Source organism: Kitasatospora sp. NPDC051164 (genome assembly GCF_044455625.1).
In the GTDB taxonomy this organism is placed as follows: domain Bacteria; phylum Actinomycetota; class Actinomycetes; order Streptomycetales; family Streptomycetaceae; genus Kitasatospora.
In genome coordinates this window covers 1-55,527 of sequence record NZ_JBITFB010000006.1, presented here as the reverse complement: position 1 = coordinate 55,527, position 55,527 = coordinate 1, and the positions used below count along the sequence as shown (strand labels likewise).

Below are 55,527 nucleotides of genomic sequence, written 5' to 3'. Positions count from 1 at the left end.
GGCGCGGCGGTGGTCCGGGTCGCGCTCGCGGTCGCCTTGGCGGCGGAGGCGGAGGCGGTGGGGGTGGGGGTCGGGGTGGCGGTGGCCGAAGCCGTCGGGGTGGCCGGGGCGGTGGCGGGCGGCGTGTCCGGGGCGCTCGGGGTGGCCGCCGGGTCGGTCGCGGCCGGGCCGGCCGGCGGCACCGGGGCGGCCGGGTTCGCTCCCCCGGCGCCGGGGACCTGGATGCCCTCGTGCGTGCCGATCTCGGCGGCGATCAGCGCGTCGGCGGCCATCGCCTGGCCGACGGCGTCCCGATCGGTCTGCTTGCCGCCGTACGCGGCGTACCCCGCACCGGCCAGCGCGGCGATCAGCCCGGTACCGGCCACGGCCGCGACCACAGCGGTGACCGGCACGAACCCGCCGCGCCGCCGGCGACGGCCCTGACCGGCCTGCCGTTCGGCGGCCCGCCGCGCGGCCCGGCCACCGGACCGGCCGTGGGCGCCGCCCGCGCCGCCGTCGCCACCGGTCGCCGGGCGAATGGTCGTCCTGTCGTCGCTGTTCACGTGGTCACGCTTTCTGTTCCGGGTCGGCCGGTCGGGTGCCGACACCTGGGAGACCTCCCGGCAGCGCGCCGATAACAGAAAGTCCGAACGAATGTCCGGCGGCCCGGTCACAGCCTCAGCGCATCAGAGCTCGGCGCATCAGAGCTCGGCGCATCAGGCCTCAGCGGGCCGGGCCCCAGCGCAGCGGGGCTCAGCGCATCCTCAGCGCAGCGCGGCGTCCGGGGCCATGTCGTAGGTGAGGAACGGGGTCCGGGTGGCGACCTGGTCGTACTTGCTGCGGGCCCGGTAGTTGGTCTCGGCGGTGATCCAGCGGACGGTGTTCCAGCCGCGCTCGGCGGCGATCTCCCGCAACCGGGCCAGCAGCAGGTCCACCGCCCCGCCGCCCCGCACGTCCGGAGCGACGAAGAGGTCGTCCAGGAAGCAGCCGACGGCCCCGTGCAGCGGCCGGGCGAACGGCCGGTAGTGGGCGAGCCCGACCGGCGTCCCGTCCCCGTCCCGCACCAGCAGCCCCTCCACCTCGTGGTCCTTGTCGGTGAGCCAGGACCACACCAGCTCGGCCTTCTCCTCCGGGCACGGCACGCGGTAGAACTCGCAGTACCCGCGGAAGAGCTCACGCCAGGCGGCGAACTCGCCGGGCTCGGGTGCGCCCACGCTCCAGCGGGCGGTGGGGGTTTCGCTCATCTCGGTCTCCTCGGGGTCACGGCGCGGTGCGGGGCCCCAGCATGACGCCCCGTCGCCCCGCCACCGATCTCCATCCCGGCCAAGATCGGCAACCTCACACTCCACTCCGTCACTTGGGAAACCGGACAGCGCCGATCCCGCCCCCCCCCCCCCCCCGGGGGGCGTGCCGCCACCCGCCGGGTGCCGCGACGGAGGGTGCTCACCGAGGAGGGTGCTCAGTGAATGGTCAGTGCCTGGCCGACCTGCCGGAACCCCGCGCCGATGCGGTCGGCGAATCCGGGCGTGGCGGCGCTGACGCTGCCGTTCGCCTCCCCCGAGGAGAGGTTGTGCGTTCCCTGGAGGGTCAGGTTCTCCGTCGGCGCTCCGGCCAGGTCGACGAAGAAGAGGGACAGCGTCAGCATGGCGACGTGCAGCGTGTCGGTCCCACCGGTCACGACCCGCTTGCTGCTCGCGTAGTCCGCGACCCGGCTCCCTGCCCGGAGGACCTCACCCCCTTCGAACTGCCACTGCCCGGCGGCGTCGTCCACGGTCACCAGGCTGCGCTGGTCCAGTGTCAGGTCGAGGGCCGGTGCCGGCTGCGAGGTGCTGCCGTCAGACGTACTGCCCTCAGAGGTGCTGCCGACGGCGGCGGGGTCCGCCACCCAGCCGGTCACCATGCGGACGTACCGCTTCGGCGGGCCGGCGGCCAGGTCCCAGGCGAAGTCGTGCGGAGGGGTGGGCGGCTGGGTGTCCTCGAGCGTTCCCTGGCTGGCGTTGGGCACGCCGCTGCACAGGAGGATCCGGCGGCCACGGGGGGCCTGGATCCAGAGGCCGTCGTAGGCCACCACCTGGTCGGCGCCGAGCGAGTCCTGGGGCATGGTGAACCCGAGCGAGATCAGGCTCGGGAGGGACGCGCGGGTGAACGCCCAGCGCCGCACGCCCTTTCCGACGTCCCGGAGGATGCCGAATTCGTGGGCGTCACCGGTGTCGCCCCTGGCCTGCCAGAACATCGGCCGGATGCCGTCGTACGCCATGACGACTTCGAGCTGCTCCTCGAAGCCGGGCTCGTTGATTCCCGGGGTCCCGTCCGATTTCAGGCCCGAATGGGCGCGGAAGGTGACGTGCGCGGTCTCCGGTGCCGACAGCAGCTGACCGTAGTTGAGGCCGTTCGTGGGGCTCGGGGCCGGGAAGCCGATCTTCGCGAGGGTCGCGGGATCTCCCGTGACGGTGACCGTCCCCGTCACGTGCCCCCGCCAGCCCTCGACGGTCAGGGAGTTGTCGAACCCGTAACCGGTGGCGACCCGGGGCAGCGCGAGGTCCGCGAACGCGGCGTTGATCCGCTCGGCCACCTGGCGGGGCGTGAACGCACCGGCGGCGAAGGCGACGGTCCGTGCGACCCCGTCGACCGTCACCACGATCTGCTCCCCGGCCGCGAAGTTCGCCGTCCCGCCGGGGAACGGGGCTCCCTCATGCCGGGCGGGGACGCCGTTGATCTGCCGGAAGGGGGCACCGGTGACGCCCAGCGCCTTCGCCACCTGCGCCGGGAGCCCGCCGACGTTGAACCCGCCGCCCACCACCGTGACGCCCGGTCCGAGCTGGGGCGGGAGGTCGGATTCGCACCGGCAGTTCAGCAGGACGGACTGGTTGGTGTCCATGTAGTAGGGCGGCTCGGAGAACCCGCCGTCGACGTAGCAGTCGACGTAGCCGTTGCCGGCCAGACTGGAGTCGTAGATGCCCGCTTCGCAGCTCAGCGTCACGATGTGTTCGAAGTGGCTCGCCTGCGCGTCCTGGCCGTGGGCGTACGTCGCCCAGAAGCAGTCCTCGGCGAAGATCCGGGAGACGTAGGAGTCGTTCGTGGCGAAGGCGGTGATGTGGTCCGGCTCCGCGGGGTGGTTCGTGCGCCCGTCTAGGTCGATGCCGCGTTCCCAGTTCAGCAGGTACAGGCTCTCGGCCCAGATCCGGTTCTCCGCGTGGATGCCGCGCCGCGCGAAGCGCTCCGGAGCCGGGCCGCTCGCGCGGGTACGGATCAGGGCCAGGCCCTCGAAGTGGGCGTTGGCCGAGGAGGGCGCCACCACGACGAATCCGTCCTGGTCGGGCGGGAACAGCAGGGTCGTGACGCTGCCCGGCACATTGACGCCGCCCTCGTCGACGGCGGTGCGCACCATCCCGCCGTCCCCCCGGAAGTGGACCGGGGTGGTGACCTCGATGGGAGCCTGGTCGATCCGGTACCGGCCGACCGGGATCTCGACGATTCCGCCGCGTTTGCCGAGTGCGTCGATCGCCTTCCGGAAGGCGGTCGTGGAGTCCGTCGTGCCGGTCGCGTCGGCTCCGTGGGCAAGGACGTTCTCACTCATGTCGATCCGACCAATCCGACCGCTCTTCGGGAAGTCGTCCTCTCTTCATCGTCACACCGGAGTACCGCACCTGCAGCTCTGCTGAGGCGCGGGCCCCCGGGGGCGCGGATGCTGGGGTGGAGGAGGTGGTGTGGTGGCGGGGTTGCGGCGGTTGGCGTCGGTGTCGCGGGCGGTGGCGGCGGAGCCGGGGCGGCGGGCGAAGACGGGGCTGTTGGCCGGGTGCCTGCGGGAGTTGGGGCCGGTGGAGGCGCCGGCGGCGGTGGCCTTGCTGTCCGGGGAGTCGCAGCGGCTGCGCACGGGGGTCGGGCCGGCGGCTCTCCGGGGGCTGCCGGAGCCGGCCGGGGAGGCCTCGCTCGGGGTGCGGGAGGTGGAGCGGGAGCTGGAGCGGATCGCCGGAGTGCACGGGGCCGGGGCGCAGGCGGAGCGGCGGCGGTTGTTGCACGGGCTGTTCGCGCGGGCGACCGAGGTGGAGCAGGGGTTCCTGCGGGCGGTGCTGGTCGGGGACCTGCGGCAGGGGGCGCTGGACGCGGTGGTCGGGGACGCCGTGGCGCAGGCGGCGGGGGTCCCGGCGGCGGCGGTGCGGCGGGCGCTGATGTTCCGGGGTTCGGCCCGCGCGGTGGCGGAGGCGGCGCTGACCGGCGGGGAAGCCGCGCTGGCGGCGTTCCGGCTGGAGGTGGGACGGGCGGTGCGGCCGATGCTGGCCGCCTCCGCGCCGGACGTGGCATCGGCGCTGGAGCGCACCGGTGCGGCCGCGCTGGAGTGGAAGCTGGACGGGATCCGGGTGCAGGTGCACCGGGACGGCGACGAGGTCGCGGTGTTCACCCGGAGCCTGGACGACATCACCGCGCGCGTCCCCGAGGTGGCGGAGGCCGCGCTCGCGCTGCCGCTGCGCTCGGCGGTGCTGGACGGCGAGGCGATCGCGCTCGGTCCGGACGGGCGGCCGCGTCCGTTCCAGGAGACCGCCGCGCGTACCGCGGCCCGGCGGGATCCGGAGCGGCTGCGCGCCGAGGTCCCGCTCAGCGTCTACTTCTTCGACCTGCTGCACCGGGACGGTGAGGACCTGGTGGACCGGCCGGGCCGGGAGCGCTGGGCGGCGCTGGCCGGAGCGGCGCCGCCGGACCTGCGGGTGGCGCGTACCGAGACCGGGGACCGCGAGCAGGCGCTGGTCTTCTTCCGGGACACGCTGGCCCTCGGCCACGAGGGCGTGCTGGTCAAGGATCCGGCGGCCCCGTACGCGGCCGGGCGGCGCGGAATCGGCTGGATCAAGGTGAAGCCTCGACACACCCTCGATCTGGTCGTGTTGGCCGCCGAGTGGGGCAGCGGGCGGCGGCGCGGGTTCCTCAGCAACCTGCACCTGGGCGCCCGGGCGGCGGGCGAGCCGGGGCTCGGCCCGTGGGTGATGCTCGGCAAGACCTTCAAGGGCCTCACCGACGAGACGCTCGCCTGGCAGACCGAGGAACTGCTCGCCCGGGAGACCGAGCGGGACGCCTGGACGGTGCGGGTCCGTCCGGAGCTGGTGGTCGAGATCGCCTTCGACGGCCTGCAGCGCAGCCCCCGCTACCCGGCCGGCCTCGCCCTGCGGTTCGCCCGGGTGGTGCGCTACCGGCCGGACAAGGGCGCCGCCGAGGCCGACACCGTCGCGACCGTGCGGGAGATCGCCGCAGCCGAGGGCCTGTCGTCCTGAGCTCGCCGTCGGGGCGGCGGGACCCGCCGCCTGTCGGGGTCGCGTCCATTCAAACCTGCCGCACCGCGCCGGCCCTCCGGCGGAAGCCGAATCGGCCATTCTCGACGATCCCGCACCGCACCCTCCGTGGACGGAGCAGCGGCGGTTAGGTTGGCAATGACAACGAGAGGCAGCCGCCGGCAGCCGGCGGCGTACTGGCGAAAGGTGCCCGACCATGCAGGTGAACGTCGACCGGGACCGCTGCTGCAGCTCCGGGATGTGCGTCACGACCATGCCCGCGGTGTTCGACCAGGACGACCAGGACAGTCTGGTGATACTCCGTCAGATCACCTTCCGGCCCGATCAGTTCGCCGATCTGCGACTGGCCGCCCAGCTCTGCCCGGGCGGGGCGATCACCGTCACCGAGGACGAGCCCGCCGAGCTCGACGACTGACAACTGCTCTGGTGACAACGACCCCCTGACGGAACGCCAGTCATCACCATCCCCCACCGGAGAACACCGCGACGCAAGGAGACCCCACCTTGACGAGCACACCCGCCGCCGCCATCCCGATGCCGGCGCCGCACTCCGCCGGCTGCCCGTTCGGCCCGCCGCCCGCGTACACCAAGGCCGCCGCCACCGCCGCCGTCACCCGCGCCGACCTGCCCGAGGGCGAGTCCTGCTGGCTGGCCACCGGCTACGCGGAAGTCCGCACCATCCTGTCCGACCGCCGGTTCAGCGCGGACGTGCGTCACCCGAACTTCCCGCTGCTGCTGCCCGGCCGCCGGGAGATCATCGCCGAGAACCCGAACTTCCTGCGGCTGGACGACCCCGAGCACGCCCGGCTGCGCCGGATGGTCACCGGGGACTTCCTGGTCAAGCGGGTCGAGGCGATGCGCCCCGCCGTCCAGCAGATCGTCGACGAGGCGCTGGACCGGATGACCCAGGGGCGCACCGAGGCCGACCTGGTCACCGGCTTCGCCCTGCCGGTCCCCTCGCTGGTGATCTGCCTGCTGCTCGGAGTCCCGTACGAGGACCGCGAGTTCTTCCAGAGCGTCAGCCGGACACTGCTCAGCAACACCAGCACGCTGGAAAAGCTCTCCGAGGCCCGGGACGAGCTGCTGGACTACCTGAGCGGGCTGGCGGCCCGCAAGCGGGAGCAGCCGGAGGACGACATCCTCAGCCGGCTCGCCGTCCGGGACGACCTGACCCCGCGCGACGTCGCCGGCACCGGCATCCTGCTGCTGATCGCCGGGCACGAGACCACCGCGAACATGATCTCGCTCTCCACCGCCCTGCTCCTGGACCGGCCCGACCACGTCGCCAGGCTGGCCGACCCGGCGGCGGTGCCCGGCGCGGTGGAGGAACTGCTGCGCCACCTCACCATCGTGCACACCGGGTTGCCCCGCGTGGCCCTGGAGGACGTGGAGCTCGGCGGTGCGACGATCAAGGCCGGGGACGGCGTGATCGCGATGCTCTCCACTGCCAACCGGGACGAGACGGTGTTCGGCGGCGCCGGCGGCACGCCCGCCGACGAGCTGGACCTGGACCGGGACGCCCGACGGCACCTGGCCTTCGGCTTCGGCGTGCACCAGTGCCTCGGCCAGCCGCTGGCCCGCGCCGAGCTGCAGATCGCCCTGGCCACCCTGTTCCGGCGGCTGCCCGGGCTGCGGCTGGCCATCCCCCGCGACGAGCTGGCCTTCCGTACCGACTCGTTCATCTACGGCATGCGGTCACTGCCCGTGACCTGGTGACCTCACGGTGACGCCGCCCGGCCGGGGTCCGGAGGCCGGAGACGTCGGGTCCGGGACCGGAAACGTCGGGCCGGGCCGGAAATGTCGGGATACGGGCGCGGAATCACGGATCGCCGGTCACCCGGCTGGCCCCTGCGCCGGGGCGGAGGCAGGCTGGAAGGGCGAAAGAGACACCCGGCCCAGCCGCGCCTCCGGCCCGGCGCCCCCGGACCGGCCGAGGAGACGGAGCCCGCGATGACCGACATGAGCGAACGGTCCGAGGTGAGCACCGACCGCGACGAGGACGTCCGCGCCGCCGACCCCGAGGAGGGCATCACCTCGATGCAGAACCTGCACGCGCAGGACACCTCGCAGGCGGAAGGCGACGCCATGCTGGACGAATCCGGCCGGCTCGACTGACCGTCCGCCGTACCGACTCGACCGCCCGGTGGAACCGGGCGGTCGCCGCGACCGCAGGTGTCGCTGCCCGGGCGGCGACCCACCGGCAGGGGAGGATAGGCGCATGACCGAACACGACCAAGGCAATCGGCAGGCCCGGCCGCCCGCGGACCCGCGCGCGTCGTGGGCGACCTGGACCACCCAATCGATCATCAGCGGCCCCGGCGGGGTCACCACCACCGAGGTCGGACCGATCTCCGGCGACCTCACCGTGCACACCACCTGGGTGGACGGCGAGGCGCGGCTGACCGTCCAGTACACCGGCGCGCTGGACTGGTACACGGTGTCCGGCAGTCCGGTGCCGGCGGTCGACGAGATCACCGCGCGGGCGATCCACCAGGCGATGGTGAACGGCGTCAAGGCGGGCCGGGGCGCGGGTGCCCCGCCGCCGCCGACCCCGTAGCGGAGCCCCGAGGTGCCGGGGCGCCGGAGCCCTACGGGGCCTCCTCGCCCTCCGGCACCGTCGTACCCCGCACCGCCGGCGCGGCCGCGGCCCAGTAGGCGCGGCCCGCCGACGGGCGGGCGCGCAGGTCCGCCCGCACCTCGTCGGCCAGCCGGCGGGTGTCGCTCCGGTTCATCGTCGCGCCGATGCCCGCGCCGACCAGCAGCGGGATCAGCGAGGGCAGGTGGCGCAGCGAACTGCGGGTGAGCCGGCGGCGCACCCGCTGGCGCACCTCCGCGCCGATCGCCAGCGCGGCGAAGCCGGCCGGCCTGACCAGCAGCGTCGCGTCGATCCCGCGGCGGTTGGCCCAGGCGCCGAGGTACGCCCCGGCCCGCTGGCCGGCACTGCCCTGCGCCGGGGCGCCGTAGACCTCGTGCAGTTCGGCGATCAGCTTGATCTCCACGGCCGCGACCGCGAGCGTCTCGGCCGCGATCTCCACCGGCATCGCGGGCGGCACCGGCATCATCGCCGCCGCGCCGACCCCCGCGCCGAGCGCGCCGGAGGCCCGGACGGCGCCGGTGACCAGCAGATCGGCCAACTGCTCGGGGAAGGCCGCGCCCGGGTGCTGCGCCCGCAGAGTGGCGAGGTCGCGCACCGGGATCCGGGGGGCGGCCCGCAGCAGCTGCTCGGTGAGCGCCTTGCCGCCGTACACCGCCCCTCGCGCCACTCCCTGGGCGGCCCGCCCACCGCTGCCGAGCAGCCGGGAGGCGTGCACCACCACGGCCCGGCCGCGGCTGCGCTGCTTCGCCGCGTACGCGGCCTCCGGACCTTTGCCGACGGGCTGCTCGGCCTCCTCGACCAGTTCGGCGAGCTGCTCGGCCAGGTCCGGCTCGGGGGTGGACCGGGAGCGGCCCGGTCTGCGGAAGACTGCCATGGGGATCCACTACCCCCACGGGTCGGGGGCTACGCGGTGACCGCCGCTGACTCGGTGACCTCCACCCCGCGCCAGAATGCCACCCGGCCGCGCACGTGCTCGGCCTCGGGCTTCGGGTCGGCGTAGAACCAGGCGGCGTCGGGGTTGGTCCGCCCCTCCACCTCCAGGGTGTAGTAGCCGGCGGTGCCCTTCCAGCCGCATACCGTGGTGGTCCCGGAGGGCCGCAGGTACTCGGTGCGAACCGACTCGGCCGGGAAGTAGTGGTTGCCCTCGACGAGGACGGTGTCCTCGCTCTCGGCGATGACGATGCCCTGCCAACTCGCTGTGGTCATGCGGTGATTGTGCCCGAGCGGCGATCGCCTCCGCCAGCGGTCCGGCGGGACCGGGCGGACCGCCGGCCGAGGCGGACGGCCAGGGCGGCGGCCAAGGCGGACCGGGTGGTCAGGGCAGCGGGTGCGCGTGGACCGGCAGGTGCGGGGACTGGTGGCCGCCGCTGGCGAGCATCCGGACCTCGCCGGAGTCGCTGATCTCGGCCCGCACGATGCCGCTCTCGTCCTCGTACACCGGATGGCCGCCCGGGCCGGTCGCGCTGGTGCGGGTGACCACGACGACGTCCTGCGGGGCCTGGGTACCGGGGGTGCCGGGGAACGTGAGGGCGTAACGCTTGGCGGGGTTCATCACCGGTTCCTGCTCCTACTCCCTGTACGCGGATACTCCCTGCCCGAGGGCGCCGGAACTAGCCGACGGCCTCGGCGGCCGGGGCGTGCGAGCCACGGACCTCCAGCTCGCCGAGGAGCCGGGCGGTGGCCTCCGCGACCGCGTCCACGGCCCGGTCGAAGGCCTCCCGGTTGTGCGCCGCCGGGGCGCGGAAACCGGAGACCTTCCGGACGTACTGCAGTGCGGCGGCGCGGAAGTCGTCCTCGCCGGCGTCGGGCGTCACTGGCGGTCGCAGCGTCTTGATGTTGCGGCACATGCCCCCAGTCTCGCGCGCGCAGGCCCTACCGGCGACCCCCATTCGTCATATACGCCCCACGAGGGCGTCATCCGACCGGATTAGGATGCCGGACGAACGAATTCATCCGCCGCGTGCTCCCCCGGTCCTCGGCATCACCCCGGAGTCACCCCCTTGCCTCTCGCGCTGCTCGCGCTGGCCGTCACCGCGTTCGCCATCGGCACCACCGAATTCGCCGCCATGGGGCTGCTCCCCCAGGTCGCCGACAGCCTCCACGTCTCCATCCCGCAGGCGGGCTGGCTGATCTCGGCGTACGCACTGGGGGTGGTGATCGGCGCACCACTGCTCACCGCGCTGGCCGCCGGACGGCCGCGCAAGGCGGTGCTGGTGGCACTGGCCGGGCTCTTCGCCACCGGCAACCTGCTGTGCGCGCTCGCACCGGACTTCTGGACCCTGGCCGCCGCACGGCTGGTCACCGGACTGCCGCACGGGGCCTTCTTCGGGGCGGGCGCGGTGGCCGCGGCCGAGCTGGTGGCGCCCGACCGGCGGGCTCGAGCGGTGGCCGTGATGTTCTCCGGGCTGACCGTCGCCAACATCGTCGGCGTGCCCGCCGCGACCCTCCTCGGGCAGCACCTGGGCTGGCGGGCGACCATGATCGTGGTCGTGCTGATCGCCGCAGCCGGGACGCTCGCCATCGCCAAGCTGGTGCCCGCGCTGCCCTCCCCCGGCCAGTCCGGGCTCCGGCACGAGCTGCGGGCCTTCCGCAGCGGGCAGCTGTGGCTGGCGCTGGCCACCGTCGTGTTCGGCTGCGGCGGCTTCTTCGCCTGCTACAGCTACATCGCGCCGCTGCTCACCGAGGTCTCCGGGTACGCCACCGGCTCGGTGACCCTGGTGCTGGCGCTGTTCGGCGTCGGGATGACGATCGGCAACGTGCTCGGCGGGTTCGCCGCCGACCGGGCCCTGCGGCCGACCGTCTGCGCGGCCTTCGTCCTGCTCTCCGCGACCCTGGCCCTGTTCGCGGTGACCGCGCACGCCCGGTGGTCGGCGGCCGTGACGGTGGTGCTGATCGGGCTGTTCGGCTTCGCGATCGTGCCGGCGGTGCAGACCCTGGTGCTGCAGAAGGCGCGCACCGCGCCGACACTCGCCTCGGCGACCGTGCAGGGCGCCTTCAACCTGGCCAACGCGCAAGGCGCCTGGTTCGGCGGGCTGGCGCTGGACGCCGGGCTCGGCTGGACCTCGCCGACCCTGGTCGGCGCAGGCCTGGCCGCCTCGGGCGCGCTGGTCGCGGTACTCGCCTGGGCGGCCGACCGGCGTCGGCCGGCGCCCGTCGTCGCGGAACCGGCCGCCGCCGCCCCTGCCGCTGGTGCCGGTGCCGGTGCCGGTGCTGCTCCCGCGATGACCGGCGCCTGACGGACCTCTACAGGACCTCGATCTCCCGGTGGGCCCCGGCGAGCAGCCGGTAGCCCTCGCCGTTGGCCTTGATGCCCGTCCGCTCCTCCTCGCTCAGCTCCCGGCGGACCTTCGCCGGGACGCCCGCGACCAGCGAGCCCGGCGGGACGACCATGCCCTGCGGCACGACCGCGCCGGCCGCGACCAGCGAACCGGCCCCGATCCGGGCGCCGTTCAGCACGGTGGCGTTCATGCCCACCAGGACGTCGTCCTCGACCGTGCAGCCGTGCAGCACCGCGTTGTGGCCGACCGAGATCCGCTCGCCGACCACCAGCGGGAAGCCGGGGTCGGCGTGCAGCGTGCAGTTGTCCTGGATGTTGCTGCCCGCGCCGACACGGATCGACTCGGCGTCGCCGCGCAGCACCGCGCCGTACCAGACGCTCGCGCCGGCGGCGACGGTCACGTCCCCGACCACGACGGCGTTCGGTGCGACGAAGGCGCCCGGGTCGACGGCGGGCACCTTGCCCCCGACTGCGGCGATCAGCGGCTCTGCCATGTCTCGTCCTCCTGGTGGCGGTGGGCCGTGGTGTCGCCGGTCAGCCTAGGAGGTCGGTCACGGTGCCATGCGGGCGAGCCCGGGTGCGGGATCGGCCGTGCCGGGCCGGGGGCCGCACAGGGCGGTCGTGATCACCCTGTTCCAGGCGGCGTTGGCGGTGTCCTGGTCCGGGATGTCGTAGATGGTGGTGCTCCCGGCGAACTGACGCTTCCCGTCCGCAGAGCCGAGCATCATCGTGACGTAGCTGGGGAAGCCGCCGGCGTGGCCCCAGAAGGTGCCACAGGGGGTGTCCAGCCTCTGCAGGCCGAGACCGTAGGACCGGCCCTCGCCGTGGGCGGTGGTCTGCTGCATGGCGGCGAGTTCGGCCGGGTGCAGCAGGCGGCCGCCGAGCAGGGCCGCGAGGAAGGTGGTCAGGTCGGCGGTGGTGGAGATGCCGGCGCCGGACGATCCCGCCATCGTCGGGTTGAGCAGGGTGACGTCGACCGGGCCGGTGTCCGCCTTGTGGTAGCCGTGGGTGTGGGGAGCGGGGATGACGAGCGAGTCGCCTGGCATCAGGGTGCCGGTGAGGCCGAGCGGGCGGATGATCCTGCGGGTCACCTCCTCGTTCCAGCTGCGGCCGGTGAGCTTCTCGATGATCATGCCGATCAGGACGTAGTTGGTGTTGGAGTACTGCCAGTCCGCGCCGGGCGGGAAGGCGGGCGGGTACCGGCCGGCGATGTCGACGAGGTCCCGGAGGGCGTAGTGCGTGAAGCGTCCGCCGTCGAGCCACTCCGGCCGCCGGTAGTCGAAGGCCGGGTCCTGGGTGTAGTCGGCGACGCCGCTGGTGTGGTTGAGCAGTTGCCGGACGGTGATCGCGGTGCTGTTCGGGACGATGCCCGGCATCAGGCACTCCAGCCGGTCGTCGAGGTCCAGCCGGTGCTCGCCGACGAGTTGCAGCAGCGTGGTGGCGACGAAGGTCTTGGTGGCGCTGCCGATCCGGAAGGCACCGCGGGGGTCGGCGGGTTCGCCGGTGGCGAGTTCGGCGACGCCGGTGGCGTTGCGCCAGACCAGCCGGCCGTCCTCGCGGACGGCGGCGAGGGCGGAGGTCGAGTAGCCGGTGTCGGTCATCCCGGCGAGGGCGGAGGTCGAGTAGCCGGTGTCGGTCATCCCGGCGAGGGCGGCGTCGGCGGCCGCCCAGTCGGCGTGTCGCCCGGGGGTGTCCACGGCGCCGGGGCGGGTGGCGACGGTGTGCCGGCCGCCGCACCCGGCGGCGACCGGACCGGTGGCGGGCCGGGCGACGGCGGCCGGGGCGAGCACGGCGAGCAGGCCCGCGCCGACGGCCGCGACGACGGCGGTGCGCAGGGCCGGACGGCGGCGCGTCGTCGGAGCGGTCTGGGCGACTGTCGGGGCGGCGGTCATGCCGGCCTCCCTGGTCCGGGTCGTGGAGATGGTCAACCGGGCTGCTGCCCGGGGCTCCTGACACCCTGCCAGGAATCCGGTCGGCCGCCGTCGCGCCGCAGGACGGAGTCCGACCCGGAACGAACCCGGAACGGACCCGGAGCCGTACCCCGAGACGGCTCGGGGTAGGGCTCCGGGGTTGAGTCAGACGGGGCCGGTCAGGCAAGGCCGCTCAGGTAGGGCCGCTCAGGCGACCGGGGCGTGCTTGCGCAGGACCTCGATGAAGGCCCGCAGCCAGGCCGGGTGGTCGGGCCAGGCTCGGGCCGAGACGACCAGGCCGTCCACCACGGCCTCGCCCTCGACGAACTCGGCGCCCGCGGCCCTGATGTCGGGGGCCAGCGCCGGGTAGGCCGAGGTGCGGCGGCCCTCCAGTACCCCGGCGGCGGCACTGATCAGCGGGCCGTGGCAGATCTGCGCGACGGGCTTGTCCCCGGTGAAGAAGTGCCGGGCGATCCGCTGCACGTCGGGGTCGTTGCGCAGGTATTCGGGGGCGCGGCCGCCCGGGATGACCAGAGCCACGTAGTCGGCCGGGTCGACGTCGGCGAGGGCGATGTCGGCGGGCCAGCTGTAGCCGGGCTTCTCGGTGTAGGTGTCGTAGCCCTCGACGAAGTCGTGCACCACGAACTGCAGGCGCTTCTTGGTCGGGGCCGCGATGTCGACCTGGTAGCCCTCCTCGCGCAGCCGCTGGTACGGGTAGAACACCTCCAGCGATTCGGCGGCGTCCCCGGTGACGAGCAGGATCTTCGATGTCATCTCCGACATCCCTTCACGTGATCGGTCGTCAGGTCTCGTGCGGGCTCCGATCAGTGGCGGCCGGCCGGGCCCGGTCCAACGTGCCGCACCCGTCACGTCGTTGGCAACAGGACGCACCGGGCGTACGACGGCGCATCCGGAGGTGCGCGCGCCGATTGCGGAGACTGCGCGCCGGGCGACCGCCCGGCTGCGGCGCCCGGCGATGCCCGGCCTAGAATCCTGCTGCCCACGACCGACCTTCGCCGGAGGAACCCATGCCGGACCGCACCACCTACCTCGTCCTCGCCGGCTACCAGAATTCGGGCCCCGAGCACTGGCAGACCCACTGGGAGGCCGCCGAGCCGGAGTCCTTCCGCCGGGTCGAGCAGGCGGACTGGGAGCAGCCGGAGCAGGCGGACTGGGTGGCCCGGGTGGACGCGGCGGTGGCGGCGGCCGCCGCCGAGGGCCCGGTGGTGCTGGTTGCCCACAGCCTGGGCTGCGTCACCGCGGCCCGCTGGGTGGCCACCGCGCCCGCCGAGCGGACCGCGGCCGTCCGGGGCGCGCTGCTGGTCGCCCCGGCCGACGTCGACACCGCGGAGGTACCGGAGCTGGTGGGCTTCCGGCCGGTGGCGCTGGAGCCGTTCCCGTTCCCGACCGTGGTGGTCTCCTCGACCGACGACCCGTGGGTCTCCCCCGAGCGGGCCCGTGCCTTCGCCGCGTCCTGGGGCGCCCGGTACGTCGAGCCGGGCGCGTACGGGCACCTCAACTCCGCCTCCGGACTGGGCGACTGGCCGGAGGGCCGCACACTGCTCGCCGAGCTGTGACACCGTGAACGGGGGGACGATGGACAAGCGGACGTCCCGGACCAGGCGCGTCCTGGTCCGGCTGCTGGCGGCCGGCGGGCTGGCCGCCGTACTGCTGTACACCGAGGGGCAGTGGGAGAGCCGCTCGGGCGGCCGGATGCTGGTCGCCGACCTGCTCAACCGGCCCGAACTGCTGCTCGGCGCGGCGCTGGCCACGCTGATCGCGGCCGCCTGGCTGGGCGACCTGCGCGGCGCCGCCCTGCGGACGGCCACCCGGGCGGTCACGGTGACCGCCGGCGTGGTGTTCCTGCTCGGCGTGCTGGCCGCGCACAAGGTGTCGGCGGCCGAGACCCGCAGCCGGGAGGCCGCCCCGGCGGGGGCGGAGCAGGCGCTGGTGGTGGTGCACCGCTCGTACGCCACCGGGCCGACGCCGGGCGAGCACTGGCAGGTGTTCCTGGAGTCCGGCGAGGGCTGGACGGCGCGGCGCTGGTCACTGGCCGACATCGGCGGGGGCCCGGACGACGCCCGGCTGGTGGAGGCGAGCTGGACCGGGCGGGAGCAGATCACCGTGGTGACGGACTCCTACCGGCGGGTGTTCAACCTCGACGAGGACAGCGGCGAGCCGGTCGAGGCCCGGTAGGCCCGACGCATGCCAGGACGGCTCACCCGAGCCCCAGGGCGTGCGCGGCGAGCGCCAGCAGCGCGGCGTTGCCGGCCGCGCCCAGGGCGGTGGCGGAGAGGAAGCGGGCCGCGGTGCCGTCCGGGAACGGGTTGACGGTCATCGCGAGCAGGAAGCCCGGCATCGTCCAGACCACCGCCGTCCACTGCCGCACCGCGTTGGCGGCGCCGGGGCCGGTCGCGGCGCGCCGTTCGTGCGCGGCGGCGAGGCCGATCACCAGGGAGCCGGCCAGGTAGCCGATCGAGGGGCAGAAGACGGCGGGGACGCCGAGGATGCTGTGCGGCATGGCGCCATCGTCCGCCGACGCGGCGCGGCCCCGCATGAGTACGGGTACTCAGGCGGGGCCGGCCGGTGCGGACCGCGCTTCGGCTACTGGTCCTCGGGGTCCGGCGGGGTGGACGGCGCGGAGCGGCCGGTCGGGTTGGCGCCGCGCGGCTTGGCCTGGCCGCCGTTGTTCCCGTTGTTGCCGTTGTTCCCGTTGGCCCCCGGGCTGCCGGTGGCCGGGGCGCCGGTGCAGGTGACCGGGTTCGGCGAGCCGCTGGGGGTGCTGCAGCCGGTGTCGCGCTTGGGCGGGTCCGGGATGTAGACGGTGGTGAACCGCTGCTCCGGCATGTTCCGGACCGCGTCGCTCATCGCCTGCTGCCAGATCGGCCCCGGGCCGGTCGCGCCGAACACCTCGGCCTGGTACTTGCCGCCGATCCGGATGTTGCGCATCGGCACCTTGGTGCCCGGGCTGCCCAGCCAGACCGAGCCGGCCAGGTTGCCCGTGTAGCCGGTGAACCAGGCCGACTTCTTCTCGTCCGTGGTACCGGTCTTGCCGGCGATCTGGCGGCCGTCGTCCAGGCCCAGGTCCCGGGCGGTGCCGCCCTTCTCGGTGACCCCGAGCAGCACGCTGTTGACCACGTCGGCGGTGTCCTCCGACATCACCTGGGTGCACTGGGCCGGCGGCACCGGCACGTCCTTGCCGTCGACCGTGGTGATCCGGTTGATCGCCATCGGCGCGCAGTGGCTGCCCCGGGCGGCGAAGGTCGCGTACACGTTGGCCATGGTCAGCGGGCTGACCTCCTGGGTGCCGAGGCCGAGCGCGGGCACCTCCTGCAGCGGCGAGCCGTCCGCCTTGCCCGCCACGCCCAGCTTGTTGGCCATCTGCTTGACCGCGCAGAGGCCGATCTCCTGCTCCATCTGCACGAAGTAGGTGTTGACCGAGAGCGCCATGGCCTGCTTGAGCTCGTACGGGCCCTGCTCGGAGGCGCTCTCGTTGGGGATCGTCCCCTCCTTCTTGCCCTTGCTGAGGTTCTTCCAGGTGCCGTCGCAGGTCTTCATCGTCGGCCAGTCCATCCGGTTCGGCGCGTCGTACCGCTGGGTCGACGACAGTCCGGCCTCCAGGGCGGCGGCGGCCACGATCGGCTTGAAGTTGGAGCCGGGCTGGAAGCCGATGCCGCCGCCCATCGCCGCGTCCACGTTGTAGTTGACGACGGTCTCGTTCTTCTCCTTGGCCAGGCCGTACGGGCGGGTCTGCGCCATCGCCAGGATCTTGCCGGTGCCGGGCTCGACCATCGTCATCGCGGCCGAGACCGGGTCGGTGACGTACACCTTGGTGGAGACGGCGTTCTGGGCGGCGGCCTGCTTCTCCGGGTCCAGGGTGGTGTAGATGTTGAGGCCGCCGGTGTCCCACAGCTTCGTGCGCTCGGCCGCGCTCTTGCCGAACGCCGGGTCCTGCTTGACGACGTGGCGCACGTAGTCGCAGAAGAAGCCCATGCCGGCCTTGGCGGTGATGCAACCGTTCTGCGGGTCCTTGTAGGTGAGGCCCAGCGGGGCGGCCTTCGCCTCCTTGGCCTGGTCCGCGGTGATGTGCTTGTTCTCCACCATCTTGTCGATGACGGTGTCGCGGCGCTTCTGGGCGGCCACCGGGTGCAGCTTCGGGTCGTACTGGGTGGGGTTCTGCACGAGCCCGGCGAGCATCGCCGCCTGGGGGAGGCTCAGGTCCTTGGCGTCCTTGCTGAAGTAGCGCTGCGCGGCGGCCTGGATGCCGTACGCCTGGTGACCGTAGAAGGTGATGTTCAGGTAGTTGGTGAGGATCTGTTCCTTGCTCAGGTCCTCCTCCAGCTTGATGGCGTACCGGAGTTCCTGGATCTTGCGGCCGAGCGTCTTGCGCTGCGCCTCGCGCACCGCCTCCGGGTCGTCCCCGGCCTTCTCCACGTTGACGTTCTTCACGTACTGCTGGGTCAGCGTGGAGGCGCCCTGGACGGTGGCGCCGCTCTCGGCGTTCTTGGTGACGGCCCGCAGGACGCCCTTGAGGTCCACCGCGCCGTGCTCGTAGAACCGGGCGTCCTCGATGTCCACCTGGGCCTGGCGGATCAGCGGGGACATCTGGTCGGCGGTGAGGACGGTGCGGTCGCGTTCGTAGACCTTGGCGATCAGAGCGCCGTTGGCGTCGAAGATCTGGGTGGCCTGGGTGAGCGGCGGTGTCTTGAAGTCGTCGGGGATGCTCTCGAAGCCCTCGGCGCCGCTCTTCGCCCCGAGCCCGACCGCGCCGGCCGCCGGGAGGATCAGGCCTGCCAGCAGCACCCCGCCGAGGACGCTGGCGCCGAGGAACTTGGCCGCGTGGCGCAGGATCCCGATCGGGGTCTCACGGCGCCTCGGGCGCGGCACCCAGGTGTCGCCCGGGTCCGGGGAAGATATGCGGCGGCTCTTCGGTGACATAGATCGAACATTAAGGCCGTGAACACCCCGCGTGGGCGGGGTGTCGGCGAGGGATTGTCACAAAATCGCGACAGATTCGACTCATTCTCGAGAGTCGAACGGACGTGCACGCAGGGACAAGGGCCGTTCGTCCACGGCCTGTTGGCCCCGCGTGCCACCCGGCGGGCTCGGACCGCGCCCGTCTCCCGCTCAGCAATTCCCCGGCTCGCGCCCGGCTTTCCGGTACCCGGCCCTCACCGGTCCCACGCTCACTCCGGGCACGCCCACTCCGCCCGCACCCACTCCGCCCGCGCTCACTCCGCCGGGCAGAAGACGTCCTCGGCCGGGCGGCGGCCCGTCACCAGGTAGTCCGTCACCACCGCGTCGCCGCAGGCGTTCCCGTGGGCCACGTACGTCTCGTGGCCGCCCGAGTCCACCGCCACCATCCGGGCCCGCTGCCCGAACGCGGCGCGCAGCTTGAGCGCGCCGGTGTACGGGCTGTAGGGGTCGCGCAGGTTCTGGGCCAGCAGGACGTTCGCCGGGCCGCGGTCGGTCACCTTCACCGGCGGCTCGGCGGGCGCGGACGGCCAGAAGGCGCAGGGCGTCACGTTCGCCGGCATGCCCGCGGTGAGCGGACGGGCGGCACGCTCGGCGGCGACGTCCTTCACGTACGCGGCCGGGTCGGTGGGCCAGCTGACGTCGTTGCACAGCGTGCCGACCGAGACGGCGATGGTGTTCTGCATGACCTGCTCCGGCGGTGTCATCGGGGCGGGCAACGGGCGGCGACCGAGACCGGCCAGCATCAGCCCGGCCAGGTGCGGGAAGGCGGCGTCCGCGGACAGGCTCTGCATCATGGTCTCGCGCAGCACGTTTCCGTTCAGCTCGGCCGGCTCGGCCCCGGGCCAGGGCAGCGGAGCGCGGTCCAGGCGGGCGGCGAGGTCGAGGAAGAGCGGGCGGACCTCCTCGGGGGTGTCCGCGACCCGGTCCGGATTGCCGGGCGACGCCGCCCACTTGGCGAAGTCCGGGAAGCGGTCCTCGGCACCCTGGCCGAAGGCGGCGAGCCAGCCGCGCTCCACCCGGGTCGGGTTCGGGTCGTCGTTGCTGTCCAGCACGATCCGGTCGGTCCGCTGCGGGAACATGGTGGCGTAGACGGCACCCGCGTAGGTGCCGTACGAGACGCCCCAGGCGGAGAGCTTGCGCTCGCCGAGGGCCCCGCGGATGGCGTCGATGTCGCGGGCCTCGTTCGCGCTGGAGATGCTGCGCAGTACCGGGCCGCCGTTGCTGGCGCAGGCCTCGGCGAGGCGGCGCGCGTAGCCGACGTTGCCGTCGATCGAGCCGTCGGCGGCGGGCCAGGAGCGCAGCTTGACCATCGTCAGGTCGGAGCGGTCCAGGTCGCAGCTGACCGGGGTGGAGCGGCCGACGCCGCGCGGGTCGAAACCGACCAGGTCGAAGCGGTCCAGGACGGACTGCGGGAGGCGCTTGGCCGCGCTGCTCGGAACGTCCAGGCCGGAGCCGCCCGGTCCGCCGGGGATGGTCAGCAGGACACCGTGGCGCTGGCCCGGCCGGGCAGCGGGGATGCGGGAGATCGCGAGGGTGATCTGCTCGCCGTACGGGTCGCGGTAGTCCAGCGGGACGGTGACGGTGGCGCACCGCTGGCGCGGGTCCGCGTCGCCCTGGCAGGTGGTCCAGGTGAGGCGGTCCTTCCCGGCGTTCGGAGCGTCGGCGGAGGCGGGCAGGGCGGTCAGCGCGGTGACGGCGAGTGCGGCGGCCGCGGTCGCGGCGGCGGTGACGGTGATCGTGTTCTTCGGCATGCCCAAGAGTCTGCTGCGGCAGCGCACTTGGCCCCAGCCGGGCAGCGGGCCGGTCGGGGGTAGGGGAAACCCCCGTCCACCGGGTGGAGGCCGCAACCGGGTGCGGCCTCCGACGCCGGGGACCGGCGGATGGTGAGGGTGCCTCAGAGAGGATTCCGGCGGGCCGACAGCGGGGTGCGTCAGAGGGTGTGTCAGAGACCGAGCAGGGCCGGGTCGGCGGCGAGGGCGCGCAGCGGCTCGCGCGGGTCGGCGACCAGCCTGCGCCCGGCCAGGTCGAGGATGCCGCCGACGCCGGTGATCTCGGCGGCCAGCACGCCGTCCTCGCGGATCAGGCGCTGCACCACCTGGAAGGTCTTGCCGTCCCGCCAGGTGAACGAGCAGCTCACGTCCACCGAGTCGCCCGCGCGCAGCTCCCGCAGGTACTTGACCGTGGTCTCCAGGACGACCGGGCCGACGCCCTTGGCGACCAGGTCGGCCTGGCGGATCCCGGCCGCCTGGAGGTATTCCCAGCGGGCGTGCTCGGCGTACTGGAGGTAGACGGCCTGGTTGAGGTGGCCCTGGGTGTCGGTCTCGTACCCGCGGACGGTGATGCGGGTGGTGAAGTCCTGATCGGTCATGCCCGCACGCTACTCCTGGCAGCAGGGGTGCCACCTCGTGTCTTCCGTCACCCCGGACACGTCAATCGGGACCTGTCAATCCGGACCCGTCAATCCGGCAGGGTCGCCGCCAGCGGTGCCAGGGCGTCCGGCCGTTGGTCGACGGGCAGGTGCTCGACCGGGTGGAAGCCGCAGCCGAGCGCGGTCGCGCCGCCGTCGCACGTCCGGTCGTCACCGACCATCAGCACATCGGCCGGGGCCAGGCCGAGCCGGGCGCAGGCGGTCTCGAAGATCACCGGGTCGGGCTTCTGGGCCCCGATCTCGTAGGACAGGACGTACGTGTCGACCAGCTCGTCCAGCCCGTGGGCGCGGAAGACCGGGCGCAGGTCCCAGCCGATGTTGCTCACCACGGCGACCGGGACGCCCCGGCGGCGCAGCTCGCGCAGCACGGGGGCGGCGTCCGGGTAGGGGCGCCAGCTCGCGGGCGCCATGTGGGTCTCGTACAGGGCGTCCGCGTCGAGGCCGGCGGGCGGTTCGGCCGCGCGGGTCAGCGCGGTGTACGCGGCGCGGTGCAGCTCGGGGGTCAAGTCGCGGGTGTCCCATGCCTCCTGGACCTCCGGCGGGATCCGGCGCGGCGGCACACCGCCGGGCAGTGCGCCGAACTCCTCCAGCCGGTCCACCAGTTCGGCCTGCTCACGGGCGGGCAGGTCGAGGCCGGTGGCGGCGGTGAAGGCCGCCAGCCACTCGGCGGTGGAGACGACCCGGAAGAGGGTGCCGGAGAAGTCGAACATCACGCCTTTGGTCATGGCGTCGAGCCTAGCTGCGTGTTCGACGTGGCGAGGGGTCGTGAGGACTCAGCGCAGGGTGAGGATGCGCGGGCCGTCCTCGGTGATGGCGACGGTGTGCTCGATGTGGGCGGCACGCGTGCCGTCGGTGGTGCGCAGGGTCCAGCCGTCCGGGTCGGTGTCGTAGTCGTCCCGGCCGCCGGCGATCAGCATCGGCTCGATGGCCAGCACAAGGCCCGGCCGCAACGGGTAACCCCGGCCCGGGCGGCCGACGTTGGACACATGCGGGTCCTCATGCATGCGGCGGCCGATGCCGTGCCCGCCGAAGCCCTCCGGCGTGCCGAACCGTCCGCCTCGGATGACGCGGCCGATGGCGTGGGAGATGTCGCCGGTCCGGTTGCCGACCACGGCGGCGGCGATGCCGGCGTCCAGGGCGCGCTGGGTGGCGTCGATCAGCGCGGTGTCCTCGGGGCGGGCGGCGCCGACGGTGAAGCTGACGGCGGAGTCGCCGGCCCACCCGTCCAGCACCGCACCGCAGTCGATGCTCACCAGGTCGCCGTCGCACAGCCGGTAGCCGTTCGGGATGCCGTGCACGACGGCGTCGTTGACAGAGGCGCAGATGACGGCGGGGAACGGGACAGGCGCGAAGGACGGACGGTAGCCGAGGAACGGCGAACTCGCCCCGGCCGCGTTCAGTACGCCCCGTGCGACCTCGTCCAGCTCCAGCAGGCTGACGCCGACTGCCGCCGTCTCCCGCACGGCGGCCAGCGCGTCCGCCACCACCCGCCCGGCCTCGCGCATCGCCTCGAGGGCGGCGTCCGACTTGATTTCGACCATGGTGAACCACTCCCCTGGATCCAATTCTTATACCGGTATTTGTATCACGGTCGATGGTGGACGAGCATCCACCCGGCACGTGCCGCGAGGAAGCCGACGGCGGGGCGGGGCGGCGGCCGCAGACGGCCTGCCAGGGAATATGTGGCGATCGGGTGGCTCGCGATCCGCTAGTGTTCGGCCGCGCAATCCGATGATCTGACCATGAGGAACCCACGTGACGACCCCGCCGACCGCCCCCGTCGACGAGACCCCCCAGCCTGCCGAGCCGCTCCCCCAGCAGCCCGGGGGCGCCGAACTCCCCGCCCCGGCCGAGCTCCCCGCCCCGGCCGAGCCCTCGCGGCTCCGCCGGATCACCCGCCGCGTGGGAGGCCCGCTCCTCCTGGTCGCGCTGATCACGGGCGGCCTGATCGTCGCCAACTTCGCCAGCAAGTCCGAGCCGGAAGCCGCCCAGGCCGGGGACTGCGTGCACGACATCGGCCACGGTTCCAAGCCGAAGATGGAGCTCGTGACCTGCACCAAGCCCACCGCCGACTACAAGGTCACCAAGGTCGTCCACGACGGTGGCGCCCAGGCCGCGTGCGACTCCGAGGCGGATGACGTCTTCGGCTCCTACTCCGAGGAGCGCAACACCACCGTCGTCATCCTCTGCCTGGCCCTGAACCGCGACCGGCCGGGCGGCCCGGCCGACCTCCCCAACTGGCCCGCCGACTCCACCGCGCCGAAGCCCTAGGGTCCGTCTTCGAGCCCCCGTCGTCCGGTCACGGGCCGGAGTCCGAGCCACAGGCCCTAGACTCTGGGGCATGGTGAGGACTCCGCTGACCCCGTGGGAGCACGCTCGTGGGGAGCGCTTCGGGGCGCTGCTGCGCGAAGCGCGTGGTGAGCGCAGCATGGTCGAGGTGGCGGCGGTGGCCGGTGTCTCGGCGGAAACGCTGCGCAAGATCGAGACTGGGCGGGCGCCGACCCCGTCGTTCTTCACCATCGCAGCGCTGGCCTTCGCGCTCGACCTGTCGCTCGACGAGCTCGCCTCCGCCTGCGCGGTGCCGGCGGACGGCGAGCACGGAGAGGCGCTCTCGGCATGACGGACGACGGCCCGCCCGGCGCGTGGTGCGCGGGGCGGGCCGTCGTCCCGGCCGTGGCCGTGGCCTTGGTGCTGGTTCAGCCGACCGAGCTGTTGTAGCTCTCGATCGCCGGCTGCAGCTCCTTGGCCGCGTCGGCCAGCGCCTGCTGGGCCGACTTGCCGCCCGAGATGGCCTGCTCGATCGCGGTCTCCACGCCCTTGCGGGCCTGCGGCATCACGCCGAGCAGGCAGCCGGCGGTGGCCGGGGTGGGCTTGGTGGCCTTCAGCTGGTCGATCGCGGTCTGGAACTGCGGGTACTTGGCCACCCACTCCTTGTCCTTGGGGTCGTCCAGGGACTTCGTGTTGACCGGGAAGTAGCCGGTGCCGGTGTGCCAGACGGCCTGCTGCTCGGGGGCCGTCACGAACTTCTCGAACTCCCAGGCGGCGCGCTTCTCGGCGTCCGAGTGGCCGGGGCCGCTGATCCACAGCGAGGCGCCGCCGATCGCCGGGCCGCCCTGGTCGGCGGCGGTGACCTTCGGGAAGGCCGCGGTGCCGACGCCGAACTTCGCCGCCTCGGTGTAGCCGCGCAGCACGCCGGTGGACTCCAGGTGCATCGCGACGGTGCCGGCCTTGAAGGCGGCCTGGGCGTCGTCGGTGGTGCGGCCGGTGTTGGCCGCGTAGCCGCCCTTGACCAGGTCGGCCCACCACTGGACGATCCGGGCGCCCTGGGCGGAGTCGAACACGACCTTGCCGGCCTTGTTGCTGCGGCCGTTGTCGTTGTCGCAGTACATGGAGCCGGACTCGGCCAGCAGCTGCTCGACGAACCAGCCGTAGATGGCGGCGCCGAAACCGTAGCGGACGGTCTTGCCGTCGGCGTCCTTCTTGGTCAGCTTCTTCGCCAGCTCGCCCAGCTCGTTGAGGTCCTTGGGCGGCTGCGCCGGGTCGAGGCCGGCCTCCTTGAAGGCGTCGGTGTTCAGGTAGAGCAGCGGCATCGAGGAGTTGAACGGCATCGACTGGAGCTTGCCGCCGACCGAGTAGTAGTTGCGGATGTTGGCGTCCAGGTCGTCCAGCGCGTAGCCGTCCTTGTCGGCGAAGGCCTGGGCGGGGACGGTCTGCTTTGAGTCGATCATGAACCTGGTGCCGATGTCGTAGACCTGCACCAGGGCGGGCGTGCCCTTCTGCTGCACCGAGGCCTTGTACTTGGTGACCAGCTCGTCGTACTTACCCTGGAACTGCGCCTTGACCTCGATCTTGCCCTGGTGCGCGGCGTTGAACCGGTCGACCAGCCCGGTGAGCACCTCGGCGTTCTTGCCGGTCATCGAGTGCCAGAACTCGACGCTGGTGACGCCGGAGGCCTGGTCGAGGGCCTGGGCGCCGGGCGCGGCGGCGTCGTTGGAGCCGCCGGAGCCGGAGCCACCGGAGGAACTGCAGGCGGTCAGGGACAGGCCGGCCACCAGCAGGGCCGCGAGCGCGCGTGCACTCTTCTTCACGAGGGTTCTCTCTCTGGTCGGAGGGGACGCACGTCGACAGGACGGACGTGGGCAGGACGGACGCGGGCAGGACTGACGCGGGCGGGACGGAGGGTCAGCGCACCGCGCCCGCGGTGAGGCCGCGGACGATGAAGCGCTGGCCGAAGACCACCAGGGCGAGGGTGGGCAGCAGGGAGAGCACGACGCCGGCCAGGATCAGCCCGGGGTCGGCCATCTCGGAGTCGCGCAGCGAGGTGAGGCCGATCTGCAGGGTCTGCATGTTCGCCGTGCGGGTGATGATCAGCGGCCAGAAGTACTGGTTCCAGGCGGAGAGGAAGACGTAGATCGACAGCGCCGCGAGCGCGGGCTTGTTGAGCGGGACGACGATCCGCCACAGGAACCGCCAGTGGCTGGCGCCGTCGATCCGGGCGGCGTCGCGCAGTTCGCCGGGCAGCTGGCGGAAGGCCTGGCGCAGCATGAAGGTGCCGAAGCCGGAGGCCAGGAAGGGCAGCACCAGGCCGAAGTAGGTGTTGCCGAGACCCCAGCCGGACAGCGTCAGGTAGTTGGGGATGATGATGGCCTCCCACGGGACCATCAGCGTCGCCAGGAACACCCCGAACACCGCGGCCCGGGCCTTCAGCGGCAGGAAGACGAAGGCGTACGCGGCCAGGATCGAGGTGAACAGCTGGGCGAGGGTGATGGCGGTGGCCACGATCGCCGAGTTGGCGTACTGGCGGGCCAGCGGGATCGCGTCCACGGCGCCGGAGAAGTTCCGTCCGGTGACCGAGTGCGGTACCAGCGCGGGCGGGTACGAGGAGAGTTCGGACGGGCCCATGAAGGCGCCGGCAATCGCGTAGTACACCGGGAAGGCCACGGTGACGACGGCGACGGCGAGCAGTAGATAGACCGCGGCGCGGCCGAGCAGGTCGCGCGGGGAGCGCCCGGCGAGGGGGCGGGTGCGCGTGCGGGGCGCCTTCGACGCCTCGGGCGCCTCGGCTCCGGTGGCGATGGTGGTCATACGTAGTGCACCTTCCGCTCCAGGACGCCGAACTGGACGGCCGTGCAGGCGAGGACGACCACGAGCAGCACCACGGCCTGGGCGCTCGCGGTGCCGAAGTCGCTGGAGCCGTAGGCGAAGGCCTTCTCGTAGACGGAGTAGACGAGGGTCCGGGTGGAGCCGTCCGGCCCGCCCTTGGTGAGGATGTGGATCTGGCCGAAGCTCTGCAGCGCGTGGACGGTGGAGACCACGGTCAGGAAGAACAGGTTCGGGCCGAGCATCGGGATGGTGATCGAGCGGGCCAGCCGCAGGCCCGACGCGCCGTCGATGCGGGCCGCCTCCACGATCTCGCCCGGGATCGAGCCGATGCCGGCGGACAGCACCAGCACGTTGTAGCCGAGGTTCATCCAGACCGTGGTGACGGCCACCGACACCAGCGCGTACCGGGAGTCGGTCAGCCAGCCGATCGGGCCGAGGCCGACGTGCGAGAGCAGGCCGTTGAGCACCCCGCTGGCCGGGTTGAAGAACACCGCGAAGACCACCGACGCGCTGGCCACCGAGAAGGCGAAGGGCAGCGCGAAGGCGGAGCGCAGCAGTCGCACGCCCCTGATCCGGTTCTCCAGGAGCAGCACCAGCACCAGCGCGCCGAGCACCCCGGGCACCACGGTGAGCACGGTGAACAGCCCCGTGGTGACGAGGGTGCGGCGGAAGTCCGCCGAGGTCAGCAGGTCGGTGTAGTGCTTCGTCCCGACGAAGCGGGAGGGCGCGCCGAAGAGGTCGTTGGCGTGCCCGCTCAGGTAGATCGTCCGTCCCAGCGGGTAGCCGATGAAGAGGACGAAGACCACCAGGGAGGGCAGCAGGAAGGCCCAGGCGAGCCCGTGTTCTCCCCAGCGGCTTCGGCGGCCCACCCGGGGCGCGGTGTGCGGTGCGGTCGGCATGCGGTGCGCGTCCGCCTTTCGTGATGTCGGTTCCGGCCGAAACCGTGTCTTGCCCACACGACGCGGCGGGAACCTCGTGGTGATCAACGGGTGTCACCCGGATTACGCGTTCGCGTCAGATTCGGCCGGTCGTGCCCTGACCGGCTCCCGGACGGCGGTTGAGCGGTTCACCCCGTTGTCGGAGGGGTGTCGTACGGTGCGCGGGTGGACGAAACGGAATTCGACATACGGGCCGCAATGGCCGAAAGTTTGCGCTGCCGCGCGGGCTCCTGGGCACTCGTCAGGGGCTTCGCCGCGTACTGGGGCGAGCCACTCGGGCCGGACGACGGCTTCTCGGACGCCGAACTCGACGCCGCCGAACAGCGGCTGGGCCTGCGGCTGCCGACGGCGCTGCGCGAGGCGTACCGGCTGTTCGGCCGGCGGGCGGACCTGACCAGCAACCAGGACGTGCTGCTGACGCCGGACGAACTGTTCGTACTCGATGGGGCGCTGGTCTACCGGGCGGAGAACCAGGGCTGCGCGCACTGGGGCGTGCTGCTGACCGACCTCGAGCGGGAGGACGCCGAGCGGGAGGGCGTCGGCCACGAGCGGGAGGGCGTCGAGCAGGAGGGCGTCGACCGCGACAGCCTCGACCACAAGGACCCGCCGACGGTGATCCGGCCGGACCTCGCCGACAAGTCGGCGGAGCGGTGGGAGCCCTGGGAGGAGCGCTTCTCGACGGCGGCCGCGGTGATGGCGATGACGGAGAAGCTGCTGGAGGACCACGAGCTGACCGACTTCATCGAGTCGGAGGACGAACTTCCGGCCGGTTTCCGCGAGTTGCCCGCACTCGGCCGGAACTGCCGCTGGTACCAAGGGCCGGACGTGCTGGTCGGGGTGGTCGAGGACGCCTGGATGACGGCCCGGGCACGCACCCCGCAGGCGCTGGAGGCGCTGTACGTGGCGGTGCCCGGGGACTGGCTGGGCGAGTAGGCCCGGCGGCGGTCAGGCGGTGGCGCCGCCGTCCAGCACCAGGTCGGCGCCGACGGTGTAGCCCGCCTCGGGCGAGGCGAGGTAGAGCACGGCGGCGGCGATCTCCTCGACCGCGCCGGCCCGGCCGAGCGGGACCTGGGCCTTCATCCGCTCACCCTTGTCGGCGGCGCTCTCGCCGGGGCGGGAGGACATGGGGGTGTCCACCGGGCCGGGGCTCACCAGGTTGATCCGCACGCCCTCGGCGATGTGGTCGAGGGCGGCGGCGCGGGTCAGTGCGGTGACGGCGGCCTTGCTGGCGGCGTAGGCGCCGATGCCGGCGATCCGCCGGTGGGCACCGACATTGGAGGAGACGTTGACGATCGCGCCGCCGCCGTGGGCCCGCAGGTGGCCGATCTGGTGCTTCATCGCGAGCAGGGTGCCGGTGACGTTGATGTCGATCACCCGCTGCCACTCGGCCTCGTCGATGTCGGCGACCGGGCCGAGGGCGCCGAGCACCCCGGCGTTGTTGACGGCGACGTCCAGCCCGCCGAACCTCTCGACCGTCTCGCGGACCAGCCGGGCGGCGTCCTCACTGTTCGTCACGTCGCCGGTCAGCGCGACCGCCTTGCCGCCGGCCTGCTCGATCAGCTCGACGGTCTCGGCGAGCGGGCCCGCGGAGCGGCCGGCGACCGCGACCCGGGCGCCCTCCTGGGCGAAGGCGAGCGCGATGGCCCGTCCGATGCCGCTGCCGCCACCGGTGACGAGGACGGACTTGTCGGCGAAACGCGTGGTCATGAGGTGAACTCCTTGATCCGAGTGGTGCGTTCTGATGCGGTGCTGGTTCGTTCCGGTGCGGTGGTGCTTGGTTCCGGTCCGGTGGTGCTTGGCTCCGGTGCAGTGCTGGTTCGTTCCGGTGCGGTGGTGCTTGGTTCCGGCGCGCTGGTGGTTCGGGACAGGGCGGCGACCGCGACGGCGGTGACTGCCAGCCCGGCGGCGGCCGCCGCGAAGGCCGTGGCGTATCCGCCGACGACGCTCGCGCGGGTGGCGGCGAGCGCCATCAGGGCGGCCAACCCGGCGGTGGGGCCGAGCTCCATGGCCGTGTTGTAAACGCCTGCGGCCAGGCCGGTCCGCTCGGGGGCCACCCCGCCGGTGGCGAGGACGGCCGCTCCGGCGAAGGCCGCGGCGGCTCCGGCGGGCAGTAGGAGCAGTCCGGGCAGCAGCCCGAGGGTGTACCCGCTGCCGGGGGCGAGGCCCGCGAGCAGGGCGAGTCCGGCACCCGCCACGGCGAGCCCGCCGGCGGTGACCGGCGCCGGGCCGTACCGGACGGTCAGCGGGCCGGCCAGGCGGCCGGACAGCAGCAGGGCGGCCGCGTACGGCAGGAAGGCCGCGGAGGTGGCGGCGGCGCTCCAGCCGCGCTGCTGCTGGAGGTAGAGCGAGAGCAGGACGAAGGTCAGCGTGGTGCCGGCGGCGGTCACCATGACGGCGGCGAGCGCGACGGCGCGGCGCCGGTCGGCCAGGAAGCCGGGCGGCAGCAGCGGGTCGGCGGTGCGGCGTTCGGCGGCGGCGAAGGCGAGCAGCAGGGCGAGTCCGGCGAGCAGTGGCCCGTACACCTCGGGGTCGGCCCAGCCGCGCTCGGTGGACGCGACCAGGGCGTAGCTCGCCGCGCAGACACCGGCGGTGGCGAGGGCCGCGCCGCGCAGGTCCAGGGCCGGGCGGCGCCCGGCGGGGGTGGCGGCGGGCAGCGTGCCGGAGCGGGCGAGTCCGGTGAGGGCGACCAGGACGGGCACCGCGAACAGCCAGCGCCAGGAGAGCGCGGCGGCGACCGCGCCGGACAGCACACTACCGACGGTGGCGCCGAGCACCGACAGGCCGCCCCAGGTGGCCATCGCCCGTCGGTAGGCGGCGGGTTCGGGGTGGAGCACGCGGACCACCGCGACCGCCGCCGGGGCGGTGAGGGCCGCGCCGGCGCCCTGGACGAGGCGGCTCGCGAGCAGGACGGGGTAGCCGGGCGCGAGGGCGCAGGCGATCGAGGCGGCGCCGAGCAGGAGCAGGCCCGCTCGGAGGATCCGGCGCCCGCCGTGACGGTCGGCCAGCCTGCCGCCGAGGAGGAGCAGGGAGCTGAAGGTGAGCCCGTAGGAGGCGCTGAGCAGCAGCACTCCGGACGGGCCGAGCCCGAACTCCCGGGCCACCAGTGGCAGCGGAACGGTGAGGATCGTGATCGTGAAGATCAGCACCGCCTGTACGACGCCCAGCAGTGCGAATCCGAACCGACCCGCCGTGGCGACACTCATGAGAACCCCCCTTCTCTATAAAGACCGTTCGGTCCAGATTATGGACAGCAGAGGACGCGACCGGCCAGGCCTCGACCGCCGGCCGTCAGTCGCCGGCCGTCACCTCGGGTCCAGCAGCGTGAGCGCCTGCTCGGCGGCGTCCCCCACCCGGGCCGCGCCGTCGGCGGTCTTGCCCATCACCCGCATGCCCTGCATCAGCACCATCAGCATCCGGGCGAGCGCCCGGGGCTCCCGCCCGGCGGGCAGTTCGCCCTGTGCCTCGGCCCGCACCAGGGCGGCGGTCAGCACCGTCTCCAGGTGGGCGAGGCTGGCTCCCACCCGGCGGGCCGCCGAGGGGTCGTGCGGGGCGAGTTCGACGGCGGTGTTGATGACGAAGCAGCCGCGCTCCCGCCGGCCCCCGGCCGACTCCGCCGCGTACCGCCGCACCAGCGCCCGGACGGTCGGCAGCACCGGACCGGGCTGGGACAGCTCCGCCAGCAGCACCGGGTCGGTCTGCTCGGCGTACCGCTCCAGCGCCCGCAGGTAGAGCTCGTGCTTACTGCCGAAGGTGGCGTAGATGCTGGCCCGGGCGATGCCGAGCCGCTCGACCAGGTCGGCCATCGAGGTGGCCTCGTAGCCACGCTGCCAGAACAGCTCGAGGGCCGCCTGCAGTGCCGCGTCCGGGTCGAATTCCTTCGTTCTGGCCATGTCGCACACTGTAGCCAGTTCAAGAATGATCGGTCAAGAAAAGCCGAGCTCCGACCCGCGCCGAACATCTGACAGGGCATTGCCAAGTGGACTAGACCAAGGCTAGCCTTACCGCCCCATCCCTCCTCCCCGCAGGAGGCGTTCCGGCATGTCCGCACACTTCCCCACCACCCCCCGCCAGGCCGCCGAGGCCGCCAGACCCGTGGTGCTGACGGCCTTTCGGATCGTCGTCGGCCTGCTCTTCGCCTGCCACGGCGCCGCCTCGCTCTTCGGCGTCCTGGGCGGCGCCAAGGGCGGCGGCACCCTCCCGCTCGGCCAGTGGCCCGGCTGGTGGGCCGCCCTGATCCAACTCGTCGGCGGCGCCCTGGTCCTGCTCGGCGCCGGCACCCGGTCGGCCGCCCTGCTCTGTTCCGGCGCCATGGCCTACGCCTACTTCACCGTCCACCAGGAACACGCGCTGCTTCCGCTGCAGAACGGGGGCGAGGCCTCGGTCATGTTCTGCTGGGCGTTCCTCACCATCGCCGTGCTCGGCTCCGGCCCGTACGCCCTGGACCGCGCCCTGACCCGCCGCTCCGCCGCCGGCGCACCGGCCGACCGGGCCCCGGCCGAAGCCCCGAGCACCACGACCTGAGCCCAGGCCCGACGGTGCGGAAGTCACCCGCACGGGAGGACGACCGCCCCTGGTCCCGAGCCGCACAACCCGCCCGGCGGCCGCGGCTGCTTTCGGCCGGCCGCGGCCGCGGCCGGCCGAGACGGCGCACCGATCAGGCGGGCCCGCTTGCTCCCCCCGTGTCGGCGAGTGCGGCCACGGCCCGGTCAATGGCCTTCTCCACCCCTATCCGGCCCTTGCCCGCGTCGCCGAGCCGCCGCGTCATCAGACGGACCAGCCCGTGGTGGAACAGGGCCGGGCCGCAGGCCGTCCAACGGCCCCGGACCTCGGGACTGAGCATGAACGCCAGCACGTCGTCGGGCTCGGCCGGGACGAAGCGGAACTCGCTGTGCTCCCACTTGTCGTCGATGCCCCTGCTCCACCGGTCGCGCAGCTGCTCCTCGCTGAGATCCGGCAGCACGGCCAGGAAGAACGCGGCCCACTGGTGCAGCTCGGTGTCCATCGCGAAGGAGAGCAACTCCAGCTCGCAGCGGTCGTCCTCGTGGACGGCCAGCTCCTCACGCAGGGCACGGCGGGCGGCACCGAAGAGGTCGGGCACCCCGTCCTTGAGGTCGTGCCGCCCGGACAGCCCCTCGTTCGCCGAGGAGTTCCAGTTCCCGGCGTTCATCCCGACGGTCGCGCTGCGCCGGGAGAACAGCATCTTCTGGTCGCGGCCCGTCACGACGGCCACATTGGCGCCGAAGCTGGCGGAGAGGAAGCCGTTGACGAGGATCGGATCCTGGCCGTCCAGGTAGTGCTCCCGCAGCGTCCTTCCCGCGCCCTCGCCGTCCTCCAGGGCCCGATCCAGCTGCTGGGCGGCGAGGAAGGTGAAGTAGTCGGCCGACGAGAACCTGATCTCCACGATCGGGTCCTCGCGGTCGTCGCTGCGGGTGACGGCCACCGTCTCCACCGCGAACAGCGGGTGGTTCCAGCGCCGGTCACGGCCCGCCACCGCACGGGTGCGCTGCTCGTCCTCGATCTCCTGGCGCCAGCGCCGCACCTCCTCCGGCACGAACACGGGATCGTCGGCCTCGTAGTAGATCCTGAGGTTCCGCTCGCTGATGGGCCGGGTGCCGTCCCCTTCGTAGACGTAACAGGTGGTGCGCAGTGGCCCGATACGGAAGTGCTCCCGGTCGTGCAAGGGTTCCCCCATCCGTCAATCCGCTTCTGATACATGACAGTTGCACACCGGTGTGACGAGCGGCAACATGATCTGCCACGGACGGGGGAGGTCGAGTGGGGATGGGCGGGGACCACGGCGAGGCCGTTGTGGTGTGCCTGGACACCTACGACCACCACCCGCACTTCGACCTGCCCGGCGCCCGCGAGCACGCCGAGGAGTTCCGCTCACTGGCGCGTCGGCTGGGCTTCACGACCGACGCCCCGCCCGTCACGGGCACGAGGCACGAGGTCCTTCAGGGGCTGCGCCGCTTCGCGGCCTCGCCCGCCAGGCGGAAGATCCTCTACTGGATCGGTCACGGGATCAAGAAGGGCCGGAGCAGGGCGGTCGTCCTGCCCTGCCGGGACCTCGATCCGGACCAGTACGACGGCAGCCTGACCACCGAGGACATGGCCGAACTGCTCAGACAGGCGAGCGGCGACATCCTGGTGGTCCTCGACACCTGCCACGCCTCGGACGCCGCCCGCGAGGTGCACGCGGGCTTCTTCGACCGAGAGGACGACCACCTCGGCCCGCGGCCGGCCGCCAAGGGCTCACCCGACTTCCGCGGGGTGGGCGTCCTCGGCACGGTGCACGGCGACCAGCGGGCGCAGCTCGGCGCCTGGCTGAACGCGTTCCGCCGCGTCTGCGACGATCCCCGCTTCGAGTTCCGCGAGCGGCTGCTGTGGACGCCGTACGCCCAGGCACTGCACGCGTCCGAGGTGGTCGAGGCAGTCAGCAGTGTGCTCGCCGACGAGTTGGTGTACCCGCAGTTCCACGGCGGCAGCAGGCTCGTCGGCCTGATCGTCAACCCGTACTACGACGCGCTCGCCCGGCCGTTGTCCACGGCTGCCCGGTCGCGTCGGCAGGAGCTGCTCGACGCCCACGTGCAGACGATGCTGCGCAGCCGCTTCACCGGGCTGCTCGTGGAGGACGACGCCGGCTTCTTCACCGGACGGCGGAACTACCTCGGCCGCCTCGTCGACTGGATCGGTTCACCCGGCCGCAACGGCGCGCTGATCGTCACCGGGGGCCCGGGCAGCGGCAAGTCGGCTCTACTCGCCCAGCTGGCCCTGATGACCATCGCGAACACCCCGCAGTTCAGAGGGCTTTCGCCGATCCGCCGACGGGCGATGCTCAGCGCCATCGACGCCGGCATCCAGTGCCGCGGCCGCAGCGCCCTCGAATGCGCGCGTGAGCTGGCCGAGGGCCTGCAACTCGAGGAACCCGGGGACGGCTGGCCGGATCTGCGGGCGCTGATGGACGCCCTGCTGACGAAGTGCCGTGACGCCGCGTCGACGACCTTCCTGGTCGACGGGCTCGACGAGACCGACCCGGCCCACCTGGACTCGCTCATCGTCGAGGTCCTGATCCCGCTCTCCCACGAGCCGACCGTCCGCGTCCTGATCGGCACGCGACCCCTGCCCGAAGGGGGTGCCGCCGCGCTCCTGGACGGCGCACTCAGGTTCGACCTCGACCGCGCGCCGGACCGGGACGACGACATCCTCGGCTATGTGCGCGCCCGCCTCGGCGGCCCGGAAGGGCCGTACCGCGACGCCGAGGGGACACTCGACGCGGTGTGCCGCGCCCTGGGGCACCGGAGCGCGGGTACCTTCCTGGTGGCGAAGCTGCACTGCTCCGCCCTGCTGCGGCTGAACCGGGCGGTGGGACCGGAGGACGAGGAGTTCCGGCAGGTGCTGGCCTCGGGACTGGACGAGGCCCTGGACCAGGAGATCCGGGCGCTGGACACGGCCGCACCGGGCGCAACCTCCGCCGCCGGCTGGGCTCTCGGACTCCTGCTCCCGCTGGCGCTCTCCTTCGGAGCCGGTCTGCCGGAGGACGACAGGATCTGGCTCCTGGCGGCCCGGGCGCTGGCCGAGGCGCGAGGAGAGAGCCACCACTACGAGGCCCACGACATCGTCGCGATGCGCAAGTTCGGCGGTGCGCACATCGTGGCGCACGGTGAGGCCGGCCAGCCGGTCTTCCGGCTGAACCACGAGGCGCTCGTCAGCCACGTGCTGCGCGCCGCCGGCCTCCCGGACGCCGAGACGCACGCCACGATGGCCGCGGTGCTCCACCAGGTCCACCACGAGCTGTACCGAGGCCGCGGCGCCACCAACTCCTACATCGCGCGGTACGCGGCCGCGCACGCCGCCCGGGCCGGTCGGCTGGCCGGTCTCCTCCAGGACGCCGAACTGCTCGTCCGGCTCGATCCCGAGCGGCTCGTGGCCCAACTCGACCAGCCCGGCGCGGCCGCCTCGGCGGAGGTGGACCTGTACCGGCCGATCGCCGAGGACCTGGCGCGCAGGTCGCCGGACGAACGCGCCGCCCTGCTGCAGGCGGAGGCCCTGCGTCAGCAGCCGGAACTCATGCCCTGGGCGCGTTCCGCCGCACACCTGCACTGGACGGACGAGTGGACCACCGCTGAGCGGTCCGCCCCCGAACGCAGCCTGGGCCTGCCGTTCGGAGACGTCCTCGTCGTGTCGGCAAGCCCGGACGGAGGACTCTACGCCGCCGCCGAACGCCTGTGGCACTGGAGCACCCTCGGTGGTCGGCCCGACCTCGTACGGGGCCACGTACCCGCCGCACTCGGCGCGGCGACCCATCGGCTGACGGCACTGGCCGCTCCCTCCCACGAATGCGGGATCGCAGCGGTGGCGGCAGCCGCCGAACGCGTCCTGGTCTGGCCGCGGAGCGGGCCGGGACTCGTCCACACGCTCGGCTGGGCGGCGCCCATCAGCGCCGTCGCCGTGGGGATCGTGGCCGGCCGGGAGATCGTCGCGGCCGCTTTCGGCACCCATGTGGCCGTCTGGGACTGGCGGGAGGGCCGGCTTCGGCATCTCGGGTTCTGGCGGAGCCGGGTGGGCGAGGTGTACGCCACGGCCGTCACCACCGTCGGGGGCTCGCCCTGCCTGTTGGTCGGCGGCGAGCGGGGGGTGGTCGCCCTGGATCCGTTGGTCGGCGTGGGGCGCGGCGCGTTCGGCTCCGACGCCGGCCGGGTGGAATGCCTCGCCGTCACCACGGCGGGCGACCGTCCCTGGGTGGCCGCGGTCACCACATCGAGCCCGCAGGTTCGCGTGTGGCGGCTCGACGAGGAGGGCCGGCAGCTGCGGGTGGAGTCCGTCTTCAGCACCCGTCTCCGGCACCCCTCGGGAGCGACCGCCGCCCTGACCGACTCCACGAACCCGCTGCTCTTCGCGGTGGACGGCGGGCGGATCCGCCAGTGGGACGTGGCAGCCCGCCGTGAGCTCGCCCCGCTGACCGGACTCCGGTCGCGGCCGACCTCCGTCACGGTACTGCGCGGCGAGCGCGGCCGGGTGGCCGTGGCCGACGGGAGCCGGGTACGGGTGTGGGAGCACGGGCCCGCCGCGGACGCGGGCTCCCCGAGCGGCCGCACGGGGCTGCCCGCACCGGGCCTGGAGCACGCCGGGGCCCTGGTGTGTACCGCTCCCGGCGAGGGTGCCGTGGTCGTCGCCGCCCGGGGAGCCGTGCGGGTGTGGGACCTGCGGGGGCGGGTCGTCCACGACGAGTCGGAGCTCGCCGCCTACAAGGCCGTGGATCTGCGCGCTGACACCTCGGGTGCGTTGTGGCTGGCGGCAGCCGGGCGGAGCACGGCGCACGGGCCCACCGTCGTGGTCCGCCGGCTCGGGGCCGGCGCGGCGACCGCCCTGCCCGTCGCGCCCGGTGAGGACGGCACGGTGAGGGCCGTGACTCTGGCCGCCCGCCAGGCCGTCCGGGTGTTCGCCGCCGACAACCGCCATGTCCGGCGCTGGGACGTACGGTCCGCCACGGCCCTGCCGCCCCTGCACGTGCCCAACGACATGGTGCGCAGCCTCTCCTTCGTGGAGTCGCCGCTGGGCCGCTCCTTCCTGCTCGCCGGTGCGGGCGACACCGTGTGGTTGTGGGACGGGGAGGAGCCCGGCACCCCGGTGCCGCTGAGGCCGTCGGACCGTGCACCGGTCCGCGCCCTGTCCGGCACGCACGACGACAACGGGCACAGGCATGTCGCCGTGGCGACGGACAAGGGTGTCTTCGTCGCACAGCCGGCGGCGCTGGAGGCGGCGCGCGGCGCCGTGGAACTGCGCCCGTTGAGCACCACGGTGACGGCGGTGCGTTCCCTGGTCTGCCGGAGCCTGCCGGGCAACCGCGTGGTGGTCCTGGCCGCCGACGCCTCGCACGTGCTGCACCTGTGGGACGTGCACGCGGATCGGCCCACGCCGGGCGTACCCGATCGCGGCTTCGCCGTCTACCAGGTGATGGCACAGGCCGCGCCGGGGGGATCCGAGCTCGTCGTGGCGTCCGTGGGCCTGGAACGCATGGACGTCCTGACGGTGTCCCCGCCCGGCGGCGCCGTTCCGGCCTGAACGTCGGCACCGACAGCGAACCGGCGAAGTGAAGGAGGATCAGCAGGTGGCACACGATCTTGTGGTGTTCGTCCCCGGGGTGATGGGAAGCGTTCTGCGCGACGGAGACGGTCGCGACGTGTGGAACCTGTCGTTCGGCGTCGGCGGCAGACTGGCCCTGGGCGCCGAACGGTTCTTCGAACGTCTGACACTGCCTCCCGGACTGGGCGACGAGGCGCCCGACGGGCCGTACGCCTTGACGCCCGCCGGCCTGTTGCGGGAACCGCGCATCTACCCGGGGCTGCTGCCCCACGTGGCGTACCGGGAGCTGGCCCGGCACCTGGGGGAGCTGGCCGAGGGGCGGGTCGCCGTGTTCCCCTACGACTGGCGGCTGTCCAACCGGCACTCCGCGGCCCTGCTGAAGGAGTTCACCGGCCGCGAACTCGCGCGGTGGCGCGAGGAACGACGGGCGGCGGGCGACGAGGAGGAACCCCGCGTGGTCTTCGTCTGCCATTCCATGGGGGGCCTGGTCACCCGCTACTACCTCGAGGTACTGGGCGGGCGGGAGACCGCCCGGTCACTGGTGACCATCGGAACGCCGTACTCGGGTGCGGTGAAAGCCGTACGGATCCTCACCGGGACCCTGTCCGGCAGGAAGCTCCTCGGGATCGGGACCAGGCTGCGCGAAGCCCTCGTGACAGCTGCCCGCACCATGCCGTCCGTCCACCAACTCCTGCCCACCTACCAGTGCGTGACGGACCACGCCTCGGGGACGCGGCTGAACGCGGTGCCCCTTCCCGACCTCGACAGCGCCATGGTCGACGACGCCTTCGCCTTCCGCCGCGAGCTGGACGAGGCGGTGCGCCGGAACGCCGCGGCGGACCTGATGGCGGGCCTCCCCGCCGCGTACCGGGTGTTCGCCTCGGGTGGCAAGGGGGAGCCGACCGACGTCGCGCTCGGCGTGAGCGGGGGGACCGTCACCTACGCGGACCGCTTCGGGGACCAGGACCGCTGGCAGGGGGACGGCACCGTGCCGTGCCTGTCGGCCACGCCACCCGAGTGGGAGGACGCCGCCCGGGTCGACTGGTTCCGTCTCGGGCACACGGCCCTGCCCAATGACGCCATGCTCCACCGCCAGCTGTACGACCGATACGAAGCGCTGGACCACCGCCCGTACCAGACACTCGGCACCGGGTTCGGCATCGACGTCCCGGAGGCCGTGGCCGCCGGCACCCCGCTGCCGGTGACCGCGGTGTCCGAGGACCCCGGCCTCCTCCTGGAGGCCCGCCTCGTCTCGGCGGCCGGCGGGGAGACCGTCGAGCGGCGGCGGCTGCGCCCCGACGGCGACGGCGGCTACAGTGCCACCTTCTCGCCCCCGCCGGGAGTGTGGACGGTGGAGGCGAAGGCCGCGCAGGCCACCGGCATCCCCGTGCAGCGGGAAGCAGTGCTGGTCCTGGACTGAGGCCGCTCCCGCGTGGTGCCCGGCGCCGGCCGGAGCCGGTCGCCGAACGGGGCAGGCGCTAACCCTCGGCGAGGTGGCGTTCCACGGAGGCGACCTTGGCGGTGAGGCCGTCGGTGACCCCGGCCCGGTCGTCGATCTTGATGACCGTGCTCACCCGGTTGCTGTGGGCCTTCACCGCCTCGATCGCCTCCCGGATCACCGGCATCACCTCGTCCCACTCGCCCTCGATGCTGGTGAACATCGCGTCCGTCCGGTTCGGGAGCCCGCTCGCGCGGACCACCCGGACGGCGGCGGCGACCGCCTCCCCCACGTCCTCGCCGATCCCCAGCGGGGTCACCGAAAAGGCTGCGATCACGGCTCTGCGCTCCTTGTGTCGACGGCACTGGTCGCCGGTCCGGACCCTCCCGAACCGGCGACCAGGCTAGCCGGACAACCCATCAGGCCACCGAAGGCAGCGGCGGTTCGACGGCCAGCGGTGCGGTGGAGCGGGCCCGGTGCTGGGCGGCCCAGGAGGTGAGGGCGACAGTGCAGGCGTGGTCCAGGTGGCGCAGCCCGGACCAGTCCAGCTCGACCGGCCGGTCGTCCGGCAGCCGTTCCAGGGTGTCCAGCAGCCGGGGCAGCCGCAGGAAGGTGGCGTTGCCGCTCAGCCGGACCCGGTGCAGCGCCTGGCCGCTCGGCAGCACCAGTTCCTCCACCGCGATCTGCAGGTGGGAGGTCTGCCAGGCGGACTTGACCACCGCCAGGCCGATGCCGATCAGCACCCCCTCGAACAGGTCGGTGGCGATGATCGAGACCGCCGTCACCACGAGCACCAGCGCCTCGCCCCGGTGGCCGCGCCAGAGCGCGACGATCCGGCGCAGCGGCACGAGCTTGGCGCCGGCGTGAACGAGCACGGCGGCGAGCGCGGTGAGCGGGACGAGCCCGAGCGCGCCGGGCAGCAGCGCGGTGAACAGCAGCAGCCAGCAGCCGTGCAGGAAACGGGAGGCCTTGGTCTTGGCGCCGGCCTGGACATTGGTGGCGCTGCGGACGATCACCGCGGTCATCGGCAGCGCGCCGAGCAGGCCGCAGACGGTGTTGCCGACGCCCTGGGCGGTGAGTTCGCGGTCGTAGTCGGTGCGCGGGCCGTGGTGCATCCGGTCGACGGCGGCGGCGCTGAACAGCGTCTCGGCGGAGGCGATCAGGGTGAAGGCGACGACCGTGCCGATGCCGGCGGTGCCGGCCAGCGCGCCCAGGGAGTCACGGTCGGGCAGCCGGACGACGTCGAGCAGGCCGGCCACCCGGATCCGGGCGATCGGCAGGTCGGCGGCGGCGGTGACGGCGGCGGCGAGGCCGACGGCGGCCAGCGGCGCGGGGACGGCGCGGGCGACCCTCTCCGGCAGGTGCCTCCAGCCGACCAGCACCAGCAGGGTGCCGAGGCCGAGGGCGACCGCGCTCGGTTCGGCCGCGGCGGTGAGGACGTCCTTCAGCAGACCGGGCAGTCCGGCGATCTTCTCCGGTCCGGTGGCGGGGGCGCGGCGGTCGGCGAGCGCGTAGAGCTGGCCGAACACCAGGGTCAGTCCGATGCCGGCCAGCATGCCGTGCACCACCGAGGCGGACATCGCCCGGAACCAGCGGCCGAGCCGCAGAGCGCCCATCACCAGCTGGAGCAGGCCGGTGCCGAGCACCAGCAGGCCGAGGGCGCCGGTGCCGTACTGCCGGACGGCGTCGGCGACCAGGACGGTCAGCCCGGCGGCGGGCCCGCTGACCTGGAGGCTGCTGCCGGGCAGGGCGCCGACCACCAGGCCGCCGACGATGCCGGTGACCAGGCCGAGCTCGGCCGGGACGCCGGAGGCGACGGCCACTCCGACGCAGAGCGGGAGGGCGACCAGGAACACCACCAGCGAGGCGGGCAGGTCCCGGCGCCAGGGCACGGCGCGCAGCGCGGCGATCGAGAGCCGGGTCCGGCCCGGCGGGGCGTTCTTCCGGGGGCGGCCCGGCGGGCTCTCGCTCCGGTGCGGCGGTCGGTTCACCCGGTCACCGCCGGGGGTCGGGCAGGGGTACAGCAGCGCATGGAGACGTTCCTTCCGCGCGCCCGCCGCTGCGGGCACGCCGGTTGCCGTGCGGGAGAAAGGTGCCGTGCGGGAGAAAGGTGCCGGGCGGGAGAAAGGTGCCGTGCGGGAGCAGGTCTCAGCAGAAGAAGGCCGCAGCGGGAGGTCACAGCTGGAGCTCACAGCAGGAGGTCGCAGCGGTTGGTCGCAGCGGGAGACGAGGGAAGGCGGGAGAGGAAGGAAGGGCGGAGGACCGCGGTGCGGCCGGGGGGTGCGTCCCTCGCTCGGGTGCGGCGGACCGGGCGCGCTGGTCCTGGACGGGGCCGCCGGCGGACTTCCCCCCGGTCCCCGGCGTTCCCAACCCCCCCTGCCGCGGCCTCAGTTGGACGTCACGGGCCCGGCGTGCCACCGACGGTACCCAGGGGGGCGGGGCGGGCCCACCTCGGCCACCGTCCCTTCACGCGTGCTGCACACCGGGCACGCTTTTCGGCGCGGAACGATCGCCTCCCTCCGTACGCCCGCACGATCGTCGGCCGTTCGTACGGAATCCTCCTGGTCGACCCGCCAATTCCCCTCGGATGCGGACTGACACATTCTGTTGAAGTCCCCCTTGACGCCCCGACGAGGCCCGCCCTACCTTGTTTCCACATACAGAAACCGTTCTTCCGTATGGTGGAATTCAGGAGATGAGCCCTCCGAGCCACTGCGGGCCGACGCAGGAGAAACCCGATGCCTCGTATGACAGCCGCCCGCGCGGCCGTGGAGATCCTCAAGCTCGAAGGCGTTGAGGTCGCGTTCGGCGTGCCCGGTGCCGCCATCAACCCGTTCTACGCCGCCCTCCAGGCCTCCGGCGGGATCCGGCACACGCTCGCCCGGCACGTCGAGGGCGCCTCCCACATGGCCGAGGGCTACACCCGTGCCAAGGCCGGCAACATCGGAGTCTGCATCGGCACCTCCGGCCCGGCCGGCACCGACATGATCACCGGCCTGTACTCGGCGATCGCCGACTCCATCCCGATCCTGTGCATCACCGGCCAGGCGCCCGTCGCCCGACTGCACAAGGAGGACTTCCAGGCCGTCGACATCGCCTCGATCGCCAAGCCGGTCACCAAGGCCGCGACCACCGTGCTGGAGGCCGCGCAGGTCCCCGGCATGTTCCAGCAGGCCTTCCACCTGATGCGCTCCGGCCGCCCCGGCCCGGTCCTGATCGACCTGCCGATCGACGTCCAGCTGACCGAGATCGACTTCGACCCCGAGGCCTACCAGCCGCTCCCGGTCTACAAGCCGACCGCCAACCGCATCCAGATCGAGAAGGCCATCGCGCTGCTCCAGGAGTCGGAGCGCCCGCTGATCGTGGCCGGCGGCGGCGTCATCAACGCCGACGCCTCCGCGCTGCTGCTGGAGTTCGCCGAACTCACCGGCGTCCCGGTGATCCCGACCCTGATGGGCTGGGGCATCGTCCCGGACGACCACGAGCTGAACGCCGGCATGGTCGGCCTGCAGACCTCGCACCGCTACGGCAACGAGAACTTCCTCGCCTCCGACTTCGTCCTCGGCATCGGCAACCGCTGGGCCAACCGCCACACCGGCGGCCTGGACGTCTACACCGCGGGCCGCAAGTTCGTCCACGTCGACGTCGAGCCCACCCAGATCGGCAAGATCTTCGCCCCGGACCTCGGCATCGCCTCCGATGCCAAGGCCGCGCTGGAGCTCTTCGTCCAGGTCGCCAAGGAGCTCAAGGCCGCCGGGCAGCTCAAGGACCGCGGCGCGTGGGCCGCCTCCACCCAGGAGCGCAAGGCCACGCTGCAGCGCCGCACCCACTTCGACAACGTGCCGCTCAAGCCGCAGCGCGTCTACGAGGAGATGAACCGGGCCTTCGGACCGGAGACCCGCTACGTCACCACCATCGGCCTCTCCCAGATCGCCGGCGCGCAGATGCTGCACGTCTACAAGCCGCGGCACTGGATCAACTGCGGCCAGGCCGGCCCGCTCGGCTGGACCATCCCGGCCGCGCTGGGCGTCGCCACCGCCGACCCCGAGGGCCAGGTCGTCGCGCTCTCCGGCGACTACGACTTCCAGTTCATGATCGAGGAGCTGGCGGTCGGCGCCCAGCACCGGATCCCCTACGTCCACGTGCTGGTAAACAACTCCTACCTGGGCCTGATCCGCCAGGCGCAGCGCAACTTCGACATCGACTTCCAGGTCAAGCTGGAGTTCGAGAACATCAACGCGCCGGAGCTGGGCGTCTACGGCGTGGACCACGTCAAGGTCGCCGAGGGCCTGGGCTGCAAGGCGATCCGGGTCACCGAGCCGGAGGGCCTGCTGCCCGCGTTCGAGGAGGCCAAGAAGCTGGCCGCCGAGTTCCGCGTCCCGGTCGTGGTCGAGGCGATCCTGGAGCGGGTCACCAACATCTCGATGAGCGGCAGCGACATCGACAAGGTCAACGAGTTCGAGGAGCTCGCCACCCTCCCGGAGCACGCGCCGACGGCCGTCAAGCCGCTCGCGCTCTGACGTAGCGCTCCGACCTGTCGCGAGGGGGCGTACGAGCCGCCCCGTACGCCCCCTCGCGCCCGGAACACCGGCGGCGCCGGCACGGTTGACCCGTCCGGGGCCGCTACCGTGTGCCCGGGCGCGAATCCGCCGCCGACCTGCCGAAAGGACCACCATCGTGAGCCTGTACGACATCCCGCTGCGCACCCTCGCCGGCGAGCCCACCTCGCTGGCCGACCACAAGGGCAAGGCCCTGCTGATCGTCAACGTGGCGTCCAAGTGCGGCCTGACCCCGCAGTACGCCGGGCTGGAGCGCCTCCAGGAGCGCTACGCCGCGCGCGGCTTCACCGTGCTGGGCTTCCCCTGCAACCAGTTCGCCGGGCAGGAGCCGGGCAGCGCCGAGGAGATCCAGACCTTCTGCTCCACCACGTACGGCGTGAGCTTCCCGCTGTTCGAGAAGATCGACGTCAACGGCGAGGACCGGCACCCGCTGTACCAGCAGCTCACCCAGGTCGCCGACGCCGAGGGCCAGGCCGGGGACGTCTCCTGGAACTTCGAGAAGTTCCTGATCTCCCCGGACGGCACCGTGGCCGCCCGGATCCGGCCGCGCGTCGAGCCGGAGGCGGCGGAGCTCATCGCCGCCCTCGAGGCCGTCCTCCCCGCCTGACCACCCACCCGCCGAGGGCCCGGGGCAACCGCCCCGGGCCTTCGGCGTCCCCGCACACCTGCCCGTGGACGGTGCTGGACCTGGCAGGTCCGGCGTGCGGGGCGGTCGTCACAGCATGCGGTAGCAGAGCTCCTGCAGGCGGATCGTGGCCTTTGCGAACTCGTCGAGCGTGGCGGCGGGAAGCTCCATGGTGGCGAATTCCTGGATCTCTTTCCGCACACTCGCCGGCACGTCCAGGCGCTCCGCGAGCGCGTAGAGGCCTGCCCGCATGGACCCGGTCTCCGATGTGGGGTCGTCGGGCCATCGCGCCCGCCCAATCAGGAAGACCCTTGCGATCAGGTCGGCCAGGACGAACCAATCGAACTCGTCACCGACCGAGCGCTCCCGCAGCCCGTCGGTGACGTCGTCGACCGCCGCCGCGAAGGCGAACACCGCTGCCACGAACACCTCCCCGGCAGGAGCCACGGCCACGTCGTCGGCACGGGCCCGGATGGCGTCGATCCGGTCCTGGGGGATGCCGATCCGCTCCAGCGCCGCCAGGAACTCGGACAACGCTCCCGATGGATGGGACTGGGCGACCGGCGGGATCATGTCGAACTTGATCCCGGCACTGCTGCCGATCTTGAAGTAGAGGTGTCGCCTGCCCCGGTCGGCCGGCGCGGGCGGCAGCAGGCCGCCACCCATCAGGTTGATCTGCAGGCCGCCGTCCCCGATCTGCACCCCGGACGCTTCGCTGGCGTCGATCGGAGACGGTCTGCCGTCGTTGCTGTCCATCGGATGCGACCCTCAGTTGAAGTGGTTGGTCTGGGTGGAGTGGTTGCCGACCTGCACGCCCTGGGCGTGGCTCAGGTCGATCCGGCGATCGTCTGCCGGTCCGACCAGCGCCAACAGTGCCTGGGCCGCCGCCAGCAGTTCCCGGTCGCTGTCGGCACCGGACGCAGTCAGCTGCTCGTGCAGCCGCGCCTCCCAGACCTCCTGCTCCACCTGCTCCACCTGCTCCACCTGCTCAGCGTCCAGCACCTCCTCGCCGTGTGCGGACAACCGACGGCGCACCGCCCCGCGGAGCCCGTCGTACGCCTCCCGAACGGCACTGTTCGCCGTGTCGGTCAGCCCGGCCGACGCCCCGGCGGCCAGCGCCGCCATCACCAGTTCCACCCCGGTCATCAGACCCCCTAGTCGAAGTACAGGCCGAGTGTGCCACGGCACCCCTACTCCAGAAGAGAGTTGACGATAATTCAGATAACTCGAATGGCATCGTCGCGGAACAGGCCAAGGGTGGCTCCGTGCCGACGGAGCCGTCGGGGAGCGGGAGGGCGGAGATGACGGTGATCCGGCTTTCGGGCGACACCGCTCCTGGCCCGTGGACGGTGCCGGACCCCTGGCACGGACGGGCGGCCGGGCCCTGGCGGATGATGGGGGCGAGGGTTGCGCGGCGGATGTGAGGGCGGTAGCGGTGACGACAGGGGAATCCATGAAATCGGGAGCGGAATTCCGGTCGGCGGACGGGGGCGCGGAGGCCGCGATGGCCGGCGCCCGGCCCGAGGTCGCGATGGCCGGCGCCCGGCCCGAGGTCGCGAGTGCCGGGGAGGCACCGCCCCGGGGCGCGCGGCGGCGGGGGACGGCCGGGCGGCTGGGCGTCCTCGTGCTCGTGCTCGTGGTGCTGTGCCTTCCGCCGTGGTGGACGCTGTTCGCCGCCGGCGCAGGCTGGCCGCTCCCGGTGTTCCTCGGCGGCACGGTGGTCCTCGCCGCCTGGATGGTCGCCTTCCCCTTCCTGATGATCGCGGGCCACGGGGCGCGGCAGTCCGACCGGGCCGCGCGGATCGCCGACACCAGCCTCGGGGTGGTCTGGGTGCTGTTCACCTGGTCGGCCCTGGGCGGTCTGGCGGACCTCGTGCTGGGCGGGCTCGACGTCGGCGGTGCCGACCGGGCCAGGGCCGTGGCGGTGGCGGTGGCGGTGGTCTCCGCGGCGCTGCTGGGCTGGGGGCACTACGAGGCGATGCGCGTGCCCCGGGTGAAGCGGCTGGACGTCCACCTCCCCCGGCTCGGCGCCGGTCTGGACGGGACGCGGGTCGTGGTGCTGGCCGACACCCACTACGGGCCGATCGACCGGGCGGACTGGTCGGCACGGGTCACCGAGGTGGTCAACGGGCTCGACGCGGACGTCGTGGTCCACGCCGGCGACATCGCCGACGGCACGCCCGCCCGGCGCCGGCAGCAGTCCGCGCCGCTGGGGGCGGTCCGGTCGCGGCTGGCCAGGGTCTACGTCACGGGGAACCACGAGTACGGCAGCGAGGCCCAGGGCTGGCTGGACCGCATGGCGGACCTGGGCTGGGAGCCGCTGCACAACCGTCACGTCGTGGTGGAACGGGGCGGGGACACCCTCGTGCTCGCCGGGGTCGACGACGTGACCGCGGCGTCCTCCGGCCTGGCCGGGCACCGCGCGAACCTGCTCGGCGCGCTGGCGGGGGCCGACCCGGACCGGCCGGTCCTGCTCGTCGCCCACCAGCCCAAGTACGTCCCGCAGGCGGCTGCCGCCGGGATCGATCTGCAGGTCTCCGGGCACACCCACGGCGGCCAGATCTGGCCGTTCAACCTCCTCGTCCGGATCGACCAGCCGGTGGTGCACGGCCTGAGCCGGCACGGGGAGCGGACCCAGCTGTACACCAGCCGCGGCACCGGCTTCTGGGGGCCGCCCTTCCGGGTCTTCGCCCCGAGCGAGATCACCCTGCTCACCCTGCGCTCGGGCGGCCCGTCGACCACCGGATGACGTACCGGGCCCCGCGCCCCGCGCCCCGCGCCCCAGGTCATGGCAGCAACAGCGTGGTGCCCGGGGGGAGTTCGCCGCTGCCGGCGGCGGTGTGCAGGTGGGCGAGCAGGGTGGCGCGCAGTGCGGTCGCGGCGCGGGTGGGGGGCACCTCGTGGCCGTGGGCGACGGCGATGGTGCGGCCCAGGCCCGGCCCGGCGAACGGGGTGACCGCCAGGCCGGAGCGGGCCGCGACCATACCAGGGACGACGGCGGGCCCGAGCCCGGCGCGGACGAAGCCGAGCACCGCGTCCATCTCGCCGCCCTCCACCGCGAACTCCGGTTCGAAGCCGGCCGCCCGGCAGGCCGCCAGGGTCGTCTCCCGCAGGTCGTAGCCCTCCCGGAACATCACCAGCGGCCGCCCCCGCAGCTCCGTCACCCGGACCTTGCGGCGGGGGCGCGGCTCGGCGGAGACCAGCACCAGCTCCTCGTGCAGCAGCTCGGTGACGGCCAGGGCGGGCGTCTCCTCCCCGCTGGTCGGGGTGATGATCAGCGCGAGGTCCAGCTCCCCCGCCGCCAGCGAGCGGACCAGGTCGCGCGAGCCGCCCTCGCGGACCACCAGCGCCACGCCCGGGTGGCGGTCCCGGAACACCCGCAGCACGTCCGGCACCAGGCTGGTGCACAGGCTCGGCGGCGCCCCCAGCCGGACCCGGCCGCGGCGCAGCTGCACCGTCTCCTGGACGGCCAGCCGGGCGCTCTCGGTGTCCGCGAGGATGCGCCGGGCCAGTGGCAGCAGGGCGTCCCCGGCATCGGTCAGTGCGATGTTGCCCCGGGTGCGGTGGAACAGCTCGGCACCCAACTCCCGTTCCAGCGCCCGGATCTGTTGCGAGAGAGACGGCTGTGCCACATGCGCGGCATCGGCCGCCCGGGTGAAGTGGCGGGTCTCGGCGACGGCCAGGAAGTAGCGGAGTTGTTGGAGCTGCACCCGGCCAGGATAGGCCGCGTCGATAGTCGGTGCCTATTGTCATGAGCCGCATCATGTCTTGGACGTACCCTCGCGGCCGTCCCTACCGTGGCAGCCATGACAACCGCGACTCGGACGGCCCGGCATCCGTCCACCCTGGCGACGCTCTGGCGGTCGACCGTCGGCAAGAAGGCGGTCATGGCCGTCACCGGACTGGTCATGCTGCTGTACCTGGTCGCGCACATGCTGGGCAACCTCAAGGTGTTCTTCGGCCCGGACGACATCAACGGCTACGCGGCCTGGCTGCGCACCATCGGCCGGCCGTTCCTGGGCCACGCGTGGTTCCTGTGGATCGCCCGGCTCGCCCTGCTGGCCTCCGTCGTGCTGCACGGCGTCTCCGCGTACCAGCTCAGCCGCCGCGACCTCGCCGCCCGGCCGAGCAAGTACGCGCACAAGCGCCGCCGGGCGAGCTACGCGACCCGGACCATGCGCTGGGGCGGGGTGATCCTGGCACTGTTCATCGTCTGGCACATCCTCGACCTGACCACGCTGACCGTGAACCCGGCCGCCGAGGAGGGCCACCCGTACCAGAACATCGTGGCCTCGTTCGGCACCTGGTACTCCTGCCTGATCTACGTCGTCGCGATGCTGGCCCTCGGCCTGCACATCCGGCACGGCTTCTGGAGCGCCGCGCAGACCCTCGGCGCCAACAACACCCGCCGGGACCGGGCCCTCAAGCTGACCGCCAACGGCCTGGCGCTCGTGCTGACCGCCGGCTTCCTGTCCGTCCCCGTGGCCGTGATGACCGGAGTGGTGAAGTGAACAGCCCTGAAGTGAGCAGTGGCGGAGTGAGCAGTGCTGACGTGAGCAGTGCTGACGTCAGCTACCTGGACTACACGCTCGGCGAGCCGGTCGCCGACACCAAGGCCCCCGCCGGGCCGATCGAACAGCGCTGGGACCAGCGGCGGTTCGACGCCAAGCTGATCAACCCGGCGAACCGGCGCAAGCACACCGTGATCGTGGTCGGCACCGGCCTGGCCGGCGGCGCGGCCGGCGCGACCCTGGCCGAACAGGGCTACCACGTCGTCCAGTTCTGCTTCCAGGACTCCCCCCGGCGCGCCCACTCGATCGCCGCCCAGGGCGGCATCAACGCGGCCAAGAACTACCGCAACGACGGCGACTCGGTCCGCCGGCTGTTCTACGACACCGTCAAGGGCGGCGACTTCCGCGCCCGCGAGTCCAATGTGCACCGGCTCGCCCAGGTGTCGGTGGAGATCATCGACCAGTGCGTGGCCCAGGGCGTGCCCTTCGCCCGCGAGTACGGCGGCCTGCTGGACACCCGCTCCTTCGGCGGCGTCCAGGTCTCCCGCACCTTCTACGCCCGCGGCCAGACCGGCCAGCAGCTGCTGCTCGGCGCCTACCAGGCGCTCTCCCGGCAGATCGCCGCCGGGAACGTGGAGCTCCACCCGCGCACCGAGATGCTGGACCTGCTGGTCGTCGACGGCCGGGCCCGCGGCATCGTCGCCCGCGACCTGGTGACCGGCGAGATCCGCTCCCACACCGCGGACGCCGTCGTCCTCGCCAGCGGCGGCTACGGCAACGTCTTCTACCTCTCGACCAACGCCAAGAACTCCAACGCCACCGCGATCTGGCGGGCGCACCGGCGCGGCGCCTACTTCGCCAACCCGTGCTTCACCCAGATCCACCCGACCTGCATCCCGCGCTCCGGCGACCACCAGTCCAAGCTCACCCTGATGAGCGAGTCGCTGCGCAACGACGGCCGGATCTGGGTGCCCAAGGCCCAGGGCGACACCCGGCCGCCGGCCGAGATCCCGGAGGAGGAGCGGGACTACTACCTGGAGCGGATCTACCCGTCCTTCGGCAACCTGGTGCCGCGCGACATCGCCTCCCGGGCCGCCAAGAACGTCTGCGACGAGGGCCGCGGCGTCGGCCCCGGCGGCCAGGGCGTCTACCTGGACTTCGCCGACGCGATCCGCCGGATGGGCCGGGACGCCGTCGAGGCCAGGTACGGCAACCTCTTCGAGATGTACGAGCGGATCACCGCCGAGGACCCGTACCGGGTGCCGATGCGGATCTACCCGGCGATCCACTACACGATGGGCGGCCTCTGGGTCGACTACGACCTGCAGACCACCGTCCCGGGCCTGTTCGCGATCGGCGAGGCCAACTTCTCCGACCACGGCGCCAACCGGCTCGGCGCCAGCGCCCTGATGCAGGGCCTCGCCGACGGCTACTTCGTGCTGCCGCCCACCCTCAACGACTACCTGGCCCGCCACCCGCTGCCCGCCGTACCCGCCGACCACCCGGTGCTCATCGAGACCGAGGCCGAGGTCGAGGACCGTCTCCACCTGATCCTCGCCGTCGACGGCGACCGCACCCCGGACTCCTTCCACCGCGAACTCGGCGAACTGCTCTGGGACGAGTGCGGCATGGCCCGCGACGCGGCCGGGCTGAAGCGGGCGCTGGAGCGGATCCCGCGGCTGCGCGAGGAGTTCTGGCGCCGGATCAAGGTGCCCGGCACCGGGCAGGAGCTCAACCAGTCGCTGGAGAAGGCCAACCGGCTCGTCGACTACTTCGAGCTGGCCGAGCTGATGTGCCTGGACGCCCTGCACCGCGCCGAGTCCTGCGGCGGCCACTTCCGCACCGAGAGCCAGACCCCCGACGGCGAGGCCGCCCGCCGCGACGAGGAGTTCACCTACGCCGCCGCCTGGGAGTTCACCGGCACCGGCGCGGCGCCCGTCCTCCACCGCGAGGCCCTCGAGTTCGACCACGTCCACCCCACCCAGCGGAGCTACGCATGAACCTCACCCTGCGCATCTGGCGCCAGGCGGGCCCGGACGCACCCGGGTCGATGACCACCTACCGGGTCAGCGGGATCAGCCCGGACATGTCCTTCCTGGAGATGCTCGACACCCTCAACGAGGAGCTGATCACCCGCGGCGACCAGCCGGTCGCCTTCGACCACGACTGCCGCGAGGGCATCTGCGGCGCCTGCGGCATGGTCATCAACGGCCAGGCGCACGGCCCCGAGCGGACCACCACCTGCCAGCTGCACATGCGGCACTTCCAGGACGGCGACACCATCGACGTCGAGCCCTGGCGGGCGGCGGCCTTCCCGGTCGTCAAGGACCTGGTCGTGGACCGCTCGGCCTTCGACCGGATCATCGGCTCCGGCGGCTACATCACCGCCCCCACCGGCAGCGCGCCCGAGGCGCACGCCACGCCCGTCCCCAAGGACGCCGCCGACACCGCCTTCGAGCACGCCGAGTGCATCGGCTGCGGCGCCTGCGTGGCGGCCTGCCCGAACGGCTCGGCGATGCTCTTCACCTCCGCCAAGGTCGTCCACCTCAACGTCCTCCCGCAGGGCGCGCCGGAACGGGCGTCCCGGGTGCGGAACATGGTCGCGGCCATGGACGCCGAAGGCTTCGGCGGCTGCACCAACACCGGCGAGTGCGCCACCGCCTGCCCCAAGGGCATCCCGCTGCCCAGCATCGCGGCGATGAACCGGGAGTTCCTGCGGGCCGCCCGCGGCTGACACGCCCCCGGCACTCCCCCACATGCGGTCGGGCCCACCGACCGTCGGCCCCTCGCGCTGGTGCTCGCGCGAGGGGCCGGCCCCGTCCCGGTAGGGCGTGCGGCGCCAGTTCGCGCTCCCCGTACGGGTGGTGGATCGTCCCGAGCGGTGCTCCCGGGCGGAAAATCGCGCTACGGTGGTGCTCCGCCAGGGAGGGACGGCATATGCCCGAGGTTCAGTCCTGTTCCGGCTGCGGCGGGTCCGGGGGGACCCAGAAGACCGAGGCAACGGTCGAACTGGACGAGGAAGGAAGCATGGTGCCCAGGGTCCACGAGTTCTGGTCGCCCTGTGGTCGGTGCCACGGATCCGGGACGGTGATCGTCGGATGAGGTTGGTCTTCGAGTGCGTCGAGTGCGGTGGGCACTACCTGCCGCCCGAGAGCATGGTGTACCCGGACGGGCCGGCCTCGCCGGTCTGGTGCGCCCACTGCCAGCACGCCCAGCACGAGGCCGGTGTCCGGGAGGACCCGCTGCTCGCCCGCGTCGCCCTGGCCGCCGCCCGGGCCGCGCTCGCCCGGCGGGCCGCCGAGGCCGCCGACCCGGGCACGCGCCACGACGTCCGCCCGTCCCGGCCCCCGCTGTCCCGCCGGGCCCGCTCGGGACCGAGCGGGGTGCGCAGCAAGCTGGGCTGATCGCCTCTGCCCGGCCCCGCCGGGGTCAGAACAGCGCCTCCTGGGTGTCCGGCTCCGGCGGGCGGACCCGCTCCCGCAGGGCCAGGCCCTCGGACGGGCGGCCGGAGACGGGCGTGAGCGTCCAGCCGGTGAGGCGGCGGGTGTCCAGCAGCAGCGGGCCGGAGCCGTCCGCCTGGTCGAGGAACAGGTGCTTGCCGATCGGCGGCCGGAGCCGGCCCGTGACCACTGCGCCGTCGGCCAGTCCGGCGATCTCCCGGTAGGCCTCCGGGGCGCCGCCGGCCAGGCCGTAGCGCTCCACGTGGTCCACCACCGGACGGTCGCCGAGCAGCTCCACGGCGTGGCCGTCCAGCAGCCGGTGCGCCTGGGCGCGGGCCTCGGTGAGCACCGTACGGCGGTGCGCGGCGTCGCCGTGCGACCACCAGTGGTCGGCCTTCAGCCGGGACTTGTACCGCTCGCGGGCCAGACCCGAGGCGGCGACGGTGAGTTCGGCGCGGCGCACCGCGGGCAGGCCGCCGCGGGCGGTGAACACGTAGGCCAGCGCGCCCTGTTCGAGCAGCCGGCTGTCGCCGCGCTGCTCGGCGGTCAGGCCGACCTTCAGCAGGCCCTCGCCGAACCAGGCGAGGTAGAGCAGGTAGGTGCGGCCGTCGTCGAGGATCTGGTCCCGCGCCAGGGCGAGGCCGCGGTCCACGCTCTGGCAGGCCGGGCACTGCGTCGCGCCGCCGTCCGGATCGATCACCGAGTGGTGCGGGCAGGGCGTGCGCTCCGTCGCCCCGACCAGCCAGGCCCCGGTGCAGCGCCGCGGGCCGCCGAGCAGCCAGCCGACCTCCGCGCCCGGCGCCACCGCACGCTCGTGCACCTGGGCGCCGCGCACGGCGCCGAGCACGGCGCGGCCGTCCTTCCAGCTCAGGCCGGTGGAGACCCAGCCACCGGGGCGGTCCGGGTGCTGCGGTGCGGGGATCGTCACGGGCGTCCCTCCCTGTTGGTGCTCGACCAGGTGAGGCTACCTGCCGCCACCGACAACGGTGATTTCGCTCCCCGCACACGGGGATGTGAATCCGTGGCCGGCGGCCCGAGGCGCTGCTAGCGTCGGGGCGTGATCGAATCCCCCACTCCGGACGACCTCGCCCTCGCCCTCCGGCTCGCCGTCGACGCCCTGCGCGGCGCGCCGGCCGACGCCGACTGGTCGCGCCCGGCCGGCACGCTCGGCTGGAGCTGCTGGGAGACCGTCGAGCACCTCGCCGACGACCTCCTCGCGTACGCCGCGCAGCTCGGCCCGGCGCGGCGCGGCCGCCGCGCGACCGGTACGTCCCCTTCGTGGCGACCCGCCGCGCGCCGGGCGGCCCGAACAACTTCGTCCGCGCCGAACCGGACAGCGGGGTGGACGGACTGCTCGAAGTCCTGGAGGCCAGTGGCGGGTTGATGGTCGCCGTCGCCCGCGTCGCCCCGCCGGAGACCCGCGCCTACCACCCGTGGGGGCCGGCCGACCCGACCGGCTTCGTGGCCATGAGCCTGGTCGAGACCCTGGTCCACCTCCATGACGTCGCCCAGGGCCTCGGCCTCCCCTGGACCCCGCCCGCCGACCTCTGCGAACGCACCCTCGCCCGGCTCTTCCCCGACGTCCCGGTCACCGACGCCCCCTGGCCCGCCCTCCTCTGGGCCACCGGCCGCACCTCCTTCCCGGGGCGCCCGCAGCGCACCGAGTGGCGCTGGTACGCCGCCCCGGCGGAGTGAGGCTGCCCGGCGCACCGGCAGGACCGCCGGGCTCACGCCCGACGGCGGCGGGGCGGCGGTCCGGGGGCCGATGAGGCGTCAGGGCCCGGCGCGCACGGGGCCGGGCGTCGGCGGGGAGCCTCGCAGGTCGCGGGGGCTTGGCCGGGTGGGGTGTCCACGTTCTATTGTGGCGGGCGCGGTCGGCGCCGTGGCCGGGAGGCGACGTCACGCGGCCGGGCCCGAGGGTCGGTGCAAGGCGAATGGGGTGGACGGTGTCGGGGCGGCGGAGCAGCGGTGTGCTGGCGATCTGGGCGGAGGCGCAGCGGCAGCAGCAGCGCCGAGAGGAGGCCCGGTGGCGCGCCGAGGCGGCGGAGGAGCGTCGGCGGGAGCGGGAGCAGCGCGAGGCGCAGCGGGCGGCCGCCCGGGACGAGCGGGAGGCGCAGCGCGCGTACCAGCAGTCGCGGGAGGCGGAGGTGGCCCGGCGGACGGCCGAACTGGACGGCCGGGTCGAGGAGTTGAAGGGGTTGCTGGCTTCCGGGCTGGCCGCGCCGGCGTTCGGTCCGCAGGCGCTGCTGGCGCCGAGCGCGGTGCCGCCGTTCGATCCGGGGCCGCTGGGTGAGCCGGTGGAGCTGCCGGACCAGGCGTCCGCCGCCTATTTCGTGCCGCCGCCGGATCCGGTGCAGGCGCGCAATCCGGGGGTGCGGCGCCAGTACGAGCAGTACCTCGCCCAGGCCCGGGCCCGGTTCGAGCAGGACTGGTACGCGGCGCAGGCGCGGGAGGCGGACCGGCAGCGCCGGCTGAGGGCGTTCCACGGGGAGTACCTGGCCTGGGCGGAGCAGTTCCGCCGCCAGGAGGAGGAGCGGGGCGCGCGGACCGAGGAGTTGCTGCGGCGGCTGCGGGCGGGTGAGCCGGAGGCGGTGCAGGAGTACTTCACGGCGGGCCTGTACGCCTCGGCGGCCTGGCCGGAGGGCTTCCCGCACCGGCTGGTGGCGGCCTTCGACGGGGCGGGCCGGCAGCTGGTGGTGAACTGGGAGCTGCCGGGCTCGGACGTGGTGCCGGCGGCCGCCCGGGTGCGGTACGTGAAGTCGGACGACCGCGAGGCCGAGGTGGCCCGCCCGGCGACGGAGCGCAAGGCGCTGTACCGGCAGGTCCTGGCGCAGTCGGCGCTGCGGGTGGTGGCGGAGGTGTTCCGGGCGGACCGGGACGGGCTGCTGGACTCGGTGGTGCTGAACGGTTTCGTCCTCGGCATCGACCCGGCGACCGGCCGGGAGGCCGAGCGTTTCGTGTCGACGCTGACCGCGTCCCGGGCCGGGTTCGCCGGGCTGGCGCTGGACCGGGTGGACGCGGTGGAGTGCTTCCAGGGTCTGGGCGGTCGGCTGTCGGCGCGCCCGGAGCGGCTGGACGAGGTGCGGCCGGACCGGCGGCCGGAGACGGTCGGCGGAAGCCTGGCCGGGCACGGCGGCGAGGACGAGCCGGACCTGTTCGCGATGGATCCGCTGGACTTCGAGGACCTGATCGCCGAGCTGTTCCGGCTGCGCGGTTTCCGGGTGATGACCACGGCCCGCAGCGGCGACGTCGGGGTGGACGTGGTCGCCGAGGACCTGGACCCGGTGACCGGCGGCAAGATCGTGATCCAGGCGAAGCGCTACAAGAAGACCGTCCCGCCGACGGCCGTGCGCGACCTGGAGTCCACCGTCCGCCACCACGGCGCGATCAAGGGCATCCTGGTTACCACGGCGGGGTTCGGCCGCGGCTCCTACAGCTACATCGAGGGCAAGCCGCTGACCCTGGTGAGCGGCCCGGAGCTGGTCGAGTTGCTGGCCGAGCAGGGCCTGCGCGGACGGCTCGGCGGGGGCGCCTCGGCCGCCGCGGGCGCTGCGGGCGTCAAGCCGGCGGAGGCCGAGTCGGCCGGGCGGGAGAGCGCGCTCACGGTGAGTTGGCAGAGCCGGACGGCCGCCGGGGACGCGGTGGAGCTGGACGTCACCGTCTTCCTGTGTGCCGGCGGTCGGGTGCTGAGCGACGAGCACTTCGTGTTCTTCAACAGTCCGCAGGATCCGGACGGCGCCGTCCGTCTGCACCCCACCCGGTCGGTGCCGGGCGAGCCGACCCGGGCGGCCCGAGTGACCCTGGACCTGCACCGGCTGCCGGCCGCGGTCGACGAGGTGGTGGTCGCCGTCTCCACCGAGGAGGAGGAGCCCCCGGCCCTGCCGCTCGGGTACGTGCACGGGCTGGCCGTCGCCGCCGCGTACGGGCCGGGCGCCGCCGGTCCGGCCGACTGGGCGGGCACCACCGGTGGGGTGCCGGACAGCGCGATGCTGCTGGGCGCCTTCCGACGGGCGGGCGGCGGCTGGGAGTTCAGCCCGTCGGGCCGGTCGGTGACGAACGGTCTGGCCGGGTTGGCGACGGCCTTCGGCGTGGCGGTCGAATAGGGGAAGGTGGCACCCCCTCAGGGATCACGTCATACCTGAGGAGGAGAGTTCCCCCGCCACCCCGCCGGGTCGGCGGGGGCCGACCGTCCCGTCGGCATACACATCGCGGAAGAACACCTTGGGAGGATGGATACGAGTCAGATTTTCCGCTTTTCCGTCCCCAGGAGTGAGTCCACGTGACGTTCCCCGCAACCGCCGTCCGTACCGGCCTGGCGGCCGCCCGCGCCACCGGCCTGAACAAGGTCTACGGGGAGGGGGAGACCCGCGTCGTCGCCCTCGAC

Annotated in this window: 53 protein-coding genes and 1 pseudogene (1 of these 54 only partly in view); 25 read left to right on the top strand and 29 right to left on the bottom strand. The window is 73.3% G+C overall.

The features are described from left to right. From ACIBEC_RS10800 to ACIBEC_RS10790, 3 genes are all read right to left on the bottom strand, one after another. Positions 1-542, bottom strand: partial view of a CAP domain-containing protein gene (locus ACIBEC_RS10800; protein ID WP_360491395.1) — the 5' portion only. 442 nt of this gene lie to the left of the window's left edge; only the first 542 of its 984 coding nucleotides appear in the window; the start codon lies at positions 540-542; its stop codon lies off the left edge, out of view. A 201-nt stretch (positions 543-743) separates the two neighbouring features. Further along, positions 744-1,223 carry a GNAT family N-acetyltransferase gene (locus tag ACIBEC_RS10795; RefSeq protein WP_360491398.1) on the bottom strand — a complete coding sequence of 160 codons (480 nt, stop codon included), beginning with the start codon at positions 1,221-1,223 and terminating at the stop codon, positions 744-746. 215 nt (positions 1,224-1,438) lie between these two features. Next, positions 1,439-3,556, bottom strand: coding sequence for a glycosyl hydrolase family 28-related protein (locus ACIBEC_RS10790; protein ID WP_360491401.1), 2,118 nt, complete (start codon positions 3,554-3,556; stop codon positions 1,439-1,441). A 133-nt stretch (positions 3,557-3,689) separates the two neighbouring features. Here ACIBEC_RS10790 and ACIBEC_RS10785 point away from each other — a divergent pair, with 133 nt between their 5' ends. The 5 genes from ACIBEC_RS10785 to ACIBEC_RS10765 all read left to right on the top strand — a co-directional run bounded on the left by ACIBEC_RS10785 (position 3,690) and on the right by ACIBEC_RS10765 (position 7,815). After that, positions 3,690-5,240, top strand: coding sequence for an ATP-dependent DNA ligase (locus ACIBEC_RS10785; protein ID WP_360491404.1), 1,551 nt, complete (start codon positions 3,690-3,692; stop codon positions 5,238-5,240). A gap of 214 nt (positions 5,241-5,454) precedes the next feature. Further along, positions 5,455-5,673 (top strand): ferredoxin, encoded by a 219-nt coding sequence (locus tag ACIBEC_RS10780; RefSeq protein WP_360491407.1) that lies wholly within the window; start codon positions 5,455-5,457, stop codon positions 5,671-5,673. Between the two features lie 89 nt (positions 5,674-5,762). Then, the gene (locus tag ACIBEC_RS10775) at positions 5,763-6,974 is read left to right on the top strand and encodes a cytochrome P450 (RefSeq protein WP_396287868.1); all 1,212 of its coding nucleotides are present in this window, start codon (positions 5,763-5,765) and stop codon (positions 6,972-6,974) included. 234 nt (positions 6,975-7,208) lie between these two features. Beyond that, positions 7,209-7,373 carry a hypothetical protein gene (locus ACIBEC_RS10770; protein WP_360491410.1) on the top strand — a complete coding sequence of 55 codons (165 nt, stop codon included), beginning with the start codon at positions 7,209-7,211 and terminating at the stop codon, positions 7,371-7,373. 103 nt (positions 7,374-7,476) lie between these two features. Further along, positions 7,477-7,815, top strand: a complete 339-nt coding sequence (locus tag ACIBEC_RS10765) for a hypothetical protein (protein WP_360491413.1) — start codon at positions 7,477-7,479, stop codon at positions 7,813-7,815. Between the two features lie 31 nt (positions 7,816-7,846). Here ACIBEC_RS10765 and ACIBEC_RS10760 read toward each other — a convergent pair whose 3' ends face one another. From ACIBEC_RS10760 to ACIBEC_RS10745, 4 genes are all read right to left on the bottom strand, one after another. Beyond that, positions 7,847-8,728: a hypothetical protein gene (locus tag ACIBEC_RS10760; RefSeq protein ID WP_360491416.1), complete on the bottom strand. Its 882-nt coding sequence runs from the start codon at positions 8,726-8,728 to the stop codon at positions 7,847-7,849. Between the two features lie 29 nt (positions 8,729-8,757). Beyond that, a complete protein-coding gene (locus ACIBEC_RS10755; protein ID WP_360491419.1) occupies positions 8,758-9,060 on the bottom strand; it encodes a DUF427 domain-containing protein in 303 nt (100 codons plus the stop codon). Positions 9,061-9,169: 109 nt separating this feature from the next. Continuing rightward, positions 9,170-9,406 (bottom strand): DUF6296 family protein, encoded by a 237-nt coding sequence (locus ACIBEC_RS10750; protein ID WP_360491422.1) that lies wholly within the window; start codon positions 9,404-9,406, stop codon positions 9,170-9,172. 58 nt (positions 9,407-9,464) lie between these two features. Then, complete coding sequence (locus ACIBEC_RS10745; RefSeq protein WP_360491425.1) at positions 9,465-9,701, bottom strand: DUF2277 domain-containing protein; 237 nt, start codon at positions 9,699-9,701, stop codon at positions 9,465-9,467. 153 nt (positions 9,702-9,854) lie between these two features. On the opposite strand from ACIBEC_RS10745, the gene ACIBEC_RS10740 reads away from it, so the two are divergent. After that, entirely contained in the window at positions 9,855-11,090 is a 1,236-nt protein-coding gene (locus tag ACIBEC_RS10740; RefSeq protein WP_360491428.1) for an MFS transporter, read from the top strand. Positions 11,091-11,097: 7 nt separating this feature from the next. On the opposite strand, the gene ACIBEC_RS10735 is transcribed toward ACIBEC_RS10740, so the two are convergent. The 3 genes from ACIBEC_RS10735 to ACIBEC_RS10725 form a co-directional block, all read right to left on the bottom strand. Beyond that, positions 11,098-11,625, bottom strand: coding sequence for a gamma carbonic anhydrase family protein (locus ACIBEC_RS10735; protein ID WP_360491431.1), 528 nt, complete (start codon positions 11,623-11,625; stop codon positions 11,098-11,100). A 57-nt stretch (positions 11,626-11,682) separates the two neighbouring features. Continuing rightward, on the bottom strand, positions 11,683-13,023 hold the full coding sequence (locus ACIBEC_RS10730) for a serine hydrolase domain-containing protein (RefSeq protein ID WP_360491434.1): 1,341 nt from the start codon (positions 13,021-13,023) through the stop codon (positions 11,683-11,685). Between the two features lie 225 nt (positions 13,024-13,248). Then, positions 13,249-13,815, bottom strand: coding sequence for a DJ-1/PfpI family protein (locus ACIBEC_RS10725; RefSeq protein ID WP_360491437.1), 567 nt, complete (start codon positions 13,813-13,815; stop codon positions 13,249-13,251). Between the two features lie 254 nt (positions 13,816-14,069). On the opposite strand from ACIBEC_RS10725, the gene ACIBEC_RS10720 reads away from it, so the two are divergent. Next, positions 14,070-14,618 (top strand): alpha/beta fold hydrolase, encoded by a 549-nt coding sequence (locus ACIBEC_RS10720; RefSeq protein ID WP_360491440.1) that lies wholly within the window; start codon positions 14,070-14,072, stop codon positions 14,616-14,618. Between the two features lie 19 nt (positions 14,619-14,637). Beyond that, a complete protein-coding gene (locus tag ACIBEC_RS10715) occupies positions 14,638-15,237 on the top strand; it encodes a hypothetical protein (protein ID WP_360491443.1) in 600 nt (199 codons plus the stop codon). Positions 15,238-15,259: 22 nt separating this feature from the next. Here the strand turns inward: ACIBEC_RS10715 and ACIBEC_RS10710 are convergent, their stop codons facing one another. The 6 genes from ACIBEC_RS10710 to map all read right to left on the bottom strand — a co-directional run bounded on the left by ACIBEC_RS10710 (position 15,260) and on the right by map (position 21,987). Then, entirely contained in the window at positions 15,260-15,562 is a 303-nt protein-coding gene (locus ACIBEC_RS10710) for a hypothetical protein (RefSeq protein WP_360491446.1), read from the bottom strand. 83 nt (positions 15,563-15,645) lie between these two features. Then, the gene (locus ACIBEC_RS10705; RefSeq protein WP_360491449.1) at positions 15,646-17,979 is read right to left on the bottom strand and encodes a transglycosylase domain-containing protein; all 2,334 of its coding nucleotides are present in this window, start codon (positions 17,977-17,979) and stop codon (positions 15,646-15,648) included. A gap of 293 nt (positions 17,980-18,272) precedes the next feature. Next, positions 18,273-19,769, bottom strand: a complete 1,497-nt coding sequence (locus ACIBEC_RS10700; protein ID WP_360491452.1) for an alpha/beta hydrolase — start codon at positions 19,767-19,769, stop codon at positions 18,273-18,275. A gap of 191 nt (positions 19,770-19,960) precedes the next feature. Continuing rightward, positions 19,961-20,386 carry an acyl-CoA thioesterase gene (locus ACIBEC_RS10695; protein ID WP_360491455.1) on the bottom strand — a complete coding sequence of 142 codons (426 nt, stop codon included), beginning with the start codon at positions 20,384-20,386 and terminating at the stop codon, positions 19,961-19,963. An 89-nt stretch (positions 20,387-20,475) separates the two neighbouring features. Beyond that, a complete protein-coding gene (locus ACIBEC_RS10690; protein ID WP_360491458.1) occupies positions 20,476-21,171 on the bottom strand; it encodes an HAD-IA family hydrolase in 696 nt (231 codons plus the stop codon). Positions 21,172-21,219: 48 nt separating this feature from the next. Continuing rightward, positions 21,220-21,987, bottom strand: a complete 768-nt coding sequence (gene map, locus ACIBEC_RS10685) for a type I methionyl aminopeptidase (RefSeq protein ID WP_360491461.1) — start codon at positions 21,985-21,987, stop codon at positions 21,220-21,222. Between the two features lie 214 nt (positions 21,988-22,201). On the opposite strand from map, the gene ACIBEC_RS10680 reads away from it, so the two are divergent. Beyond that, positions 22,202-22,717 (top strand): hypothetical protein, encoded by a 516-nt coding sequence (locus tag ACIBEC_RS10680; RefSeq protein WP_360491464.1) that lies wholly within the window; start codon positions 22,202-22,204, stop codon positions 22,715-22,717. Between the two features lie 70 nt (positions 22,718-22,787). Beyond that, on the top strand, positions 22,788-23,066 hold the full coding sequence (locus ACIBEC_RS10675) for a helix-turn-helix transcriptional regulator (RefSeq protein ID WP_360491467.1): 279 nt from the start codon (positions 22,788-22,790) through the stop codon (positions 23,064-23,066). A gap of 76 nt (positions 23,067-23,142) precedes the next feature. Here ACIBEC_RS10675 and ACIBEC_RS10670 read toward each other — a convergent pair whose 3' ends face one another. The 3 genes from ACIBEC_RS10670 to ACIBEC_RS10660 form a co-directional block, all read right to left on the bottom strand. Then, positions 23,143-24,534, bottom strand: coding sequence for an ABC transporter substrate-binding protein (locus ACIBEC_RS10670; RefSeq protein WP_360491470.1), 1,392 nt, complete (start codon positions 24,532-24,534; stop codon positions 23,143-23,145). A 94-nt stretch (positions 24,535-24,628) separates the two neighbouring features. After that, positions 24,629-25,531: a carbohydrate ABC transporter permease gene (locus ACIBEC_RS10665; protein ID WP_360491473.1), complete on the bottom strand. Its 903-nt coding sequence runs from the start codon at positions 25,529-25,531 to the stop codon at positions 24,629-24,631. After that, complete coding sequence (locus ACIBEC_RS10660; RefSeq protein ID WP_360491476.1) at positions 25,528-26,448, bottom strand: sugar ABC transporter permease; 921 nt, start codon at positions 26,446-26,448, stop codon at positions 25,528-25,530. The genes ACIBEC_RS10665 and ACIBEC_RS10660 overlap by 4 nt, the downstream gene beginning before the upstream one ends. 204 nt (positions 26,449-26,652) lie before the next feature. Here ACIBEC_RS10660 and ACIBEC_RS10655 point away from each other — a divergent pair, with 204 nt between their 5' ends. Further along, positions 26,653-27,420 carry an SMI1/KNR4 family protein gene (locus ACIBEC_RS10655; protein ID WP_396287865.1) on the top strand — a complete coding sequence of 256 codons (768 nt, stop codon included), beginning with the start codon at positions 26,653-26,655 and terminating at the stop codon, positions 27,418-27,420. Between the two features lie 12 nt (positions 27,421-27,432). Here the strand turns inward: ACIBEC_RS10655 and ACIBEC_RS10650 are convergent, their stop codons facing one another. From ACIBEC_RS10650 to ACIBEC_RS10640, 3 genes are all read right to left on the bottom strand, one after another. After that, complete coding sequence (locus ACIBEC_RS10650; RefSeq protein WP_360491482.1) at positions 27,433-28,194, bottom strand: glucose 1-dehydrogenase; 762 nt, start codon at positions 28,192-28,194, stop codon at positions 27,433-27,435. Then, on the bottom strand, positions 28,191-29,690 hold the full coding sequence (locus ACIBEC_RS10645; protein ID WP_360491485.1) for an MFS transporter: 1,500 nt from the start codon (positions 29,688-29,690) through the stop codon (positions 28,191-28,193). Before ACIBEC_RS10645 ends, ACIBEC_RS10650 begins: the two co-directional genes overlap by 4 nt. 99 nt (positions 29,691-29,789) lie before the next feature. Continuing rightward, complete coding sequence (locus tag ACIBEC_RS10640) at positions 29,790-30,377, bottom strand: helix-turn-helix domain-containing protein (protein WP_360491488.1); 588 nt, start codon at positions 30,375-30,377, stop codon at positions 29,790-29,792. Positions 30,378-30,525: 148 nt separating this feature from the next. Between ACIBEC_RS10640 and ACIBEC_RS10635 the strand changes: the two genes are divergently transcribed. Further along, positions 30,526-31,008 (top strand): DoxX family protein, encoded by a 483-nt coding sequence (locus ACIBEC_RS10635; protein WP_360491491.1) that lies wholly within the window; start codon positions 30,526-30,528, stop codon positions 31,006-31,008. 133 nt (positions 31,009-31,141) lie between these two features. On the opposite strand, the gene ACIBEC_RS10630 is transcribed toward ACIBEC_RS10635, so the two are convergent. After that, positions 31,142-32,179, bottom strand: coding sequence for a translation initiation factor 2 (locus ACIBEC_RS10630; protein ID WP_360491494.1), 1,038 nt, complete (start codon positions 32,177-32,179; stop codon positions 31,142-31,144). A gap of 89 nt (positions 32,180-32,268) precedes the next feature. Between ACIBEC_RS10630 and ACIBEC_RS10625 the strand changes: the two genes are divergently transcribed. Further along, entirely contained in the window at positions 32,269-36,549 is a 4,281-nt protein-coding gene (locus tag ACIBEC_RS10625) for a hypothetical protein (protein ID WP_360491497.1), read from the top strand. A 46-nt stretch (positions 36,550-36,595) separates the two neighbouring features. Next, the gene (locus ACIBEC_RS10620; RefSeq protein WP_360491500.1) at positions 36,596-37,990 is read left to right on the top strand and encodes a hypothetical protein; all 1,395 of its coding nucleotides are present in this window, start codon (positions 36,596-36,598) and stop codon (positions 37,988-37,990) included. 58 nt (positions 37,991-38,048) lie between these two features. Here the strand turns inward: ACIBEC_RS10620 and ACIBEC_RS10615 are convergent, their stop codons facing one another. Together ACIBEC_RS10615 and ACIBEC_RS10610 are read right to left on the bottom strand one after the other, a co-directional pair. Next, complete coding sequence (locus ACIBEC_RS10615) at positions 38,049-38,345, bottom strand: MTH1187 family thiamine-binding protein (protein ID WP_360491503.1); 297 nt, start codon at positions 38,343-38,345, stop codon at positions 38,049-38,051. An 82-nt stretch (positions 38,346-38,427) separates the two neighbouring features. Beyond that, the gene (locus ACIBEC_RS10610) at positions 38,428-39,918 is read right to left on the bottom strand and encodes a SulP family inorganic anion transporter (protein ID WP_360491575.1); all 1,491 of its coding nucleotides are present in this window, start codon (positions 39,916-39,918) and stop codon (positions 38,428-38,430) included. 837 nt (positions 39,919-40,755) lie between these two features. Here ACIBEC_RS10610 and gcl point away from each other — a divergent pair. Together gcl and ACIBEC_RS10600 are read left to right on the top strand one after the other, a co-directional pair. After that, positions 40,756-42,528 carry a glyoxylate carboligase gene (gcl, locus tag ACIBEC_RS10605; protein WP_360491578.1) on the top strand — a complete coding sequence of 591 codons (1,773 nt, stop codon included), beginning with the start codon at positions 40,756-40,758 and terminating at the stop codon, positions 42,526-42,528. A 157-nt stretch (positions 42,529-42,685) separates the two neighbouring features. Next, on the top strand, positions 42,686-43,174 hold the full coding sequence (locus ACIBEC_RS10600) for a glutathione peroxidase (protein WP_360491506.1): 489 nt from the start codon (positions 42,686-42,688) through the stop codon (positions 43,172-43,174). A gap of 108 nt (positions 43,175-43,282) precedes the next feature. On the opposite strand, the gene ACIBEC_RS10595 is transcribed toward ACIBEC_RS10600, so the two are convergent. After that, on the bottom strand, positions 43,283-43,948 hold the full coding sequence (locus tag ACIBEC_RS10595) for a hypothetical protein (protein ID WP_360491508.1): 666 nt from the start codon (positions 43,946-43,948) through the stop codon (positions 43,283-43,285). Between the two features lie 12 nt (positions 43,949-43,960). Then, on the bottom strand, positions 43,961-44,338 hold the full coding sequence (locus ACIBEC_RS10590) for a hypothetical protein (protein WP_360491511.1): 378 nt from the start codon (positions 44,336-44,338) through the stop codon (positions 43,961-43,963). Between the two features lie 385 nt (positions 44,339-44,723). On the opposite strand from ACIBEC_RS10590, the gene ACIBEC_RS10585 reads away from it, so the two are divergent. Further along, on the top strand, positions 44,724-45,941 hold the full coding sequence (locus tag ACIBEC_RS10585; protein WP_396287892.1) for a metallophosphoesterase: 1,218 nt from the start codon (positions 44,724-44,726) through the stop codon (positions 45,939-45,941). A gap of 37 nt (positions 45,942-45,978) precedes the next feature. On the opposite strand, the gene ACIBEC_RS10580 is transcribed toward ACIBEC_RS10585, so the two are convergent. Continuing rightward, positions 45,979-46,902 carry a LysR substrate-binding domain-containing protein gene (locus ACIBEC_RS10580; protein WP_360491517.1) on the bottom strand — a complete coding sequence of 308 codons (924 nt, stop codon included), beginning with the start codon at positions 46,900-46,902 and terminating at the stop codon, positions 45,979-45,981. 96 nt (positions 46,903-46,998) lie between these two features. Here ACIBEC_RS10580 and ACIBEC_RS10575 point away from each other — a divergent pair, with 96 nt between their 5' ends. The 4 genes from ACIBEC_RS10575 to ACIBEC_RS10560 all read left to right on the top strand — a co-directional run bounded on the left by ACIBEC_RS10575 (position 46,999) and on the right by ACIBEC_RS10560 (position 51,107). Then, positions 46,999-47,703, top strand: coding sequence for a succinate dehydrogenase cytochrome b subunit (locus tag ACIBEC_RS10575; RefSeq protein WP_360491520.1), 705 nt, complete (start codon positions 46,999-47,001; stop codon positions 47,701-47,703). Between the two features lie 41 nt (positions 47,704-47,744). Next, on the top strand, positions 47,745-49,703 hold the full coding sequence (locus ACIBEC_RS10570) for a fumarate reductase/succinate dehydrogenase flavoprotein subunit (RefSeq protein ID WP_360491523.1): 1,959 nt from the start codon (positions 47,745-47,747) through the stop codon (positions 49,701-49,703). Beyond that, the gene (locus ACIBEC_RS10565) at positions 49,700-50,437 is read left to right on the top strand and encodes a succinate dehydrogenase/fumarate reductase iron-sulfur subunit (protein WP_360491526.1); all 738 of its coding nucleotides are present in this window, start codon (positions 49,700-49,702) and stop codon (positions 50,435-50,437) included. The genes ACIBEC_RS10570 and ACIBEC_RS10565 overlap by 4 nt, the downstream gene beginning before the upstream one ends. Positions 50,438-50,801: 364 nt before the next feature. Beyond that, positions 50,802-51,107 carry a hypothetical protein gene (locus tag ACIBEC_RS10560; RefSeq protein WP_360491529.1) on the top strand — a complete coding sequence of 102 codons (306 nt, stop codon included), beginning with the start codon at positions 50,802-50,804 and terminating at the stop codon, positions 51,105-51,107. A 25-nt stretch (positions 51,108-51,132) separates the two neighbouring features. Here ACIBEC_RS10560 and ACIBEC_RS10555 read toward each other — a convergent pair whose 3' ends face one another. After that, entirely contained in the window at positions 51,133-52,071 is a 939-nt protein-coding gene (locus ACIBEC_RS10555) for a DUF2797 domain-containing protein (protein WP_360491532.1), read from the bottom strand. Positions 52,072-52,200: 129 nt separating this feature from the next. Between ACIBEC_RS10555 and ACIBEC_RS10550 the strand changes: the two genes are divergently transcribed. The 4 genes and pseudogenes from ACIBEC_RS10550 to ACIBEC_RS10535 form a co-directional block, all read left to right on the top strand. After that, on the top strand, positions 52,201-52,527 hold the full coding sequence (locus ACIBEC_RS10550; protein WP_360491535.1) for a hypothetical protein: 327 nt from the start codon (positions 52,201-52,203) through the stop codon (positions 52,525-52,527). Further along, positions 52,485-52,838, top strand: a complete 354-nt coding sequence (locus ACIBEC_RS10545; RefSeq protein WP_360491538.1) for a hypothetical protein — start codon at positions 52,485-52,487, stop codon at positions 52,836-52,838. Before ACIBEC_RS10550 ends, ACIBEC_RS10545 begins: the two co-directional genes overlap by 43 nt. A 275-nt stretch (positions 52,839-53,113) precedes the next feature. Continuing rightward, entirely contained in the window at positions 53,114-55,246 is a 2,133-nt protein-coding gene (locus ACIBEC_RS10540; RefSeq protein ID WP_360491541.1) for a restriction endonuclease, read from the top strand. A 176-nt stretch (positions 55,247-55,422) separates the two neighbouring features. Beyond that, positions 55,423-55,527 (top strand): annotated as a pseudogene (locus tag ACIBEC_RS10535) (ABC transporter ATP-binding protein); the annotation flags it as partial.

Excerpts from the sequence above, each read along its gene's own strand:
- ACIBEC_RS10795 (WP_360491398.1), bottom strand. The coding sequence starts at position 1,223 with ATGAGCGAAACCCCCACCGCCCGCTGGAGCGTGGGCGCACCCGAGCCC.
- ACIBEC_RS10790 (WP_360491401.1), bottom strand. The coding sequence starts at position 3,556 with ATGAGTGAGAACGTCCTTGCCCACGGAGCCGACGCGACCGGCACGACG.
- ACIBEC_RS10780 (WP_360491407.1), top strand. The coding sequence starts at position 5,455 with ATGCAGGTGAACGTCGACCGGGACCGCTGCTGCAGCTCCGGGATGTGC.
- ACIBEC_RS10770 (WP_360491410.1), top strand. The coding sequence starts at position 7,209 with ATGACCGACATGAGCGAACGGTCCGAGGTGAGCACCGACCGCGACGAG.
- ACIBEC_RS10765 (WP_360491413.1), top strand. The coding sequence starts at position 7,477 with ATGACCGAACACGACCAAGGCAATCGGCAGGCCCGGCCGCCCGCGGAC.
- ACIBEC_RS10760 (WP_360491416.1), bottom strand. The coding sequence starts at position 8,728 with ATGGCAGTCTTCCGCAGACCGGGCCGCTCCCGGTCCACCCCCGAGCCG.
- ACIBEC_RS10755 (WP_360491419.1), bottom strand. The coding sequence starts at position 9,060 with ATGACCACAGCGAGTTGGCAGGGCATCGTCATCGCCGAGAGCGAGGAC.
- ACIBEC_RS10750 (WP_360491422.1), bottom strand. The coding sequence starts at position 9,406 with ATGAACCCCGCCAAGCGTTACGCCCTCACGTTCCCCGGCACCCCCGGT.
- ACIBEC_RS10745 (WP_360491425.1), bottom strand. The coding sequence starts at position 9,701 with ATGTGCCGCAACATCAAGACGCTGCGACCGCCAGTGACGCCCGACGCC.
- ACIBEC_RS10735 (WP_360491431.1), bottom strand. The coding sequence starts at position 11,625 with ATGGCAGAGCCGCTGATCGCCGCAGTCGGGGGCAAGGTGCCCGCCGTC.
- ACIBEC_RS10730 (WP_360491434.1), bottom strand. The coding sequence starts at position 13,023 with ATGACCGCCGCCCCGACAGTCGCCCAGACCGCTCCGACGACGCGCCGC.
- ACIBEC_RS10725 (WP_360491437.1), bottom strand. The coding sequence starts at position 13,815 with ATGACATCGAAGATCCTGCTCGTCACCGGGGACGCCGCCGAATCGCTG.
- ACIBEC_RS10720 (WP_360491440.1), top strand. The coding sequence starts at position 14,070 with ATGCCGGACCGCACCACCTACCTCGTCCTCGCCGGCTACCAGAATTCG.
- ACIBEC_RS10715 (WP_360491443.1), top strand. The coding sequence starts at position 14,638 with ATGGACAAGCGGACGTCCCGGACCAGGCGCGTCCTGGTCCGGCTGCTG.
- ACIBEC_RS10710 (WP_360491446.1), bottom strand. The coding sequence starts at position 15,562 with ATGCCGCACAGCATCCTCGGCGTCCCCGCCGTCTTCTGCCCCTCGATC.
- ACIBEC_RS10705 (WP_360491449.1), bottom strand. The coding sequence starts at position 17,979 with ATGTCACCGAAGAGCCGCCGCATATCTTCCCCGGACCCGGGCGACACC.
- ACIBEC_RS10700 (WP_360491452.1), bottom strand. The coding sequence starts at position 19,769 with ATGCCGAAGAACACGATCACCGTCACCGCCGCCGCGACCGCGGCCGCC.
- ACIBEC_RS10695 (WP_360491455.1), bottom strand. The coding sequence starts at position 20,386 with ATGACCGATCAGGACTTCACCACCCGCATCACCGTCCGCGGGTACGAG.
- ACIBEC_RS10690 (WP_360491458.1), bottom strand. The coding sequence starts at position 21,171 with ATGACCAAAGGCGTGATGTTCGACTTCTCCGGCACCCTCTTCCGGGTC.
- map (WP_360491461.1), bottom strand. The coding sequence starts at position 21,987 with ATGGTCGAAATCAAGTCGGACGCCGCCCTCGAGGCGATGCGCGAGGCC.
- ACIBEC_RS10675 (WP_360491467.1), top strand. The coding sequence starts at position 22,788 with ATGGTGAGGACTCCGCTGACCCCGTGGGAGCACGCTCGTGGGGAGCGC.
- ACIBEC_RS10665 (WP_360491473.1), bottom strand. The coding sequence starts at position 25,531 with ATGACCACCATCGCCACCGGAGCCGAGGCGCCCGAGGCGTCGAAGGCG.
- ACIBEC_RS10660 (WP_360491476.1), bottom strand. The coding sequence starts at position 26,448 with ATGCCGACCGCACCGCACACCGCGCCCCGGGTGGGCCGCCGAAGCCGC.
- ACIBEC_RS10650 (WP_360491482.1), bottom strand. The coding sequence starts at position 28,194 with ATGACCACGCGTTTCGCCGACAAGTCCGTCCTCGTCACCGGTGGCGGC.
- ACIBEC_RS10645 (WP_360491485.1), bottom strand. The coding sequence starts at position 29,690 with ATGAGTGTCGCCACGGCGGGTCGGTTCGGATTCGCACTGCTGGGCGTC.
- ACIBEC_RS10640 (WP_360491488.1), bottom strand. The coding sequence starts at position 30,377 with ATGGCCAGAACGAAGGAATTCGACCCGGACGCGGCACTGCAGGCGGCC.
- ACIBEC_RS10635 (WP_360491491.1), top strand. The coding sequence starts at position 30,526 with ATGTCCGCACACTTCCCCACCACCCCCCGCCAGGCCGCCGAGGCCGCC.
- ACIBEC_RS10630 (WP_360491494.1), bottom strand. The coding sequence starts at position 32,179 with ATGGGGGAACCCTTGCACGACCGGGAGCACTTCCGTATCGGGCCACTG.
- ACIBEC_RS10625 (WP_360491497.1), top strand. The coding sequence starts at position 32,269 with ATGGGCGGGGACCACGGCGAGGCCGTTGTGGTGTGCCTGGACACCTAC.
- gcl (WP_360491578.1), top strand. The coding sequence starts at position 40,756 with ATGACAGCCGCCCGCGCGGCCGTGGAGATCCTCAAGCTCGAAGGCGTT.
- ACIBEC_RS10595 (WP_360491508.1), bottom strand. The coding sequence starts at position 43,948 with ATGGACAGCAACGACGGCAGACCGTCTCCGATCGACGCCAGCGAAGCG.
- ACIBEC_RS10590 (WP_360491511.1), bottom strand. The coding sequence starts at position 44,338 with ATGACCGGGGTGGAACTGGTGATGGCGGCGCTGGCCGCCGGGGCGTCG.
- ACIBEC_RS10585 (WP_396287892.1), top strand. The coding sequence starts at position 44,724 with ATGGCCGGCGCCCGGCCCGAGGTCGCGAGTGCCGGGGAGGCACCGCCC.
- ACIBEC_RS10575 (WP_360491520.1), top strand. The coding sequence starts at position 46,999 with ATGACAACCGCGACTCGGACGGCCCGGCATCCGTCCACCCTGGCGACG.
- ACIBEC_RS10565 (WP_360491526.1), top strand. The coding sequence starts at position 49,700 with ATGAACCTCACCCTGCGCATCTGGCGCCAGGCGGGCCCGGACGCACCC.
- ACIBEC_RS10560 (WP_360491529.1), top strand. The coding sequence starts at position 50,802 with ATGAGGTTGGTCTTCGAGTGCGTCGAGTGCGGTGGGCACTACCTGCCG.